General features: G+C 56.5%; 38 protein-coding genes. 29 read left to right on the top strand and 9 right to left on the bottom strand.

All coding sequences use genetic code 11. The annotated features are described in order from the left end of the window. Nucleotides 1–85 precede the first annotated feature (85 nt). On the top strand, nt 86–2,599 hold the full coding sequence (gene pglZ / locus EKM95_RS06830; RefSeq protein ID WP_125697097.1) for a BREX-1 system phosphatase PglZ type A: 2,514 nt from the start codon (nt 86–88) through the stop codon (nt 2,597–2,599). Beyond that, the gene (brxL, locus tag EKM95_RS06825) at nt 2,589–4,646 is read left to right on the top strand and encodes a protease Lon-related BREX system protein BrxL (RefSeq protein WP_379897152.1); all 2,058 of its coding nucleotides are present in this window, start codon (nt 2,589–2,591) and stop codon (nt 4,644–4,646) included. The genes pglZ and brxL overlap by 11 nt, the downstream gene beginning before the upstream one ends. Nucleotides 4,647–4,792: 146 nt before the next feature. On the opposite strand, the gene EKM95_RS06820 is transcribed toward brxL, so the two are convergent. After that, a complete protein-coding gene (locus EKM95_RS06820) occupies nt 4,793–7,216 on the bottom strand; it encodes a BspA family leucine-rich repeat surface protein (protein WP_125697096.1) in 2,424 nt (807 codons plus the stop codon). Nucleotides 7,217–7,550: 334 nt separating this feature from the next. On the opposite strand from EKM95_RS06820, the gene EKM95_RS11995 reads away from it, so the two are divergent. The 16 genes from EKM95_RS11995 to EKM95_RS06740 all read left to right on the top strand — a co-directional run bounded on the left by EKM95_RS11995 (nt 7,551) and on the right by EKM95_RS06740 (nt 27,762). Then, a complete protein-coding gene (locus EKM95_RS11995) occupies nt 7,551–9,638 on the top strand; it encodes a winged helix-turn-helix domain-containing protein (protein WP_164510116.1) in 2,088 nt (695 codons plus the stop codon). Next, nucleotides 9,631–11,022: a 5-methylcytosine restriction system specificity protein McrC gene (locus tag EKM95_RS06810; RefSeq protein WP_125697094.1), complete on the top strand. Its 1,392-nt coding sequence runs from the start codon at nt 9,631–9,633 to the stop codon at nt 11,020–11,022. Before EKM95_RS11995 ends, EKM95_RS06810 begins: the two co-directional genes overlap by 8 nt. Nucleotides 11,023–11,793: 771 nt before the next feature. Then, entirely contained in the window at nt 11,794–12,318 is a 525-nt protein-coding gene (locus EKM95_RS06805) for a hypothetical protein (RefSeq protein WP_125697093.1), read from the top strand. 28 nt (nt 12,319–12,346) lie between these two features. Next, nucleotides 12,347–12,439: an LPXTG cell wall anchor domain-containing protein gene (locus tag EKM95_RS06800; RefSeq protein ID WP_125697092.1), complete on the top strand. Its 93-nt coding sequence runs from the start codon at nt 12,347–12,349 to the stop codon at nt 12,437–12,439. Between the two features lie 583 nt (nt 12,440–13,022). Then, nucleotides 13,023–14,045 carry an anthranilate phosphoribosyltransferase gene (gene trpD / locus EKM95_RS06795; RefSeq protein WP_125697091.1) on the top strand — a complete coding sequence of 341 codons (1,023 nt, stop codon included), beginning with the start codon at nt 13,023–13,025 and terminating at the stop codon, nt 14,043–14,045. Further along, nucleotides 14,042–14,836, top strand: a complete 795-nt coding sequence (trpC, locus tag EKM95_RS06790; protein WP_125697090.1) for an indole-3-glycerol phosphate synthase TrpC — start codon at nt 14,042–14,044, stop codon at nt 14,834–14,836. The genes trpD and trpC overlap by 4 nt, the downstream gene beginning before the upstream one ends. Further along, nucleotides 14,833–15,408, top strand: coding sequence for a phosphoribosylanthranilate isomerase (locus EKM95_RS06785; RefSeq protein WP_125697089.1), 576 nt, complete (start codon nt 14,833–14,835; stop codon nt 15,406–15,408). The genes trpC and EKM95_RS06785 overlap by 4 nt, the downstream gene beginning before the upstream one ends. A gap of 81 nt (nt 15,409–15,489) precedes the next feature. Next, the gene (gene trpB / locus EKM95_RS06780; protein WP_125697088.1) at nt 15,490–16,695 is read left to right on the top strand and encodes a tryptophan synthase subunit beta; all 1,206 of its coding nucleotides are present in this window, start codon (nt 15,490–15,492) and stop codon (nt 16,693–16,695) included. Beyond that, entirely contained in the window at nt 16,692–17,477 is a 786-nt protein-coding gene (trpA, locus tag EKM95_RS06775; protein WP_125697087.1) for a tryptophan synthase subunit alpha, read from the top strand. The genes trpB and trpA overlap by 4 nt, the downstream gene beginning before the upstream one ends. A 182-nt stretch (nt 17,478–17,659) precedes the next feature. After that, nucleotides 17,660–18,985: a trigger factor gene (gene tig, locus EKM95_RS06770; RefSeq protein WP_125697086.1), complete on the top strand. Its 1,326-nt coding sequence runs from the start codon at nt 17,660–17,662 to the stop codon at nt 18,983–18,985. A 277-nt stretch (nt 18,986–19,262) separates the two neighbouring features. Beyond that, on the top strand, nt 19,263–21,917 hold the full coding sequence (locus EKM95_RS06765; protein ID WP_125697085.1) for a cation-translocating P-type ATPase: 2,655 nt from the start codon (nt 19,263–19,265) through the stop codon (nt 21,915–21,917). A 528-nt stretch (nt 21,918–22,445) separates the two neighbouring features. Continuing rightward, nucleotides 22,446–23,696: an ATP-dependent Clp protease ATP-binding subunit ClpX gene (gene clpX, locus EKM95_RS06760; protein WP_125697099.1), complete on the top strand. Its 1,251-nt coding sequence runs from the start codon at nt 22,446–22,448 to the stop codon at nt 23,694–23,696. A gap of 202 nt (nt 23,697–23,898) precedes the next feature. Beyond that, a complete protein-coding gene (gene yihA / locus EKM95_RS06755; RefSeq protein ID WP_125697084.1) occupies nt 23,899–24,498 on the top strand; it encodes a ribosome biogenesis GTP-binding protein YihA/YsxC in 600 nt (199 codons plus the stop codon). Beyond that, nucleotides 24,498–24,788 (top strand): nucleoside triphosphate pyrophosphohydrolase family protein, encoded by a 291-nt coding sequence (locus tag EKM95_RS06750; RefSeq protein WP_125697083.1) that lies wholly within the window; start codon nt 24,498–24,500, stop codon nt 24,786–24,788. The genes yihA and EKM95_RS06750 overlap by 1 nt, the downstream gene beginning before the upstream one ends. Nucleotides 24,789–25,029: 241 nt before the next feature. Continuing rightward, entirely contained in the window at nt 25,030–26,625 is a 1,596-nt protein-coding gene (locus tag EKM95_RS06745; RefSeq protein WP_125697082.1) for a zinc ribbon domain-containing protein, read from the top strand. Between the two features lie 132 nt (nt 26,626–26,757). Continuing rightward, nucleotides 26,758–27,762, top strand: a complete 1,005-nt coding sequence (locus tag EKM95_RS06740) for a zinc ribbon domain-containing protein (RefSeq protein WP_125697081.1) — start codon at nt 26,758–26,760, stop codon at nt 27,760–27,762. Between the two features lie 153 nt (nt 27,763–27,915). Here the strand turns inward: EKM95_RS06740 and EKM95_RS06735 are convergent, their stop codons facing one another. Continuing rightward, nucleotides 27,916–28,131, bottom strand: a complete 216-nt coding sequence (locus EKM95_RS06735; RefSeq protein WP_125697080.1) for an SPJ_0845 family protein — start codon at nt 28,129–28,131, stop codon at nt 27,916–27,918. Between the two features lie 258 nt (nt 28,132–28,389). Between EKM95_RS06735 and EKM95_RS06730 the strand changes: the two genes are divergently transcribed. Both EKM95_RS06730 and EKM95_RS06725 read left to right on the top strand, forming a co-directional pair. Further along, nucleotides 28,390–29,862, top strand: coding sequence for an ABC transporter substrate-binding protein/permease (locus EKM95_RS06730; RefSeq protein WP_164510115.1), 1,473 nt, complete (start codon nt 28,390–28,392; stop codon nt 29,860–29,862). Continuing rightward, nucleotides 29,843–30,586 carry an amino acid ABC transporter ATP-binding protein gene (locus tag EKM95_RS06725; RefSeq protein ID WP_125697079.1) on the top strand — a complete coding sequence of 248 codons (744 nt, stop codon included), beginning with the start codon at nt 29,843–29,845 and terminating at the stop codon, nt 30,584–30,586. The genes EKM95_RS06730 and EKM95_RS06725 overlap by 20 nt, the downstream gene beginning before the upstream one ends. Nucleotides 30,587–30,765: 179 nt before the next feature. Here EKM95_RS06725 and EKM95_RS06720 read toward each other — a convergent pair whose 3' ends face one another. Beyond that, nucleotides 30,766–31,590: a PTS glucose transporter subunit IIA gene (locus tag EKM95_RS06720; protein ID WP_164510114.1), complete on the bottom strand. Its 825-nt coding sequence runs from the start codon at nt 31,588–31,590 to the stop codon at nt 30,766–30,768. A gap of 209 nt (nt 31,591–31,799) precedes the next feature. Further along, a complete protein-coding gene (locus EKM95_RS06715) occupies nt 31,800–32,720 on the bottom strand; it encodes a glucose PTS transporter subunit IIA (protein ID WP_125697077.1) in 921 nt (306 codons plus the stop codon). Between the two features lie 249 nt (nt 32,721–32,969). Between EKM95_RS06715 and uvrC the strand changes: the two genes are divergently transcribed. Next, nucleotides 32,970–34,751 carry an excinuclease ABC subunit UvrC gene (gene uvrC, locus EKM95_RS06710; protein WP_125697076.1) on the top strand — a complete coding sequence of 594 codons (1,782 nt, stop codon included), beginning with the start codon at nt 32,970–32,972 and terminating at the stop codon, nt 34,749–34,751. A gap of 471 nt (nt 34,752–35,222) precedes the next feature. On the opposite strand, the gene EKM95_RS06705 is transcribed toward uvrC, so the two are convergent. After that, nucleotides 35,223–35,543: a DMT family transporter gene (locus EKM95_RS06705; protein WP_125697075.1), complete on the bottom strand. Its 321-nt coding sequence runs from the start codon at nt 35,541–35,543 to the stop codon at nt 35,223–35,225. A 189-nt stretch (nt 35,544–35,732) separates the two neighbouring features. Next, nucleotides 35,733–36,269, bottom strand: coding sequence for a GNAT family N-acetyltransferase (locus EKM95_RS06700; protein ID WP_125697074.1), 537 nt, complete (start codon nt 36,267–36,269; stop codon nt 35,733–35,735). 291 nt (nt 36,270–36,560) lie between these two features. Between EKM95_RS06700 and EKM95_RS06695 the strand changes: the two genes are divergently transcribed. Beyond that, a complete protein-coding gene (locus EKM95_RS06695; protein WP_125697073.1) occupies nt 36,561–38,036 on the top strand; it encodes an MFS transporter in 1,476 nt (491 codons plus the stop codon). Nucleotides 38,037–38,134: 98 nt separating this feature from the next. On the opposite strand, the gene EKM95_RS06690 is transcribed toward EKM95_RS06695, so the two are convergent. Genes EKM95_RS06690 through EKM95_RS06680 form a run of 3 tightly spaced genes read right to left on the bottom strand, consistent with a single transcriptional unit; the run spans nt 38,135 to nt 41,776 of the window. Next, a complete protein-coding gene (locus EKM95_RS06690) occupies nt 38,135–40,105 on the bottom strand; it encodes a PTS fructose transporter subunit IIABC (protein WP_125697072.1) in 1,971 nt (656 codons plus the stop codon). A 7-nt stretch (nt 40,106–40,112) separates the two neighbouring features. Then, nucleotides 40,113–41,030 carry a 1-phosphofructokinase gene (pfkB, locus tag EKM95_RS06685; RefSeq protein ID WP_125697071.1) on the bottom strand — a complete coding sequence of 306 codons (918 nt, stop codon included), beginning with the start codon at nt 41,028–41,030 and terminating at the stop codon, nt 40,113–40,115. Then, a complete protein-coding gene (locus EKM95_RS06680) occupies nt 41,027–41,776 on the bottom strand; it encodes a DeoR/GlpR family DNA-binding transcription regulator (RefSeq protein WP_125697070.1) in 750 nt (249 codons plus the stop codon). The genes pfkB and EKM95_RS06680 overlap by 4 nt, the downstream gene beginning before the upstream one ends. Before the next feature lie 215 nt (nt 41,777–41,991). Between EKM95_RS06680 and EKM95_RS06675 the strand changes: the two genes are divergently transcribed. The 7 genes from EKM95_RS06675 (at nt 41,992) to EKM95_RS06645 (ending at nt 49,490) form a co-directional block, all read left to right on the top strand. Continuing rightward, entirely contained in the window at nt 41,992–43,089 is a 1,098-nt protein-coding gene (locus EKM95_RS06675) for a DUF871 domain-containing protein (RefSeq protein ID WP_125697069.1), read from the top strand. 95 nt (nt 43,090–43,184) lie between these two features. Next, nucleotides 43,185–43,505 (top strand): DUF898 family protein, encoded by a 321-nt coding sequence (locus EKM95_RS06670; protein WP_125697068.1) that lies wholly within the window; start codon nt 43,185–43,187, stop codon nt 43,503–43,505. A 106-nt stretch (nt 43,506–43,611) separates the two neighbouring features. Then, the gene (locus EKM95_RS06665) at nt 43,612–44,004 is read left to right on the top strand and encodes a GntR family transcriptional regulator (RefSeq protein WP_125697067.1); all 393 of its coding nucleotides are present in this window, start codon (nt 43,612–43,614) and stop codon (nt 44,002–44,004) included. Beyond that, nucleotides 43,988–44,881 carry an ATP-binding cassette domain-containing protein gene (locus EKM95_RS06660; RefSeq protein ID WP_125697066.1) on the top strand — a complete coding sequence of 298 codons (894 nt, stop codon included), beginning with the start codon at nt 43,988–43,990 and terminating at the stop codon, nt 44,879–44,881. The genes EKM95_RS06665 and EKM95_RS06660 overlap by 17 nt, the downstream gene beginning before the upstream one ends. Further along, nucleotides 44,874–45,893 (top strand): hypothetical protein, encoded by a 1,020-nt coding sequence (locus EKM95_RS06655; protein ID WP_125697065.1) that lies wholly within the window; start codon nt 44,874–44,876, stop codon nt 45,891–45,893. Before EKM95_RS06660 ends, EKM95_RS06655 begins: the two co-directional genes overlap by 8 nt. A 275-nt stretch (nt 45,894–46,168) precedes the next feature. Continuing rightward, nucleotides 46,169–47,455, top strand: coding sequence for a GTPase ObgE (obgE, locus tag EKM95_RS06650; RefSeq protein ID WP_125697064.1), 1,287 nt, complete (start codon nt 46,169–46,171; stop codon nt 47,453–47,455). Nucleotides 47,456–47,498: 43 nt separating this feature from the next. Further along, a complete protein-coding gene (locus tag EKM95_RS06645) occupies nt 47,499–49,490 on the top strand; it encodes an acyltransferase family protein (RefSeq protein WP_125697063.1) in 1,992 nt (663 codons plus the stop codon). Nucleotides 49,491–49,699 lie beyond the last annotated feature (209 nt).

Below are 49,699 nucleotides of genomic sequence, written 5' to 3'. Positions count from 1 at the left end.
CCTCTGCATTCATTATACGACAGTAACGGAACGGTTCCCATGAAAACAAGGCACTTACAAATATTCAGTATCCACTACATAGCACATGGCAGAATTGAACTTGACTCAGATTACAGAGGCGTTGAACGGGATGTTCACACCTAGTAACCACTTTGTCTTTTGGTATGACGACGAAGGTGCGTTTGCTGACAATATTGTGGAATTGCGCGAGAACCTGAATGTGCCAATCATCGAGATGGCCGCTAGTCAACAATTTCACACCAAACTCCAGCTACTTGAGATCCAGGAAGCGGGGGGGAGTGCGCTGGTCTATTCCCCGGTGCCCAAGCCTGCCTTGAATGAGGACTTCTTGGCTGATTTTGAGCGCTTCTCTCGTTCATACTCTGCTGATGCGGTCACCATGTTGCGAGAGGAATTGCAGTTGCCTGCCGATCAGCAAGGCTTCGTTTCCGACCAGCAAGCCTTCTTTGCAAGTAAGGAACGCAAGACGCGTTTTCAGAAGCTATATGGGCCGAAGAAAAACCCGACGCTCACACTCTTGGCCGTTCTATCAAAAGCGGATGAAGTCACTCTTTCTGGTGTGCTTCGGGCGGTCATTCACGAGTCCACCGATGCTGACAATTCCATTCTTTCAAGCTTTGCGAAATACGGTGTGCTGACTCAATTCTGGGACTTCATTGCGAAAGGGTATGGCTATGTACCGGCTGAGCCAACGTTGCTTGGTTTGATGTCTGCGATCTTCCTGAATTTTGCCTTTGACCAGGGCCAAGTGGAACTGCCGGATTACTACCACACGTATAAGATCACGCAGGTCAACAATGCCATTTCGTTTATCCAGAATTCGCGTAATCTCTTTACAGCACAGCAAGATATTCAACGTACCGCTGTAGAGGTTTGGCAGGCTGTCGATGCTGCGCAACAATTCCAGAAGCTAGATGTGTCTGTTTTGATGCACATCGATGCCTTCCCGCAACTGGATCGAATGATTGTGAAGTGGCTGACAGGCCGTCTGCTTGATGGGGATGTGGCCACAAAGGTCGGGCGCAATACGTTGGATGAGCTGATTAGCCAGCGACAGAATATGACTTATCACGAGCAATATGATCAGGTCTACGAGATCGAATTGGCGGCGCTTCGTCTGCTGCGCTTCCACAATGCCGGCGACAGTGATGATCTGGGCGGTCTGGTTCAGCGGTATACGACCACTGAATACACGATTGATACCACGTATCGGAAGTTTATTCAGGGAATGCAAAAGGTCATTCCCGATCAAGAAGACCTCGTTGTGCCGTTGCGTGCCAAAGTTGAAAACACGTATCTCAATGACTATCTGAGTACCTCGATTAATCACTGGAATCAGGTCTATGCGCCCACGAAAGTACCAACACGCAATTTGCAGCGTAAGTTCTACAGCAATTATGTGTCCAATCAGCAGAACCGTACCGTGGTTATCATTTCGGATGCGTTCCGGTTTGAGGCAGCCAAAGAATTACAGGCCCAGCTCGACCAGCAGGACAAATTTGAAACCACCATGGACTGGACGATCACTGGCTTACCATCGGTGACCTATTTTGGAATGCCCGCGCTCTTACCCAATCATCAGTTGGCCTATGCCGAAGAGAAGAAGGTCACGGTTGACGATCAGGATTGCGATAGTCTCGAGAAACGCCGAGCAATTTTGCAACAAGAGGATCCAAATTCGGATGCGATTGGCGTGACCGAGTTTCTGGCAATGAGCACCGATGCCCGCACTGCGTTATTGACTGGTAAGAACACGCTGTACATGTACCATAACGAGATTGACAATACCGGTGAAAGTCCAAGAAGTGAAAATCAGGTCTTCGATGCGGTTTCGCGAACCATTGACCAGTTGTCGCGCGTGATTGAGATTTTGCGCAATCGCTCGATTCGAAACGTCTTGGTGACGGCTGATCACGGCTTTATTTACCGTTGGGCGCCGATCGATGAGGCCAACAAGATTGATATTAGCAGCTTCCCGACTTTCAAAAAGGAACAGCGCTATGCGTTCAGCGAGCAACCGATCGAATTGACCGGTGTTGGCTCACAAAAGATCGGGGAAATTCTTGGTAACTCAGATCAACGCTATGTGAACTACCCGACCAACTTCAACATTTTCAAAGCGCCTGGGGCTGGCCAAAATTATGTGCATGGTGGCGCTTCGCTTCAAGAAATGTTGGTGCCGGTGCTTGAGGTCACAACCAAGCGCGGCCGCTCGCAGGCTGAAAATGCGCGGATCCATGACGTCACCGCAAACTCGCGCATCACGTCTCGGCAGTTGACGGTTCGCTTGATGCAGGACGATCCGATCAGCGAGATGGTCACGCCTGCGCACTATACAATCTATTTCGTGGACGATGCGCATCGCAAGATTTCTGGCGAAACCGCGTTTGTGGCCGATATCAGCGATCCGGATCCAAAGGCGCGCATCAAGCCGGTGCGGGTGACGCTTGCGGAGCAGCCATTCATAAACGGCCACACGTATCATTTGGTGCTGCACAACGATGAAACCGGCGTGGAATACACCTCGGATTATCAAATGGACATTGTGATTCAAGGAGGCTTCGGCTTTGACATCTGATGACGAAATGCAAGAACAACAGCTCAACCAGGACGCGTTGCTGGATAAACTTGAAGCCTATTTTCCCGGCCGCTTTGTGCGTAAGGACCTCACGCAGCGCATCAAGGAAGGTGCCAATGTCCCGACCTATGTGTTGGAATTTTTGCTGGGGCAGTATGCGAGTGGCTCTGATCCGGTGACGATCGAGCGCGGCGTCGAGAATGTGAAGAAGACGCTGGCGAACAACTATGTGCGGCCGGATGAGGCGGAGAAGATTAAGTCAAAAATCCGTGAAGTCGGCTCATACACGGTGATCGATCGGCTCCAGGTCTATCTGAATTCGACGGCTGATCGCTATGAGGCCGCGTTTAGCAATCTCAACCTGATTGGTGTTCCGATCGATGAACGCTATGTCCAAGATTACGAACGGTTTCTGGTCGGCGGTATCTGGTCGATTGTCCGGCTCAGTTACGATCATGAGAGCATCGACCACTTCATCATTGAGCAGTTGACGCCGGTTCAGGTGCCAGCCATCCAGATGAGTGAGGTGTATGAGGCCCGGCCGCATTTCACGACGGATGAATGGGTCGATCTGTTGTTGCGCTCGATTGGCATGGAGCCCAGCGAGTTTGATCAGCGAGTCAAATGGCTATTGATTTCGCGGCTCATTCCGTTTGTCGAAAATAATTACAATTTGGTTGAACTCGGCCCACGTGGCACGGGGAAGTCACACGTCTATAAGGAGCTGTCGCCAAATACCATTTTAGTTTCCGGTGGGCAGACCACGGTGGCCAACCTGTTTTACAATATGGCCCGCCGTGAAGTGGGTTTGGTCGGGATGTGGGATGCGGTGGCGTTCGATGAAGTCGCCGGGATCAATTTCAAAGACCAAGATGGCATTCAGATCATGAAGGACTACATGGCCTCAGGGTCGTTTGTCCGTGGGCGCAACGAGATCCAGGCGGATGCCGGAATGGTGTTTGTTGGGAACATCAATCAAAGCGTCGATGTGATGTTGCGGACATCGAATTTGTTTGAGCCATTTCCACCCGCAATGGGAACGGACACGGCCTTTTTGGATCGCATTCACAACTACCTGCCGGGCTGGGAGATACCAAAGTACAAGCCCGCGTTCTTCACGAATGGGTACGGGCTGATCACGGACTATCTTGCCGAGGTCATGCGCGAATTGCGGAAAACCGGGTACGGGGATGTCATCGAGGACTATTTCGCGCTGGGCAATCAGCTGAATCAGCGAGACACAATCGCGGTACGCAAAACTGTCTCCGGCATGATCAAGCTGCTTTTCCCCGATGGCCAATTCACGAAGGATGAGGTTGCGGAGGTCTTGGCGTTTGCGCTTGAGATGCGGCGCCGGGTGAAGGAACAGTTGAAGAAGATTGGCGGGATGGAATTCTATGACGTCAACTTCTCCTACATCGATCGCGAAACCGGTGAGGAGACCTATGTCACGGTGCCAGAGCAGGGGTCGGCGACGCTGATTCCGGTTGGTATCGAAAAGCCAGGCTTCGTGTACACTGTGCAATACGATGAGGCGGAGCGACTCAGTCTTTTCAAGCTCGAAACGACCAAAGCTCCTGGCAGCGGGAAACTGGATAAGACGGGGATTGGCTCCAATCGAGCTGCCCGTGAAGCGATGGATACGGCAATGCGTTATCTGCTGGCGAATTATAATCAGATCGATCAGCGCATGATGCCGATGAAGCACGCTTATGCAATTCACGTGACCAATCTGAATAGCAATGAGACGAGCGAACATCTCTCGCTTGCGACGTTCATTGCGCTGATCTCTATTTCGGTGGAGCGGCCGACGCTTGACAGCATGGTCGTGCTCGGCGAGATGTCATTGGGCGGGTCCATCGGCAAAGTTGATAACTTGGCGGATGTGTTGCAGGTGGCACAGGACAGCGGGGCGAAGAATGTTCTGCTGCCAGCGAGTGCCATGGCGCAGATGGCGACTGTACCGCCTGAGTTGATGGGCGCATTCACCTGGGTAACGTATAAAGATGTCGAGGATGCGGCATTTAAGGCGTTTGGTCTGAGCTAAAAAAAGTGGGTGTCGGAATTTTGACCGGCACTCACTTTTTTTGATTCTCAGTAGATTGTTTTGTTTGGTGTTTTGAGTCGATATTCGGTGGTGCCAGACTTGCCCAGCCTTGGCTATCCGCTTGTGTGCTGACTTTGACTTCAACGTTATTTTGCATCGCGCCGTTTGCGCCTTGCCCCAAACGCGAGTCCAACAGCCCCCAGGCCCAGCACCAGAACACTAATCCCCTGCATCATCAACCGACTTGAACTCCCGGTAGCCGGAAACTGCGACACCCATTTCTCAATGCGAATGGTCAGGTTATCCGAATTGTCCGCCGTGATAATAATCGATTTAGCAACCGCATCCCCAGCGTTCACGAAATCGTATCCGACTGGCAAAACTGGGGTGTAGCTGACCGTGGTGCCAACAAGGCCGTTTACCGTGACGGGATCGCCGACCTGATCGCCGTTTTCGTCGATGTAGGTGATGGTGGCGGTGCCGGGCAGTGCCTCGTAGTGATAGGCGAGGGTGGTGCTTGCGCCGGTTTTTGCGTTGACGGTCTTGGGCGGCGCGCTGGTGGAACCGTCGCTGCCGACGACTTTGTAGCCCGGGATGGCGGGCGGGGTGAATGCGGGCCAGCTGCCATCGTTGGAGCCATCGCCGGTCGGATGCGCCCCGCCTGCAATTAGGTTGCCGGTGGCGTCGATGCCGGCCGAAACGTGCCAATAGCTGTCGGAATTTTTCACGATGGCGTGAGTGACGAGGTCATATCGCACGTAACAGAAGTAGGTGATCAGCTGGGTGGTGGTCGTGATCGTCCCGTCCGGCGCGGTGACGGTGATCGTGCGCGTGAACTCGCGGTAGATCGTATTTTTCGTCATGTTGTCTGGATAGGTAAAATCGGTTGGTAACCCCGTGATCGTGGTGTTTCCTGAAATGCCATGCTTGAGGTGGATCACTACGTTGTCGTTGTCGTCGCGGGTCAACACAATGTTCCCCGTGAGGTTGCCGCTGGCGAGGACGTAATTGGCCGGCACGGTCACGGTGTAGGGCATGGTGGCGCCGGGGAGGCCTGAGACGGTCGTGGGGGTGCCGACGACCGCACCGCCGCCGTCATCATCGACGAAGGTGATCGTCGCGGTGACGTCGAGGCTGCCCAACACATAAGTATCCGCGTTGGCGCCAGTATACGCTGAGGTGGCGCTGGTACCGGCAACGGTGGTGAGGTCAACGAGGCCTTCCGGAGCGGCGGTGCTGCCTGTGCCGACGGATAGCCAGTGAGTGGTTGTGGTCGCGTTTGGCAGGGCCGGCTGGAGCGTGAATTGTGGGCCGAATGTGATCTGGTTGAGGCTGGTCATGCCATTGAAGATATTGGTGATTTTCCCGGCGGTGAGATTGGCTGTGTTCCATCCACTAAAGTTAAGGAAAGTCAGTTTCGCGGCGTTTTGGAACATCATCTGAGCAGAGGTCAGCTGGCTGGTCTGCCACTGGCCGATATTCCCGATGGTGGTCAGGTTGGCTGTGTCTGCGAACATGGCAATCATGTTGGTCACTTTGCTGGTGTTCCAGTTTCCGAGATTACCCAGGTCCACAAGGCCGCTTCCTTGAAACATGGATTGCATTGTGGTCATCGAGGACACGTTCCAGTTGTCCAGATGGCCGATGTCTTGCAACGCGGTCGCATTTTGAAACATGTAGCCCGGATTGACGACCTTTCCCGTTTGCCACGCGGAGAGGTCGCCGATGTGAGCGAGATTTGGCGCGGCCGAAAACATATAGGTCATAGAGGTCACGTTGCTGACATCCCATGCATCGAGCGCGCCGAGGTCCGTGATGCCGGTGGCGTAAAACATCGACTGCATGTTGGTGACTTTTCCAACGTTCCAGGAGGCGAGGTTGCCGATGGATCGAAGCGCGGAAGTCGAGGTGAACATGTATCCCATGTTGTCGTTTTTGGCCATGTTCCAGCTGCTGAGGTCGCCCACGGAGGTTAACGCGGTGTCGCCATTAAATAGGTTGCTGGCATTCGTCACGTTGCCGGTGTTCCAAGCGGATAGGTCAAGCTGAGTTAGGTTCGGGAGTTTGTTGAACATAAACATCATGCTTGCGACATTAGACACGTTCCATCCGGCCAAGCCACTGATCGTCTGAACCGGGGTCCCGGCAAACATGTAAGCCATGGAGGTCACGTTGCTGGTATCCATATTTTCCAGGCCTGTGATGCTGGTCAGTTTTTGCCAAGCGGTCACGGTCTGGCCGGCTGACACGGGCTGGACGCCAAATAGTGTATTAACGGAGGCCGGTAACACGACTTTACCTTCAACGGAGACCTTGACGATATTGGCATTATAGGCGGCCCAAGGATTGACGGTGGTGTTTGCCGTCACGTAGGTTGCACCAGTACCCGCGCCGAGGTGGAGCGTCCAGTCGGCGTCGATGGTCCAATTGACGGTCCCCCAAGTCCCACTGTACATGGTCGTCGCCGCCTGCACGGTTTGCACGGCAGACGGAGCGGTCGACGATGGCATGGCGATCGCCAATGCGGTGCCGATGCCAAGAACCGCAAGTGCGAGGGCGCCGCGCTTCACTACTTTGAAGTCACGCCTTTGTGTGTGGGGCGGATCTGGTTGATATCGAGTCCCGTGCCTTGTCAAGTCAGCTCACCCTTTCGCCATCCCGCCCCCACAAGGATGGATTCACCCAACATATTTACATGTATCATTGCGCATTTTGGGACAATAGGGAGAAAGTGTAGCATATCTGAACGCTTTTTCGAGGGATGGGGATGCAGGGGTTTTCTTGGCTCGCGAAGATGCCGCTTTGTGCAAACGCCGACCTATTTTCCCGCTTGCAAAATCCCTCAGATAGCCGAAAATGAAGAGCGAAAGCATTTCCCGCACGCGGGCAAGGAAGGAGTCGCTCATGAAAGTTGACTACAAACAGCTTCAGATCGCAAAGGATGGGGTGCCGGCACTGGATGGCATGCTATCTGTTTTGCTGGGAACAGCGCTTGAGAAACCGGAATGGCGCGGCAAGGACCTGATTGCCAAGGCTATCGACGCAATCGGGCTGCCGGATGATCTGCGCAATGCCACGATTGGCAATAACAACACGAATACGATCGAGAATCGCACTTGGTGGGCGCTCTCTGAATTAACGACAGCTGGGATGATGTTGCGGCCACGGCGCGGGTATTATCAGATCTCTGAACTTGGCGAGCAGTTGTACCACGAGTATGGCCTGGACCTGACTCGCAATCTGGTCCGCGAACAGGACGCTTATCAAGCGCATCTAGATGAGATCAAGCAGAACAAGGAGAGCACCGCAGACGACTCGGATGCGCCTAGCGATGCAGGAGTAGAACTACAGGCAGAGGACGAGGCGGATGAAGCGATGAACGCTCCAGTCCCCGGTGGCTCTGAAGCTCCGAAAGACGCGAGAGTTGAGGCACTCCTCCCGATCGCTCAAGAGTTGATCGAGTATGTCAATTGGTCGCTGGCTCACAATGGCGGCGATTACGATGCGGACAAGGCGCAGGACAATCGCTGGATCCGTGGGTTCCGCAAACGCGACAATTTGTCTGAGATCGTGATAGGCGGTAGGCAGATCGGTTGGAATTTTGGCCGGGCATTTGGCGGTAGCCACATCAGCGCGACACCTTATTTGAATATACGGGCGGTTAATTTTACCTACGATATTTCCGACCCGAAGCAGCCGGCCCTGCGCGTAGACTTGCATCACGATGACACAAACGACAAGACTACACTTTTTGCCACGCCGCTCAGTGGCGCGCAGGTGACGGCTGATGAGATTCGCGTGGTCGCGCGCGTTTTCTGGCAGGAAGTCGACAAGCACGCCGTGAATCGGGCTGCAGTGGCAACCATTCCTGCTCGCCCTAAGATCGACGCACCCGAGATCGACAAATACGCTAGGGCGCTGACCACCTCGGCCAACGTGATCTTCCGCGGCGCGCCTGGCACAGGCAAGACGTACCTGGCGAAAATGGTCGCGGCTTACATCATCAGTGGCCACACGACCACCAGTGTGAAGGACCTGACTGCCGAGGAGAAAACGCGGCTGGGGTTCGTGCAGTTCCATCCCAGCTATGATTACACGGATTTTGTCGAAGGCTTGCGGCCCCATGTCAGCAAGAAAGACGAGCAGATGACTTTCCGCCTGGAGCCTGGCACGTTCAAGGCGTTTTTGCAGGATGCGATCGATGAGCAAACGGCAAACGGCGATGCGGCCAAGCCTTATGTGTTCATCATCGACGAGATCAATCGCGGCGAGATCGGCAAAATTTTCGGCGAGTTATTCTACGCCATCGACCCGGGCTACCGTGGCCCGGCTGGCGCGGTGTCGACGCAGTACGCAAACCTCCACGCAAGCGACGACGCGGACGCCGACAAGCTGTATGTACCGGAGAACGTCTACATCCTCGGCACGATGAACGACATCGACCGCTCCGTTGACAGCTTCGACTTCGCGATGCGCCGGCGCTTCCGCTTCATGAACATCACGGCAGACGAGCGCAAGGGCATGCTCAGCGAGCTGAAAAATAAACAGAAGCTGGCCGAGACAATCATGACCGATCTCAACGAGGCAATCGAGCATACGGATGGGCTGAACGAAAACTATGATCTCGGGCCATCGTATTTCCTGAAGCTCAGCGAGATCAGCCCTGCCGAACTGTGGGCGCAATATCTGGAACCGCTACTGGCGGAGTACATTCGCGGGATGGTCAATGAGAAGACCCAACTCGAATCGTTTGAGGCAATCTTCAATGCCGCAGTGAAAGCGGCGGGCGTGGCGCCGGCGCGTGCGGAGGCCCAAGCTGCCGGAGCGGCGTCTGACGGAGAAGATTCGGGCGAGACCCACACAACGAGCACAACCACAACCTTGGACCTGGCTAATTCTGACGAACCGGCCGATTCCGACGACCCGGCTAAGTCCAACGAAACCCCATCTTCACCGGCCACGACCCCAGCGACAGGCGAGCAGGATGAGTAGCGTCGCGCGGGCGTCCATTCGCGATAACAATCCAGTCGCCCCCGCGACATTGGCGCAGTTGCCCGAGCTGGCGGCCGTTTTGACGGATCGCACGCTGGGCCAGCTGAAGGCGGATGATCTGTTTGTTTTTCCTGCCTTCGACGCGGTCGACTCGGGAGATCCCAATGCGGCGGACCAGCAGGATCTCACCGCCGATCAGAAGGTGCTGTTCACAAAGCAGCGCCAGGTGTGGGCCGGCAATGTAATGGGGTTTATTGGCAAAGGTGACGAGCAGCTCATGATCACGTCGCGTTTTGTCCGTCCGGGTCAACGGGATCATTTTTTCCAATACCTGCTGGCGAAGGTGCTGGGGACGCCGAATGTGGTCGATCTGTCCACGACGGGGTCGGCGCAGCGGCCGTTGGTGGATCTGCTGCGGTATTCGTTTCCGCTCTACCTGCGCCGGGCGCTGCGCAAGGGGCTGTACAAGACGTACATTCGCCGCGAGGAAAATGAGGCGGCGGTGCGCGGGCCGATCGATGTCGCGCGTCATCTTCGGCAAAACACGCCGTTTCTCGGGAATGTCGCGTACAGCCGGCGCGAGCTCACGGCGGATAATCACGTGCTCCAATTGGTGCAGGCGACGATCGACATGCTGGTGGGGCAGGCGGGCGGCCGAAAATTGTTGGCCAGTGTCAGCGATGAGGTCGCCCTGGTTCGCGAGGCAGTCGGCGGGCGGCATGGGGATGTGCGGCAGCTGATCCACGTCAACCAGCAGCGGCCTGTCATGCACGCGTATTATCGGGAGTACAGGGACTTGCAGCGGCTGTGTTTGCTGCTGCTTCAGCATCGCCAGATTCAGCTTGGTCTTGGCACCCGGCAGGTCTACGGCATCTTGTTCGATGGCGCGTGGCTGTGGGAGGAGTATCTGAACTCACTGCTTTCGCCGGCGTTCATGCATCCGCGGAACAACTCGGGAAAATTGAAACAGTTTCTATTCTTTGATGAGGAGACCGGTCGCAATAAGGGGTCGATCTTCCCAGACTTCATTCGCGACGCGCCGCGGGTGATCGTCGACGCGAAGTACAAGCCATATGGCAACATCGGCGGCCGCGATTACCAACAGATGCTGGCGTATCTGCTCAGGTTTGAGTCGCGCCACGGCTATTATCTGTATCCGGAGCAGGGCGCCCGGCTTGAGCATCCGCTATTGGTGCGGCAGGGGCTGGATGCGGTGCCGGACGAGTCGGGCCGACCGGATCCGGACGCCATTCAACATGAATGGGACCTGGATCGCATCGGCCTGCACATCCCGCAAGACTGCGATGACTACCCGGCGTTTGAGGCGGCGATGGCGCAAAGCGAGGTCCAGCTGAAAAGACGGCTGGGATTGCCAATCGATTGAGGGTTGAATGCTAAGGACAAAAAAACTGGGACGGCCCATCACTGGGTCGTCTCAGTTTTTAAATGTGCACAAAGATTCGGCCAAATTTTTGTGCATGTTTAGATTTTTTGCCGATTCTCACTTTTTTGAAAAAAGACCAGAATCGAAAATGAATATTTGGGAGCTAGGTACGACAAACACACCGGTCGACGTGTCTTTTCAGGCATGGCCAGTGTGTTTGCGTGATTTTAGATTAGGATACTGCGGGCGCCTTGCTTGTGGGGCTTGGCGCGATCAGATTTCAACGGCGACAGCGTGATCAAAAGTCGATGCTTACTGCCGGACAACGGTGATACTGGTAAAGCGATGGAACTGTGGAACTGACCCACTCCCCTAATTTATGACACCACTGACTCGGATGCCCTTCATAGCAGCCACTCTAGGTTTGCGTACGGTATCCCCCGCACTGGGTCCGCCTGCCTCGGGGGAAACCGTTCCGTGTGGCCACACCAGAAGCCCCTTCTGCTGTGGATTAATATAGCACCCTGGAAACGGTTTTGTCAACTTTATTTGGCGACAATTTAAACGCGATGAACTGCTGATGCTAGGGCGTTTATTCGGCTGTCTTGTCAACGGCAGATATATTTATTTAAAATAACTTTTGCGACGGGCGAGTCTTAGCCGCATCCAACGTATTTTACCAACAATTACCGTACCGCCACCCGCCATTTTCCATTGCGACGCGCCCGCGACCGGTGTCATAATGGCGGTAATAAGAAATGAGGCCTAACAATGATATCGATTTTTTCAACCATGGTGATTGCCGCGGCGAGTCCCGTGATCATGGGTATCGGCGCCGTGATCGTGATCGCGCTGCTGATTCTGCTGGAAGTCAACCGCGCCCGCGCCGTGAACAGCTTCACGCCCAAACCACAGGCGGCCCCCGATCCGACTGTCGACGTGGACATCGACCAGTTTATCCGCGGCGAGGTCGCGAAACTGACCGTGCCAGATCAGCCGCTCACTGTTTTCGACAAGCGCGGCCGGGCCAGCGAAAAGACGTTGGTGCAGGCCGCCACGGATACGGTCCGGGATCAATTTGCCGGCCAGGCCGTGACCCAGCAGACATTAACGCACATGGGGGCGGTGATCCAGCGAACGGTCCCGCTTCTCATGTGGCGCAGTGCGGTGGGGCAGTTGCTGGCGGATCCGCGGCAACTCTCCGGGCTTGCCCAATTGCCCGAATACGCGGCAGTGAAGGATCGGTTGCCGACTGCAGAGCAGGCGCTGGCGCTGGCCGCCGCGCTGACCAAGTAGGGCGCACGCGCACCCAAAGGAGGCCCAAATGTCCCAAGAAATGATCTCGCTGTTGACACTGATCGGGTTCGCCCTGATCTTGAGTTTCGTCGCATTGATCACCCGGCGGCGGAAGCGCTGAATGAGTCGATCAAGTTTCTAGAGGTTTGGAAGACCACCCAGCGCCTTCCCGAGTCTTGTTATATTGTCATCTGGTAATGCCGAAATAGCGGGCAGAGATGCATCGCCCGACAATAAAATGTGAAATTATTTTCCGTGAGGGCTTGACGGCCGGCATTATTCCGTCTAGTCTATGCGGTAACAAAATACTTCGTCCATAAACCGTGGAAGTGGAGATCAAAACTGTTGTGCACGCAAAGAGAGTCGCCGAAGATGAGAGTGCGACCGAACGCAGGCAGTCAAATGGACCACTGAGGGTTCCCCCAAAAGCGATGCGAGTCAGGGGAAACGTAAGGCATACGTCAGTTGTCGGCAGGGTGTTGGCCCTGTGCTAAGTGGGTGACTCGTTTTTTTGAGTCGCTAATTAAGGTGGCACCGCGGAAATCATTCCGTCCTTAAGCAGTTCTATGAAACTGTTTATGGGCGGATTTTTTGTATTCTTCCGAAAGCCGGTGTCGTGATGCACAACTTATTTTTCAAACGATGGCAACGTCCAAATTGTCGACTGTCACTTTTCTCAAGGACTGTCCAAGGAGGACGCAATAATGATCAACGAAACGATTCAAACACTGTTGGCACAGAAAGACCTGACGTTTGCTGAAACGAAGGCCACGCATGACGAACTGATGAGCGGCGAGACGCCGGATGCGCTGATCGCCAGCTATCTGACCGCAATGGCGGCTAAGGGGGCGACGGCCACGGAGATCGCCGGCGCGGCGGATTCGATGCGGCAAAAGGCGTTGGCGTTTGACCCGCAGGCACCGGTGCTCGAGGTGGTCGGCACAGGTGGCGACCATGCGAACACGTTCAATATCTCCACAACCAGCCTGTTTGTCATCGCGGCGGCGGGGGTGAAGATCGCCAAACACGGCAATCGCGCGGCGAGCTCGCGGTCTGGGGCCGCCGATGTGCTGGAGGCGCTGGGGTTTGATATCAACGCCTCGGTTGCAACGAGTGAGGCGCTTCTGGCCAAATACAATCTCTGCTTCCTTTTTGCCCAGAAATATCATCAGGCGATGCGCTTTGTCGGGCCAACGCGCAAGGTGCTCGGCTTCCCGACGATCTTCAATTTGATCGGGCCACTGAGTAATCCGGCGAAACCGACATATGAGCTGCTCGGTGTGTATCGCAAGGACCTGCTCCAACCGATGGCAGAAGCACTGGTGCAACTGGGTGTGGTCAAAGGCATGGTGATCCGCGGCGAGGACGGCTTGGATGAGATCACGGTGGCCGGCAAGACGGATGCCATTTTCATCGATCACGGCCAGCTGACTGACATGACACTCGACCCGCAGGACTACGGCATCGCCATTGCGGACAAGGCGGAGCTGGTCGGTGGGACCCCAGCTGAAAATGCGGTGATCACGCGGCGCATTCTCAGCGGGCAAGATCAAGGCGCCAAACGGGATGCTGTGCGGATGAATGCCGGGGTCGCCATTTACCTCGCGGGTGGGGCACCGTCGATCAAGGCCGGCATCGAAAAGGCGACGGCCATCCTGGCAAACGGCGCGGCGTCGCGGCTATTGGACACGGTACTTGCCGCCAATGGCAAGAAGGTGAGTGCATGATCCTGGACGACTTGGTCGCGGCCACGAGAACGCGGCTGGCCCGCGCGGAAGCGACCAAGCCGCTCGCCCCGCTGCGGGAGGCGGCGTTGGCCACGCCAGTTCCGACTGGCGGCCCCCGCTTTCTTGAGGCGCTCGACGCGCATTTTGGGCTGATCGCCGAACTGAAGCAGGCCTCACCGTCAAAAGGGGTGATCGCGACCGCTTTTCCCGTGGCGCAGATCGCGGCTGATTATGAGGCTGGCGGGGTGGATGCGATGTCCGTTTTGACCGAGCCGACGTATTTTCACGGGAGCCTGGCGACGCTGCGCGAAGTGGCGGGGCAGACGCAGGTGCCACTTTTGCGGAAGGATTTTATCCTAGATGACCGCATGTTGCTCGAGGCCCGGGCGGCCGGGGCGAGTTTGGTGCTTCTGATCGTCGGCATTTTGGCTGACGGCCAGTTGCGCGAGCTATATACGACCGCTTTGAAACTGGGGCTGGTGCCGCTAGTGGAATGCCACAACGAAGACGAGATCCGGCGGGCGCTGGTGCTTCAGCCACAACTGATCGGCGTCAATAACCGCGACCTCCGCGATTTTTCCGTCGATTTTGAAAATAGTATCCGGTTGCGGGCCATGGTGCCGCCAACAATCAAAGTGATCGCGGAAAGTGGTATCACGGAACCCGGTCAGCTGACGGTGCTGCGGCGCGGCGGGTTGGACGGGGCGTTGATTGGCGAAACGTTCATGCGGGCGACGGACCGGCGCGCCACGGTGCAGCGGTACCGGGCTGCGAGTGAGGCGGCGGTATGACGCAGGTCAAAGTGTGCGGCTTAATGACCGAGGCGGATGTCGCGCTGGTGAACGCGCTGCGGCCGGACCTGGTCGGCTTTGTCCTCGCAGTGGGCCGGCATCAGAAAACGACTGCCGAAGTGCTTTCGCTGGCCAAGCAGGTCGCGCCTGGCATTCGCCGCGTTGCGGTGGTGGTGGCGCCCGATTTTGACCAGCTCGCGGTGCTCGCCTCGGCCGGGGCCATCGACACGGTGCAGTTTCACCGGCCCGCGACGCTTGCCCAGGTGCAACAAGCCCGAGCGCTTGGACTGCAGACCATCGCACGCATTGCGGCGGACGCGCCCCGGACCCTGGCAGATGTGGCGTTGGTGGATGCCGGCGATGGCAGTGGCGAGACGCTGGATTGGCGCGCGCTGCCGGTTCTCGCGCAGCCGTTGATGTTAGCTGGTGGGCTGGATGCGACCAATGTGGCGCAGGCGATCGCGCTGGTGCACCCTGCGATTGTGGATGCCTCGAGCCGGCTGGAAACAGGCGGCGCGAAGGATCCGGCGAAGGTCGCGGCGTTTATCGCGGCGGCCCGGAATGCGGAGTGACGTTGAACAGATCGGTGTGACCGAAGCAAAATCGGCGTCATCGAAGCAAGCTCGGTGTTTTCGAAGAAAGAAGTTGGATCAATGACAGAATTGAAAGATATCCCAGAAACAAGTGAGACCCGGTTCGGCGATTTCGGCGGGCAATATGTGCCGGAAACGTTGATGACCGAGCTGGAAAAATTGACGGCGTGCTTCAACGAAGCCGAGGCGGATCCGGATTTTCAAGCCGAATTCCACCGTCTTTTGAATGAGTATGCAAATCGGCCGTCACTGCTCTATTTTGCGAAGCGGATGACCGAGGACCTCGGCGGCGCGAAAATCTATCTCAAGCGCGAGGACCTCAATCATACCGGGGCGCACAAGATCAACAATGTGCTCGGGCAGGTGCTGCTGGCGCGGCGGCTGGGCAAGACCCGGCTGATCGCGGAGACTGGCGCCGGCCAACATGGCGTGGCGACGGCGACGGTGGCGGCGCTGTTCGGGATGGAATGCGAGGTGTTCATGGGCAAGGAGGACACCGAACGGCAAAAACTGAATGTGTACCGGATGGAACTGCTCGGCGCGAAGGTCACGGCGGTCACAAGCGGCCAGGGCCTGTTGAAGGACGCGGTCAACGCGGCGTTGCAGGACTGGGCGGCGCGGCCGGAAGACACGTATTATGTGATCGGCTCGGCGATGGGCCCTGCGCCATATCCGGCGATGGTCCACGCGTTTCAGAGCGTGATCTCAACGGAGGCCAAGCAGCAGCTTCAAACCGTCGAAGGCCGCCTGCCGGATGCAGTCGTCGCCTGCGTGGGCGGTGGCTCCAACGCGATCGGCAGTTTCGCGGCGTTCATCGGCGATCCCAGCGTGCGGCTGATCGGCGTCGAGGCGGCCGGCCAAGGCGTGGACTCTGGCAAAACAGCGGCCACGCTGGAAAAAGGAAGCGCCGGTATTTTTCACGGGATGAAATCGATCTTCCTGCAAAATGGGGACGGCCAGATCGATAAGGTTTACTCGATCTCCGCGGGGCTGGATTATCCCGGCGTCGGCCCAGAGCATGCGGCGCTGCAAGCCAGCGGACGCGCGGATTATGTGGGCATCACCGATGACGAGGCAGTCGCGGCGTTTGAATACATCGCGAAAATGGAAGGCATCGTCGCGGCGATCGAAAGTTGCCACGCGGTCGCCTATGTGCAAAAGCTCGCGCCGACCATGCGCAAGGATCAGATCATTATCTGCACGCTGTCCGGCCGCGGCGACAAAGACGTCGCGCAGATTGCAAGCTACAAGGGGGTGGCCCTATGAACCCATTACGCAAAGCATTTGAAAACGGCCCGGCCTTCATCCCATTCGTCACGGCCGGCGACCCGTCTGCGGAAAAAACGGTCGCGTATGTCGTCGCATTGGCCAACGCCGGGGCGGATATCGTTGAGCTCGGTGTGCCATTTTCCGATCCGATCGCCGATGGTCCCGTGATTCAGGCGGCCGGCCTGCGTGCGTTTGCAGGCGGCATCACGGTTGAGCGGGTGTTTGACATCGTCGCCGCCATTCGCCAGCAGACCCAGGTCCCGTTGGTGTTTTTGACCTACGCAAACATCCCATTTAAATATGGCTACGAGCGGTTCTGCGCGCGGTGCGCAAAATTGAGAGTGGCCGGTTTGGTGATCCCGGATCTGCCCGCGGAGGAGGCGGGCGAATTATTGCCAGCCGCTTCGCAAAATGGGGTGGCGCTCATTCCACTCGTCAGCCCAACCTCTGGCCACCGATTGGCCAAATTGACCGTCCATGCGGATGGCTTTGTCTACATCGTCTCGGCCCTTGGCGTCACAGGCACGCGGGATGGGTTCGCGCAAAATCTCGACGACCTGATCGCCGACTTGCGCAAAGTGACCGATGCGCCGCTTTGCGTGGGTTTTGGCATTCACACGCCCGAGCAGGCCTCTGCGATCGCAGGGCAGGCGGATGGCGTGATCGTCGGCAGTGCGATCGTCAAGTTGATCGCCGATGCGCCGGATGACTTGGCCGGGTTGGCCGAGTATGCTGGGGCGATGGCGAACGCGACACATTCGGGGCGGGGGCAGGCGTAACCGGCTGTCGACTGAACTGTGCGCCTTTATAATAGAAGAAACGGGTTTGCGGTTTGTGTTTTTCCCTGGAAAACGTTGGTACTAATGCTGTCCCACCCTAATTTCGTTTACAAACGTGGTAGAGTCGGGTATCATATCAAGGTATGCAATACGAATAATTAGAATAATGGCGGAGGTACAGCATGGCTGCAAAATGGGAAAAACAAGGCGCAACAACTGGTGCGCTGACCTTTGAAATCGCACAGGATAAGATCAAGGAAGGGCTGGACAAGGCGTTCACCCGGGTAAAGAAGACGCTGAACGTCCCTGGCTTCCGAAAGGGCCACGTTTCCCGCACGATTTTCGACCGGATGTATGGCGAAGCCGCCTTGTATGAAGACGCACTGAACATCGTTTTGCCAGACGCATACGACGCAGCAGTCACTGAAACAGGAATCGATCCTGTTGACCAGCCGTCTGTTGATGTTGAATCGATGGATGAAGACAAGCCATGGGTCATCAAGGCGACGGTCACCGTTAAGCCGGATGTCACACTTGGCGACTACAAGGGCCTGACTGTTGATAAGCCAGACCGCGAAGTTTCCGACGACGAGGTCGCAAGCGAACTCGACAAGCGCCGCGAAGCACAGGCTGAATTGGTTGTCAAAGACGACACCCCAGCTGAAAATGGCGACACCGTGACGATCGATTATGTCGGCACGTCTGACGGTAAGGAATTCGATGGCGGCTCTGCGAAGAACTACTCGCTTGAACTGGGCTCGAACTCCTTCATTCCTGGCTTTGAAGACCAACTCGTTGGTCACAAAGCCGGTGAAGATGTCCTTGTCAAAGTGACCTTCCCTGAAAACTATCAGGCAGAAGAGCTCAAGGGCAAGGATGCCGAATTCCAAGTCACCATCCATGAAGTCAAGGAAAAGCAGCTGCCTGCACTTGATGATGATTTTGCCAAGGATCTCGACGAAGACGTTGATACCTTGGAAGAATTGAAGATCAAGGTCAAGTCCGAACTTCAGCAAAAGAAGGATGACGCCGCCGACGACGCGATCCAGGAACAGGCCATCAGCGAAGCCGTTGATAACGCGACGATCGAAGAGATCCCGCAAGCCATGATCGACACGGAAGTTCACAACCAGCTCGACCAGTACCTGGGCAACATGCAGCGTCAGGGCATCAACCCGCAGATGTACTACCAGCTGACCGGCACCACCGAAGACGATCTGAAGAAGCAGTTCACTGCTGACGCTGAAAGCCGCGTTAAGACTTCCCTTGTTCTGGAAGCCATCGTTGCAAACGAAAAGATCGAAGCAACGGACGAGCAAGTCAACGCCGAGATCAAGGACCTCGCCAGTGAGTACAACATGAGCGAAGATGCCGTTCGCAAGGCGCTGACCGAAGACATGCTCAAGCATGATATCGGCGTCAAGGATGCCATCAAGATCATCACCGACAGCGTCAAGGAAGTTGAACCAAAGGCTGATGACAAAAAAGAAGACGCAGAAGAGAAGTAATTCTTGACGCGCAAGGAACCGTCTCTGTTTTCGGACAGAGGCGGTTTTTTTGTCGGGTGCGAAGCGCGGCATTCAGGTCTGAGCCCAACTGCGCGCGGCACAGAGCTCGTCGATCAATTTAACCGGTTCAAGTAATACCCCCGCATCCGGCCTGAATGCCCGCTCTGACTTGTTTTCACAAGCATTTAGCTTTGATCCGCATTGGTGACACATTAAAAAGTATTTGTTATCATTAATTATAGACATGACACAATTGAATTTTGAGAGGAATGATTCGATGCCAAACCGCCCATCCGATTTGACACAGATGAGCGCAGCCGCCTTGGCGGAAAAGCTCACCACGAACCAAACCACAGGGCTCACGACCGCCCAGCTTCACGCGGCCCGCGTGCAGTATGGCGAGAACGCGCTGGCCGCCGCCCCGAAGATCCCGCTTTGGCGACGCATCATCGGGCATCTCCAAGATATTACCAGTTTAATATTGATTTTTGCTGTCGCGGTCTCGACTTATTTAGCCCTGACGACTGACAGTGACTGGACCAAGGTCTTTATCCTCGCCGCGATCATTGTGCTGAACGTCGGCATCTCGCTTTTCCAGGAGGGCCGCGCGGAAAAAGCGATCGCGAGCCTCCAAGCGATGAGCGACCACACAGTTACTGTTATTCGTGAAGGTCAAACGCAGCCCATTTCGACGACCGATTTGGTGCCCGGCGATCTGATTCAGCTAGTGCCCGGCGATATCGTCCCGGCGGATGCCCGATTGATCGGCGCCGGCGAATTAGTGGTCAACGAATCCATTTTGACTGGCGAAAGCGCGGCCGTCGTGAAATCGGCCACCAGCGAGCCGGTCGAGCGGCTTGAAGAAGCCGGCAACATCGTGTTTTCCGGCACGGCGATCACTCAAGGCCGGATGCAGGCGTTGGTGATCGCGACCGGCATGCAGACGGCGCTGGGCAAAATCGCGGGCATGATCAACCGCACCCAGCGCGGCCAGACGCTGCTCGATCAGCGGCTCAACGTGTTGGTAAAGCGGCTGTCTCTTTTCGCGGTCGCGGGCGGGGTGGTCACGATTCTGCTGTCGACGCTCCTGCACAACGAAACCTTGGTCGACAGCTTAATGGTCGGCGTCAGCCTCGCGATTGCCGCAGTGCCAGAGACCCTGCCGGTGATCGTCACGCTGGCGCTTACGTATGGCGTCCAGCAGATGGCCAAGCGCCACGCGATCATCCGGCGCGTGACCGCCGTGGAGACGATCGGCAACGTGACCGTCATCGCCTCGGACAAAACAGGCACGCTGACGCAAAATCAGATGACCGTGGTTCGCTACTGGGATGGCCACGAGGCGCCGCAAGCAGTCGGTCAGGATGCGCCTTTGACGGAGGAGGCGCTGGCAAATGTGCGGCAGGTGCTGCTTGCGACCAACGCGACCCTGGCCACGGACGGTCAGGCCGCAGTCGGCGATTCCACCGAACAGGCCTTGGTGCGGCTGGCAGCTGACCACGAGGTGACTCGCGATGCGGTCGCGCAAGACGCCCCGCGGCTGGCGGAAGATCCGTTTGACTCCCACAAGAAGACCATGGCGACGCTCCACCGAAATGCGTCCGGGCAGTATTTTGCCATCGTCAAAGGCGCGGTCGATCGCCTGCATTTTCGAGACGTCACGCCCCGCGCCCTGCAGCGAATGAACGACGATTTTGCCCAAGAGGGATTGCGAGTACTAGCGGCCGGCGTCCATCATTTTAAGGAAAAACCGGGCGCGGATTGGGCGACGGCGCTGGCTGACCTCGACTTTCTCGGGTTATTTGGCATCATGGACCCGGCGCGGCCCGAAGTCCCGGCGGCGATCCAGGAAGCACAACGCGCCGGCATTCGGCCCGTGATGATCACTGGCGACCATCCGGCAACGGCCACGGCGATCGCGACACAGATTGGAATCTTACATCCGGGCGACAAGGTGATGACAGGCGGGGAGCTCGCGCAATTAGACGATGACGCCTTCGCCGAGGTGATCGATGACATCCGCGTTTTTGCCCGCACGACCCCTGCGGATAAATTGCGCATCGTGAAGACTTGGCAGACCCGCGGCGAGGTGGTCGCGATGACAGGCGACGGGGTCAACGACGCGCCGGCCTTGCGACAGGCGGATGTCGGCGTCGCAATGGGCATCACGGGTACCGAGGTCGCCAAGCAAGCGGCCGACATGATCTTAACGGATGATAATTTTGCCACGATCATCAGCGCCGTGCGCCAAGGCCGTGTCGTTTATCAAAACATTTTAAAAGCGGTCGAATTCCTGGTCTCCGTCAACTTCGCGCAGATTCTGACGATGGTCGCGGCGGTGCTACTCGGCTGGGGTGCCATCATGTCGCCAGAACAACTATTGATCGTCAACATCATCGCAGACGGAATCCCGGGCCTCTTTCTCAGCCGCGAACCAGGCGAGCGCGGTATCATGGCCTTTCCGCCGCTGGCAAGAGACGCCAGCATCTGGGCATACGGCCTCGGCCAACGCGTCGCAGTGCGGGCCGGCACCTACATGAGCCTGATTCTCGGCACCTATGCCCTGGGCCGCTTCGCCTTGAGTGCCAACGTGCCAGCGGTGGGCATGACGATGCTATTTTTCCTTCTCACCATCGGATCGATGCTGGACGTATACCCAATCAAAGAACGCCAGCCGCTCACTCTGGCCAGCCTCACCGCCAACCCATGGCTGACAAGGACGATCATGATCCTGATTGCGGTCCTCGTGACGATCGGCCTGACCCCAGCATTGGCCAACGTCTTCGGCCTAGTTGCCCTGACTGTCCCGCAATGGCTGATCGTCGGCGCCCTAGTCTGGGTACCGGCAGTGATCGTCGAAACTTTCAAACGCTGGCAACTAAAGAAAACAGCGGGGCCGGCGTGGCAGATGGACGAGAGTGAAATTGGGTAGGGTAACATGGCAATTTTTCACCAGCTGGAAAGAAGTCTATTCCAATAGAAGAAACACGCTGCGAGGAAACGGTGATCGCAGCGTGTTTTTGTGCTCGGGAGGAGTTTCAGCCTGGACATGGAGGCTTCTGGGCTCTTGGCAAAGCGGATCAAAATCGACCAAAGTTGTCAGTGTCCGTATAGCTGACCGAAAAGGGTACCATCAATTTTTCGATGCCAACTCGAGGCTTGAGTGCTGGATGTAGGGTGGGCTTCGGCCGAAAATGGCTCAGCCCCCTCGTCGGTGTTGGCGGCTGTGCCGCCTACACCGAAGGCAAGCTTTAAGACCGCGAACTTGGCGGGCTTAAAGTTGCCTGGGAACGTTCCAGCCAATTTTCGGCCGAAGCCCACCCGGGCGCTTTCGCTTTCTTTTTTTCTAACTCAACCCAATATTGCATCCGAAAATTTGTGTGGTACCATAGTTCGGTCAGCTATGCAGACCTTGACACGTTTGGTATGATTGAAGCATCAAGAAAGGGTTGAAATGACTATGTTTGACAACGTTGAAACCACCGGGCCTGTGACCTGCTCGTTTTGCGGCAAGTCGCAAGATCAGGTGAAGAAGATCGTTGCTGGCCCTGGCGTATATATTTGCAATGAATGCATCGATCTGTGCAAACAGATCATTGATGAAGAATTCAAAGAAGATGCGGCGCAGAACCTGCTCGAAGTGCCAAAGCCGGCTGAGATCTTGAAGGTCTTGAACGACTATGTGATCGGCCAGGACGCCGCGAAAAAAGCGCTGGCCGTTGCCGTGTACAATCATTATAAGCGCGTGAACCAGATGGAAGTGGCAGACGAAGGCGACACTGAGTTGCAAAAGAGTAACATCGCCCTTATTGGCCCGACCGGTTCAGGGAAAACGTTCCTGGCGCAAAGCCTCGCGCGGATCCTGAACGTGCCATTTGCGATCGCGGATGCGACGACCTTGACCGAAGCCGGCTACGTGGGCGAAGACGTGGAAAATATTTTGCTGAAGCTGCTGCAAAATGCGGACTACGATGTTGAGCGCGCCGAAAAAGGCATCGTCTACATCGACGAGATCGACAAGATCGCTAAGAAGTCCGAAAATGTCTCGATCACGCGGGATGTTTCCGGCGAAGGTGTTCAGCAGGCGCTCCTCAAGATCTTGGAAGGCACGATTGCCAATGTTCCGCCGCAGGGAGGCCGCAAGCATCCCCAGCAGGAATTCATCCAGATCGACACCACCAACATCTTGTTCATCGTCGGCGGTGCGTTTGATGGCATCGAAGGCATCGTCAAGAACCGTATCGGCGAAAAGACGATCGGCTTTGGCGCCAACACCAACGCCCATGCCGAAGACAAGGGTAGCCTGATGCAACAGATCATTCCGGAAGACTTAATGAAATTCGGGATCATTCCTGAATTCATCGGTCGGATTCCAATCTTAGCTGCCCTCGAAAAACTGACTGAGGATGACCTGGTCCGTATTTTGACCGAACCGAAGAACGCGTTAGTCAAGCAGTATCAAAAATTGCTCGCGCTGGATGACACTGAGCTGGAATTCACGCCAGAAGCGCTGCACGCCATTGCCCATCAGGCGATCGAGCGTGACACCGGCGCCCGTGGCCTGCGCTCGATCATCGAAGCGGTGATGCAGGACATGATGTTCAACTTGCCGAGCGAACCGGATGTCACCAAAGCCATCGTCACCAAGGCGGCGGTTGACGGCACCGGCGAACCGGAGCTCATCCGCAAGGGCGAACGCAAAGCTTCCTGATCCCGCACACTGGACCCCACATCGAATGACTGATGTGGGGTTTTTTTGATTCGAAAATATTTTCCACCCAAAGTGGGGACCCGCCAACGATTTTTCGCCTTGAACGACGACGCGCGCCCATGTTTTTCCGCGCCGGCGAGTTTCTATGCTAAACTGGTTGAGTACCGACTGGCGCCGAGCGTCAGCCAGAAGGAGGAGTCCCGTGAAAGTTAATCAAGTCTCGCTGACAATCTCAGCCGTTGCGGAAAGTCAGTATCCCGCCACCGGTTATCCCGAAGTGGCATTCGTCGGGCGCAGTAATGTCGGCAAGTCGTCGCTGCTCAACCGCCTCATCGACCGCAAAAGTTTGGCCCGGACCTCCAGTGTGCCGGGCAAAACGCAGACGCTGAATTTTTATAATGTTGAAGAAGAGCTCTATTTTGTCGATGTGCCAGGGTATGGTTACGCAAAAGTGTCCAAGTCTGACCGGGCAAAATTCGCCGCGATGATCGAAGCCTACCTGACTTCCCGCAAGCAGCTGCGTGGCGTGGTCCAAATGGTCGACGCGCGCCACGAACCCTCGGCGGATGATGTCTCGATGTATCAGTATCTCAAGTATTTTCATCTGCCGGTGCTCGTGGTTGCGACGAAGATCGATAAGACCTCGCGCGCGAAGCAAAACGCCGTGATCAAGATGGTGAAGCAGGGGCTCGACCTCAACCAGACGGATCACCTGGTGCTATTTTCCGCCACCACTGGCGAAGGCAAAGATGCGGTGTGGCAGTGGCTTGAGGCCACAGCCGAGATCGGAGGGGAAAAGTAATGGATCTCAATGACTATCAGCAGCAGGCCAACAAGACACTGGCCGGCAATGAGCATGTGCTGACCAATTTATCGCTCGGGCTTGCCAGCGACTCCGGCCAGCTGATCGACCTGGTGCAAAAGTACACGTTCCAGGGGCAAGACCTCGACCGCGATGCCTTGATGGATCGCATGGGGGATGTGCTGTGGTACCTGTCCCAGATCGCGCTGTGGGCCGATATCCCGTTTGACGATGTGGCGAAGGCCAACTTGGCAACTCTCAAAGCGCGCTACCCACAACAAAAACGTTGATCAAGAGTCGTCTACTGAAGTGCGCCATACTTCGGTGGGCGACTTTTTTTGCCAGTTTGCAGATACGCAAGTTGTATGCCGGCCGTTATATTGACGCGCCCAGGGGCCTGCCTCATAATGAACGGGATGTGCCTTATCAATTTCTTAATGATTGGATAGGCAGTCGGAGGGTGTGCGGGTGTGGGTTACACCACGTCGAGAAAGTGATTTGCCCGATACATAGATTGTTGGAGGAAAGATAATGGATAACGCAACACGATTTTGCCCGAACTGTGGGACCAAGATTCCGGCCGATGCCGACTTTTGCTCAAACTGCGGCGCCGACTTGCGCGCTTTAGCCGCAACGATGCCGGCTTCGCCAAAAACAGGGCCGACTTCACCCAAAGAGGACTCAGCTTCATCCGAAACAGACGCAGTTTCGCCAAACATGGGCGCAGCTCAAACTGGGCGTTCTAAGCCGGGCAATCCACAGACGGGCACTGCGGCGCAGGCCACGCAGGCTCAGCATCAAGCTGCCCGTGCAGCGACCAGCGCAAATGGCCAGACACGCAGCGGCCAAACCGCTCGCGTCGGGCAGGTGACGGCCGGGGCCGCCGCGCCGAAGCGGCCGCTGAAAACGGGAACCAAGGTGCTGCTGGGCGCGGCGGCGGTCGTGATCATCGCCGGCGTCGGTTTTGGGCTCTGGGGCAAGAGCTATTACGCACGCGACAAGCAACTCGACCGGGCCATGGCCGCGATGAGCAAAGGCGATGCGGCAACGACCGCAGCTTATCTGACGTCCGATGATCCGGCGCTGAAGCTCACCAAGTCCTCCGTCAAGCCGCTGATGGCTTATCTGAAGGCACACAAGGAGCTGTTGCAACAGATCAAATCGGCGAACTTGCAAACTGCAAGCAGTTCGAATTTTAGCTTCACCCAAAGGGGCAAGCAGCTACTGATTTTCCCAGCCTACAAGTTCAAGATCAAGGCCGCGTACCCGACTGTTGAGACCAATCAAAAGGGGCAGACGGTCACGGTGCAAGGGGTCAAAGGCGTGGGCTTCACGGGCAAGGCTGAAGACGGGAAAAAAGTCGGGCCGCTGGTGCCGGGTGAGTACCACTTCGAGTCAACGGCGACGGTTTCCGGCCAAAAAGCCAGTGCAAGCGCCACGGCGGATCTGGTCAACAACCTGAATTCGGAAGTGGATCTCAGCATTCAGACGGTCAACGTCACGGTCGACGGGTATCCGGGGGCCGAGGTGCATGTCGATGGCAAACCAATTGGCACGATCGGCGATGATGGCTACCTGCGCCTGACTAATTTTCCAGTCACCAGCAGCACGAAGCTGACCGAGCTCTACACGGCAGATGGCAACACGGTCGAATCGCGCGCGATCAACCTCGCCGAAAACGATGGCTACGAGCTTCAGGTCGCGTATCCAGGGGTGATCAGCCACGACAATGCGGCCGATCTGATCTCGACGATCTGGGAATACGACTGCGACTCGCTGGCCAATTATCCCGACGACGCCGACAGCGAGCTAGAAGAGCTGTACGGCTCGTTCACGGATGGCGCCAGCAACAAGTACGCCAAGAGCCTCGTCGCCATGGTGTCTGGTTACGCGACAACCGATGGGCTGGACAGCACCAGTATTGAAACGGACTTCAAGCACATCTACCCGCTGGCGGAAAATAAGGCGCAGGCGATCTTCAACGTCACATATACCTTCTATACGGATGGCCAAACGCACATCCAGGCGTTCCAGTACAAGGGGGAGATCGACAAGACGGATAACGGTGACTTCAAGCTGGTGAGCTATGACCTGGTCAAGAAGCTGGAAGATAAGAAGGAAGATTGATGTTGGTGTGTCTTTTCGTGTGAAAACCGCTCGCTGAAAACTGTTTTCTGGTAGAATTGACCCATAGTTCTGAGAGACGGGCGCTTGCCCAGCCATTATTTTTCCTTATTCGCTCTCAAGGAGGAGACGCATATGCTCACATGTCCTAATTGCGGGAAGTTGATTCCCGCCGATTCAAAGTTCTGTACGTACTGCGGTTATCAATTGACCGAGGCCGATCGCCAGCAGAATGCCGCGCCGGCCGATACGCAGCCAGCCGCATCTGAAACGGCGGCGCAGGCACCGACAGCGGACACGCCAACCAATGCCGCAGCCGAGGAAGCTGGCGCGAGCGCAGATCAGGCGCAAGCGGATGCTGGTCAGGCGGATGCTGCGCAGGCCACGGACCAGACCGCCGCACCAGAGCAGCCTGCCCAAGGCCCAGCTCAGCCGCAGTATCAGCAGGCGCCTGCTCAGCCAAATCCAACCGCTGAAAAAGCCAAGGCGTTCACCAAGGGCTACTGGGCATTTCTGGTCAGCTCCCTGAAGCACCCATACACGCTGAAAGATCAGTTCCATAAATATTTCGGGTTCACCACGTTGATCGTGGAATCGTTGTTCATGGCCTTAGCGGTGTTGGTCGTTGAGCACAGCTACTTGGGCGCGACCACCAGCGCGTTTGATCAGATTGCGGGCACGAACAGCACGTCTTCGCTGTCGTTTGCCGTCTTCTTCCAAGGCTGGATCATGTTCTTGGCGATCTTGTTCGTGATCGCCAGTGTCGCTTATCTGACAAGCTACGCCGTATTGGGCGATCGGCGCCTCGGCTATCTGGACTCGCTGACCCAGTTCGCACATTTCTCCAACCTCGCTGTTTTCGGCGCCGTTTTGTCCTTCTTGGTGGCCCTGATCGCCGGGACCTCCACGAACATGGTCGGCTTTGCAATGACGCTGCTTGTGATCTCGCTTGCGCTGGGCTTCATGGCCTTCACGGTGACGATCTTCAAATCCGAGAACAACACCAATCTGGATCGCGTGTACGCGTATCTGATCGGCACGGTCATCTTGAGCGTCGCACTGTGGATCCTCTTTGCGATCTTCAAGCAGCTGTTCATGTCACAGCTGAGCTCCATGACCTCGAACCTGTTGCATTTCTAAGTCGCATCTAACCGCATTCTAAAATCATGATCGATCACGCCGATTCGGTGAGCTTCTGGCTCACTGGATTGGCGCTTTTTTGGCCAAAAAAACTGCCATCTCGAAAGGGGAGACAGCAGGTTTTGAGCTTGCGGCGTTCAGTTTTTGCGCCGTTTAGATTTTGTTTTCTTCGGTTGGCTGGTCTGTAGGGTCGGTCGGCGTTGGTTTTTGCGCCGCGTTGTCCGCATCGGCTACAGCCTTTAATGCCTTGGCTTTGGCGGCCAGTTCGGCTTGCTTTTTTGGATCGGCGCCAGTCGCAACATCCGGCATGGTGGCAAACTTGTCGAACAAGTTGCCCCAATCAGTTTTATTTTCACGTGTCAGTCCCATGGCGGTGCTCCTTTTCGTTTGGCTTGTTGGCGTTAGTATAGCACGCCAGCCGAGGCGAGGCAAAAAACGCATTAGCGTGAATATTTGTATATTTTTCAAATTTTACGAATGCCTTGATGACAGCGATTGGTCGTCGTTGACGAATTTTATCTGCATAAAATGTCAAAAGTTTGCGAATAAGCGTTGCATATTTATTTTTCCGTGTGTATAGTATGCCTCATAGAACTTCGCCGGTGCATGGCGGATGGGGGCATTAGAATGAAGAAAAAATGGATGCGGTGGTTGACCGCACTGCTCGTCTTGCTCAGTTTCCTGGGCTTTAGCGGCATCAATCACGTACAAGCGGCTGACGACAGCCTGCAAAAAGTGAAAGATAAGGGCGTGCTCGTTATGGGCACGAGCCCGGATTATCCACCATATGAATTTTTGGTGAATGATGGCGGCAAAAATACAACGGTTGGGATCGATATCTCGATCGCCAAGCAGATCGCCAAAGACATGGGCGTCAAGCTCCAGATCAAGTCGATGGACTTTGACTTGCTCTTGGTCGGCCTGCAGACGGGCAAGGTCGACATGGTCATTTCTGCGATGACCCCGACCAGCGAGCGGAAGCAGAGTGTTGATTTTTCCGAGCTCTACTACACCGCGGAGCAAAGCATCATTGTCAATAAGGCGGATGCCAAGCTCTACAAGGACAAGGACAGCTTCGTCGGCAAAAAGATCGGTGTTCAGACCGGTTCCTTGCAGGCGGATCTCGCCAAGGAGCAAATGAGCTCCTCGCCGCAGCTTGGCCTGGCCAAGTACACGGACCTGGTGCTGGCGCTGAAGTCGCATAAGGTCGAAGGCATCGTTGCCGAGGAGCCTGTCGCACTGGCGTATGTCCAGCATGATCCAGACCTCGCGCTGATCAACGGCAAGTTCACCTTGGATCCTTCTGAAAATGGTCAGGCGATCGGCTTTGCCAAAGGGGCCACGAGCCTGGTTGCCGCGGCAAACAAGTCGATCGACAAGATCAAGAAGAAGGGGCTGATCAAGCAGTATATGACCGAAGCCGCCGACAAAATGACCACGAATACCACCGACACCTCGATGATCCATTACTGGAAGTATTTTGCCAAAGGGATCGGCTACACACTGTTGATCACCGCGATCTCCGTCGTCATCGGCGTGATCTTGGGGACATTACTGGCACTGATGCGGCTGGGCAAAAACAAGCTGCTTCACGCCTTGGCTGTGGCCTACATCGAATTCGTGCGTGGGACGCCACTGATGATTCAAGTGATGTTCGTCTACTTCGGCCTTGGCATCTTCCTTGATATTCCGGCGCTGCTGGCAGGCATCATCGCCGTTGCGCTGAACTCCGGCGCGTATGTCGCCGAGATCATCCGGTCTGGGATCGAAAGTATTCCAGTTGGTCAGACCGAAGCCGCACGTTCATTGGGCCTTTCCCAAAAGCAAACGATGCAAAGTGTCGTTTTCCCGCAGGCCCTCAAGAACATCTGGCCAGCGCTTGGCAATGAATTTATTTCCCTGATCAAGGAAAGCTCCATTGTTTCCATCATCGGGGTCACAGACCTGATCTATCAGCTCAAAGTGGTGCAGACCGCGACTTACAAAGGCGTGCAGCCAATCATCGTCGCCATGGTCATCTACTTTGTCCTGACATTCGGCCTGTCGAAGATCTTAGGTTACTTTGAAAAGAGGATGAAGCATGACGAAGCCACTCATTGAAATCGACCACTTGGTCAAAAAATTCGGTGACAACACCGTTTTGAATGATATTTCCGAAACCATCAACCAGGGCGATGTCATTGTTGTGATCGGGGCGTCCGGCGGCGGCAAGTCTACCTTCCTGCGCAGCCTCAACCTGCTGAACAAGCCGACAAGCGGCAAGATCGCGTTTGAAGGCACCGACATCACTGGCCTGTCTGAAAAAGAGCTCGACCAGGTCCGGGAAAAAATGGGCATGGTGTTCCAGCAGTTCAACCTTTTTCCCAACATGACTGTGCTTGAGAACATCAAGCTCGCGCCGATGAAGGTGAAAAACGCGACCGACGCCGAGGCCACTGCGCAGGCGCTTGCGCTGCTCAAGCAGGTCGGCCTCGAAGACAAGGCCGAGGCTTACCCAGCCAGCTTGTCCGGTGGGCAAATGCAGCGTGTCGCCATCGCCCGCGCGCTGGCCATGTCGCCCGATGTGATGCTGTTCGACGAGCCGACCTCCGCCTTGGATCCAGAAATGGTCGGCGAAGTGCTGAAGGTCATGCAAGACCTCGCCAAGTCCGGCATGACGATGATCGTGGTCACGCACGAAATGGGCTTTGCCCACGAAGTCGCCGACCAGGTCTGGTTCATGGACCAAGGTGTGATCGCTGAAAAAGGGACCCCGGAGCAGATCTTCTCCGCACCAAAAGAGGAGCGGACCAAGGACTTCCTGAGTAAGGTGCTCGCACAGTAACGCTGAGTTGTCCGGCATGCACAGAAATGGTTACCCAAGAAAGCCTGACGCAGAGTCCCATCAGTGGGTGGGTCTGCGTCAGACTTTTTTCTGGAGAGTGGCTCAAAAAAATTTTTTTCGCGCAAACAAATAGCCATGCATTCGGAAAATGAATGCGTGGCTATTTTGTTAGCGCAGGTTTATTTTGCATCGACTGATGCGCCAGCGTCGCCGTGGCGATGGGTGCCGCTGGTGAGTAATGGCTCGAAGGCCTTCACTTGATCGGCTTCCGTTACCGCCACCACGATCTCAGTCGCCCGGGCACTGCCGCGGACGCTCACCAGATCCATCGTCGCAAGGAGTGTGTCTGGATCGACCGCATCGCCGATCTGAACGACAACATTGAACGGCCGGCCGCCCAGCGCAGCGGTGTCCAAGCCCATGTGCACCAATACGTCGACGCCGGTCGTCATTTTGAGCGTGAGCGCCTCGCGCTTGTTGGCGATGCTCGTCACGGTGCCGACGACAGGGGAGAAAACTTTATTTGAGGCGGGCCGAACGGCAAATCCGGCGAGAGCCTTGAATGGGTCCGCGGCCAGCTCAGCAAGCGGCGTCACGGGGCCGTCCGCTGGGAGATAGAGATAGTCGAAGGAGCGCGCGGTGTTCGACGTCTCGACGACAGGCGTGACGGGTGCGGCTGGTTCCGGGGCCGCCTGATGATGGCCAAAACCTAATTTCTGCAGAAAGCCGCCAAAACCCCCGCTCGGTTTTTCGGGCTGAGAAAGGGCGGTCTCAAACGCAGCCGCAAATTCTGCGACGTCCTCGCCGATCACGACCTGAAACTGTTTACCAGCAGAAAATAGGGACTGCACCGATGGAATCGCGTTGATGCCGGGACGGCTCGCCTGCAGGTCATCCTTAATGGTAAAGCTCATCCGGGTGGCAAAATGTGTCTGTGACACGAGGTTGCTCGGCCCGCCGAGTTCTTTCAAGAGATCGGCGGCATCCGCATCATACTTGCCCATCATAATTCCTCCTCGCATGAATTGACCACAACTAAATTAATAACAATAATGTAAACTCTTTCGTGGCCAAATGCAAGCATGTTTGCGGATACAAGAACGGGCCGGGTGGTTGGGGTGGGCGCCTCTACCCCAGCACAAATAGCCGTCCAACTGGTGAGAATCGGGGCTGTGGGGTTGCCATTACATAATAGAAGAAAAATTTTCTGCACTCACGCAGACCAGACGTTTCGAAGCGGATGCGCCGAGGGTGGGTGCGCGCGGACCCCGGCAATTCTTTCGCCATGCTGATGCAGGCCGCTCGTTATTTGGCGGTAGCCGCCGCGCCGGTCAGGGTCGATCAAGATCACCACGATATCGGTCGCCCGCCCACTATTTTTCACCTGCGACAGGTCCATTTCCGCGAGCAGGCGCGTGGGGGTGACACTGTCGCCGACCTCGACCGCGATGGCAAACGGGGTGCCGGCGAGTTCGACGGTATCCAGCCCCATGTGTACCATCACCTCAAGACCATTGCTCATGCGCAGGCGTAGCGCGTGCTTGCTTGAAAATACAGACAGGACGGTGCCAATCAGTGGGGCGAAAATGTGGCCGCTGACGGGATGCACGGCGAACCCCTGACCCACGAGCTCCGCCGAAAATACCTGGTCGGCCACCTCACTCAGTGGTACGACGGCGCCATCTGCCGGCGCGTAAAGAAAGTCGAGGTCGGTTGCCCCAGCCGTCGAAAGGGATGGACCAGGCGCAGCGGACCGGCGCTGTGGTAGGCGCCGCGTTCTCGCCTCGCGCCACCACGTCTTAACGCGATCGAGAAGCTGAATCAGTTTGGCGCGTGCATGCGGAAAGAAAGGCAGGTGCGTTCTTGATTCCTTGCGATTGCTCTGAATTCCCGAAACGGCCACCAGATCCTGATAGAAGTCTGCGCACCCATTCTTTATCAGCAGCTGAAATTGCCCGGCATCCGTGATCAAGCCTCGCACGGCAGCGTTTTGTTCGATTGCCTGTTTATCCGCGAGCGCTTCATTTTTCAACACAAAGCGAAGCCGCGTGGCGCAGCGTGTGACGGATGCAACGTTGTCGCGGCCGCCAAGTGCATGTAGCAGTTGTTTAGCGGCAGCCGAAAATGTCCCCATGGTCGCGTTCCCCCTTGATCAAAACCAGGCCACCAAAATTGCGCCTATAGTCTAAACGCACTTTTTCGAATCTGGCAAGTTTTCGGCGATTTATCAGTTTATCGATATTTGTTCGCCTGCAAGTAATATTTCGCGGCGCCTCTGGGTGGCTCACCGCGAGCTTTGCCCCGAGCCGAATGCTTGCAGAAGGGGCATTGCTTGGTTACAATGAGTTGTGAACAATTGTTCGCTGCAGAAAGGGGCATTTCAATGGCATCCGAGCATATCGAACACAAACTGGCGCTGCTGCCTGATGCGCCGGGCAGTTACCAAATGAAGGATATCAATGGCAAGATCATTTATGTCGGCAAGGCCAAGAATCTGAAAAATCGGGTCCGCTCGTATTTCAAGAGTAGTCACGACGGCAAGACGGCCAAGCTGGTCTCCCAGATCGCCGATTTCGATTACATTGTGACCTCAAGTGACAAGGAAGCCTTTTTGCTAGAGATCACGCTGATTCAAAAGTGGCAGCCGTATTACAACATCCGGCTGAAAAAGGGCACCGGTTATCCGTATATTAAGATCACGAATGAACGCGATCCAAAGATGTTGATCACCGGCGATGTCAAAAAAGATGGCGCGTATTATTTTGGCCCGTATCCCAACATCTATGCCGCCGAAGAGACGATGCACTTTTTGCAAAAAGTGTATCCGCTGCGGCGCTGCAATGGGTTCCAAGGGCGGCCGTGTCTGTATTACCACATGGGTCAGTGCCTTGGCGCGTGCTGGCGCACGGTTCCTGAGGAAGAGTACGCCAAACAGATCCGCAAGATTCGCAGTTTTTTGGACGGCAACACCGCGAAAGTGAAAACGATGCTGACGCGGCAGATGAATGAGGCCGCGCATTTGTTGCAATTCAAGCGGGCCGCTGAGATTCGCGATCAACTGCATTACATCGAAGTGACCGTCGAGAAGCAGAAGATCATTTCAAATGATAAGACGCAGCGGGATATTTTTAATTTTTACATGGATAAAGGCTGGCTGAGCATCCAGGTGTTTTTCATTCGTCAAGCGCGGTTGATGAAACGCGAGTCCCGGCTGTTTCCGGTGGCGAGCTCGACCGAGGATGAATTCGAGTCGTTCATTCTGCAGTTCTACGATCGTAAAAACAATGTGAAGCCCAAGGAAGTGCTGGTCCCAGAAGGCATGAACAACGCGGTGCTCGAGCAGGTGCTGGGCATTCCGGTGCGCACCCCTCAGCGCGGCGAAAAACGGGCCTTGATGGAACTCGCGGCGAAAAATGCGCGTATCAAACTCGAGGAAAAATTCCGCCTGCTGGAACTCGACAATCGCACCACGGTCGGCGCGCAAAACGAGATCTTTGAGGCGCTCGGCTTGCCGGATGGGCACGTGATCGAGGCCTTTGACCACAGTCATATCCAAGGCGCAGACCCGGTGTCGGCGATGGTGCAGTTCGTCGACGGCCAGCCGGAAAAGGGCAACTATCGCAAGTACAAATTGGCGCAGGATGACGGCGACCACAGCGCCAACGAAGACGCGAACACGCGGGAAGTCATTCGGCGCCGGTACACGAGGCTGCTCAAGGAACACGCGCCGTTGCCGGATCTGATCTTGATGGATGGTGGCGACATCGAAATGAACGCGGTCAAAGACGTGCTGGAAAACGAGCTGAACCTGTTCATTCCGGTGGCGGGGATGGTGAAAAACGACAAGCACCGAACGGCGGGGCTGCTGTATGGGGAGCATGATGAACCAATTGCCTTGGATCCGCAGTCGCAGGGCTTTTACCTGTTGACACGTATTCAAGATGAGGTGCATCGCTTCGCCATCACGTTCCATCGTCAGCTGCGCAATAAGAATTCGTTGGCGAGTCGCCTGGAGACGATTCAGGGTGTGGGGCCAAAAACGCGGACGAAGCTGTTGCGGCAGTTCAAAACGGTCAATCACATCAAAGAAGCCAGCGTTGAGGACCTCCAGGCGCTGGGCATCAGTAAGCAAGTCGCCCAGGCGATCAAAGTCTCGCTCCAGTAACTTGTTTGCGACTATCAATAGAATACGCGGTGGCTCAGAAAAGTGACTGGGCCGCCGCGTATTTTTGTGCAAAAAAATTGAAAGCGCCTACTTGACAAAAATAAATAGTCGGATCTATACTTCACTTACTAAAAGTTTAGAAGCTCGCACCTGGCGGCAGGCATGTCATTGATCTGCCAGGCAAAAGCGACGAACGGCCGGCTCCTTTGCGGCTCGCAACCATTGATGGTGTTCTAGATCAGACATTAGGGAGCATGGGCTGCCTCCTACCATCAATGCACGTGAGTCGGGAAGTCCGGAGTACTAAGCCAGCGGCCGGGGTACATACCGCGCGATGGTAATTGAATAGTGATGAGACGGGGTTCTTTCCTGTACCCAAGGGGAAGGGGGAGAACCGCGCCGCTCCAGCACCAAACAGGCTGGCGAAAAATTTGGGTCTCGGCGGCCTGTTTGTTGTACTTATTTTCCAAATCAGGCGTGACTCGCCAGCTTTAGGCCCACGATGCCGATCAACAACAGTGCCACAAAGAACCACGTGGCAGGCGTCAGTCGGTCGCCGAACCACAGGACGCCGATGAGCACCGCTCCCACTGCGCCAATGCCCGTCCAGATCGGGTAAGCCAGCGACAGGGGCAGCGTGCGTGTCGCATGGGCGAGCAGCAGAAAACTCGCAATCATCCCGAGCACCGTGAGCACCGAGAAGCGCAACACGGAAAAGCACTGACTGAGCTTGAGCATCGTTGCCCAGAAACATTCGAATAATCCCGCTAAAATCAATGTGAACCAAGCCATTGTATTTCCTCCTCTTGGCATCGCCGAAAACGCCGCCGAGCAGCGATGCACGCCGCGATTTTTCGCAAAAAAATAGCATCAGCACCTTCCCATTTAGCCTAAGGGAAGGCGCTGATGCTGACTATCCGGCGATAGTTTATCTGTGATGCTGTTATCTTATCATGGAAGCGCCGTCAGGACAACCCTGTTTTAGTCGTCGCTTTCCGGCGTGACCGGAACTGGCGGAATATCGAGGGGCACGTCTTGTGGCAAGACTTTGGACAGCAGGACCTCATCGTGAAGCGGAATGTCGTCCATGCCGACTAGCGGAATCTCGGGCTTGCGTTGGCGCGCCATGTCCAGGGAGCCACGCAAGATCTTGGCCATGCGATACCCTTGGCGCTGGAAAAAGCCGAGCGCCTGCATGTTATCATTCATGATCGAGACCATCATCTTCGTTTCGCCGAGTCCGCGGGCCATGTCTTCTGCCAGGGCCAGGAGCTCTTTGCCGATGCCGCGGCCGTTGCGAATTGAGTTCAGTGAGACGACGGCCATCGCATTACCGTGCACGGCGTAGGTGAGGAGGCCGACCACTTGCCCGTCTTCCAGCGCGACCAACCCGTTGAGGTCGTCGAAATGATAGTCGCCTGCCGAGATGATCAGGCTGTCGGACCCCCAGTGCTCAATAAAGTATGCCTTTGCTTCCGCTTCATGGGCGCCCATTGCGTCGTATTCGATCTCTGCCATTTCAGATCCCTTTCCTTAATAAAGTCATAACGATAGTATACCCGTCTGGCTGGGAAGAAAACAGTCAGAAGTCTCGCGTGTCATCGCGAATTGGCCGGCTGGTGAAAATCGTGACGCGGCGCCTGCAGAAATGGCAGGCAAACTGCCTTACGCGACGCTGCCCACTATCGGCAAAACCGCGTCACGCGACGCTGCCAGACGCTGGCAAAACCGCGTCAACTCAGCTTGCAAGCCAAATCGCAACGAGTTTTCACAAACGCTCGTATAATCATAAGAAGAGGGGGGATTCCGATGGATGTACGCACAGATCGGCGCTGGTGGGCGCTGACGGCGCTGGGCTTTTTCGCTTTCATGACGAATCTGGACAGTTCGGTGGTGAATATCGCGGTGCCGGTGATGGCCAAGAGCCTGAACGTGCCGGCCAGCCAAATGGTGTGGGCGACTTCGATCTATCTGATCGTGGTCAGTGCCCTGCTCCTGCCATTTGGAAAAATGGGGGATCTGATCGGCAAACCGCGTATTTTTAAATGGGGGACGGCGGTCTTCATCCTCGGCTCGGTGATGGCGGGCATCAACTTGGGCTTTTATTTCCTGCTGGCGGCGCGCGTGGTCCAGGCAACTGGCGCAGCAATGACGTTGGCGAATACGTATGGCATCGTGACCGCGAGCTTTGAGGCCAAGGAACGCGGGCGGGCGATGGGCTTTGTCGGCACCTTTGTCGCGCTGGGCGCGGTGGCGGGGCCCAGTGTCGGCGGGTTGGTGTTGGCCGTGGCGAGCTGGCCGGTGATCTTCTGGCTGAATGTCCCGTTTGGCCTGATCGCGCTGGCGCTTGCGGTGTGGGCGATGGGCAATGGGGCAGCGGTTGGCGCGGCCGCGGCCAAAGCGCTTGACTGGCTGGGCATTTTGACCCAGGCCATCGCGATCGCCGCGGGATTTTGGGGCCTTAATTTGAGTCAATCGCGCGGGTTTTCGTCGCCGATCGTGCTCACCCTCCTGTTAGTGGCAGGCGCCGCGTTGATTCTTTTCCTGCTGACGGAGCGCGTGCACCCGGGGCCGCTTCTGCCGCTGACGATCTTCAAGAACCGGCTGTTTTCACTCGGAGTGCTGGCGGTTTTTCTAGTATTCATGGTGCAATTTTTCACCACCGTGCTGATGCCATTTTACCTAGAAGATGCGCGCGGACTTGGACCAGGTGGGGCGGGAGCGCTCCTGACGCTGTATCCGTTGATGATGACGCTGGCGGCACCGCTAGGCGGCTGGCTCGCGGATCGGTTCAACGCGGCGGGAGTGGCGCTGATCGGGGCAGCCCTGATCGCTGGCGGCAGCGCCGGGTATCTGCTGGTCGACGCCGCCTCGCCATTATGGCGGTTCGCTGCGGTCGTGATCGTCTTGGGCCTCGGCAGCGGGATCTTCCAATCCCCGATCGGCGACTTAGTGATGTCGGTCGTGCCGAAAAATGAGTTGGGGATTGCCGGCAGTTTCAACGCGCTGGCGCGGAATTTAGGCATGGTGGCAGGAACCAGTGTCGCGTCGACCATTTTGTTTGCGCGCATGTCCGCGGTGGCGGGGCGGCGCATCGTGACGTTTCCGAACGCGCAGCCTGGGTGGTTCATCGCCGGCATGCACACCGCAATGCTGGTCGCAGCCGCATTGGCGCTGATTGCCGTGGTGGTGCTAGCGAAAATGGTGCCGTTGTGGCAGGCACGCGGGGCAGTGCCAGGAGGTGACTCGAACGCCGACTCGGCTCACAAGCTCGCAAATTCTTAATCAAAACAAAGAGGCAGGCTGTCTCGTCGCGCAACTACTGCGAGCGACGAAGCATCCTGCCTCTTTTTTTTGTAACCAAACTTATTTTACGACCAAACTTATGCTTCTTTTGCCACTGGCCGCCAGATGCCAAGAATCAAGCCGGCGATCACGGCGCCGATCACCAGCGCGCCGATGAAGCCCAGTGGGTTGTTCGTCAAAAGCAAGGTGACGATCCCGCCGTGGGGAGCCGGGACATTGACGTGCCAAAGTTGCGTCAGGCCGCCCGCGATGGCGGAGCCGATGACGGAACTGCCGATGATATGCAGCGGATCCGTTGCGGCGAATGGAATCGCGCCTTCAGTGATGAAGGTCAGGCCCAGTACATAATTGGAAAGACCCGCGCTGCGTTCCTGTTCGGTGAATTTTGCCGGGAAGAAGGTGGAGGCCAAGGCGATGGCCAGCGGCGGAATCATGCCGCCAATCATGACCGCGGCCATCCAGCGGCCATCCCCAAGCGTGGTTCCGGTTGAGGAAGACTGGAAAACGCCGATGGCAAAGGTGTAGGCCGCCTTGTTGAAGGGGCCGCCCATGTCGATGCTCATCATTGCCGCCAAGATCACGCCGAGAATGACGGCGTTGCCGGTGCCCATGCTTTCAAGCCAGGAGATCAGCGCGCCGTTGATGGCCGCGAAGATCGGGTTGACGATGAAGTACATGATGGTGCCGATCAAAAACAGGCCGAGGACTGGGTAAAACAGAATCGTTTTGAGGCCATCGAGGGATTTTGGTGTGTTGGCGAGCAGTTTTTTCAGCCCGATGATCAACCAGCCAGCGGTAAAGCCAGCCACCAGGCCCCCAAGGAACCCGGCTGCGTTTTGCCCGTGCAGAATCGAAGCGGTGGCTTGGGTGGCCATCATCCCACCGACGAACCCGGGCATCAACGCCGGCCGGTCGCCGATCGAGACCGCGATGTAAGCCGCCAGCACCGGGACGAGCAGGTTGAAGGCGTAATTGCCGACGCTGTTGGTGAAGGTGAAGGCCAGTGATTTGGCGCCGAGCCAGTTTTCGAAGATGAAGGAAACGGCCATGATGATGCCGCCGCCGACAACGAATGGCAACATGTTGGACACGCCATTCATCAGGTCCTGGTAGATGCGGTTCCAAACGGATTTCTTGGTGCCGTCATCGGCTGGTGCAGCGGCACCGTCGCCGGCCGCCTGATAGATCGCGCCTTTTTCGTCGAGGGTCTCTTGAATGAGTTCCTGCGGCTTCTTGATGCCATCGATCACGGGGCGGTTGATCAGATGCTTGCCCGCGAATCGATCCATGTCGACTTTTTTGTCGGCTGCGATGATGACGCCGACCGCATTTTGGATGTCGGCCTGGCTCAAGTGATGCTTGACGCCTTCTGAGCCGTTGGTCTCGACCTTGATCGCGACGCCCATTTTCTCGGCTGTCTCTTTCAGTGCGGCCTCGGCCATGTAAGTATGCGCGATACCGGTCGGGCAGGCGGTCACCGCGACGATGTATGGCTTAGTGTCGGTCGTTGCGGTTGGCTGAACGATGGTGCCACTGGTGGTTGCCTGGGCCGCGGCTTCTTCCGCCTGCTCTTTGGCTTCCTTGGCGTCTTTGGCGGCCTGGGCCGCGCCGAACAGCTGCTGGACGTCATCCGGCGTCTTGGCCTGTTTCAGCTGGGCGATCAGCGCGGGGTCGATCAACAGGGAGGACAGGGCGGATAGCGCCTGCAGATGCACGTTGTTGGCGCCTTCTGGAGCGGCGATCATGAAAAACAGGTAGACTGGCTGGCCATCCAGCGAGTTGAAGTCGATGCCGGCGTCACTTTTTGCAAAAAGGACCGTGGCGCGGGTGACCGCCTTGTCCTTGGCGTGCGGCATCGCGATGCCATCCCCGATGCCGGTCGTGGATTCGGCTTCACGCTTCAAAATATCACTGCGGTATAGCTCTTTGTCGTTGATCACCCCGACTTCGGCGTAGCGGTCGACCATTTCGTCGATCGCGGCTTCCTTTGTCGTTGCCTTGAGGTCCATGATCATCGCATCTTTTAACAGTAAGTCTCGAATGTCCATTTTCCTTTTACACTTCCTTCACAGTCACAGTTGCTAAAACGTCATCGATTTTTTCCCGGGTGGCTAGGTCCTGGCTGTACGCCGTGGCCGAGCCGCAAGCCAGCGCGGTCTTGAACGCCTCAAGTGGGGTCGCGCCTGCTGTGAGGCGGCCGGTGAAGCCTGCTAGCATTGAATCGCCGGCGCCCACCGAATTGATCACTTGCTGGGGCCTTGTGTTGCCGTGATACGCGCGGTCCGCCTCGATGAGCAGCGCGCCTTTGCCGGCCATGGAGACCAGCACGTGCTGCGCGCCGAGGGTCAAGAGCTTGCGGCCCGCTACCACCGTCGCCTCAATGCTCGGGTAAGGGGCATCGTCAAAGAGCGCGGCCAGTTCGTGATGATTGGGTTTGACCACGAGCGGATGATCGGCCAAGGTATCCAGCAACGCTTGGCCAGTCGTGTCGATCACGAATTCGGCCTGCGCGGCGTGAATGGCGGGAATCAGGTCGCGGTAAAAACTGGCGGGTAGGTCCGGCGGGAGACTGCCTGCCATCACCACGACATCGCCTGGCTGCAGGCGCTCGGTCAACGCAGTGATGAAGGCGCGCTGTTCGTCGTCTGTGATGCGCGGGCCAGGGGCGTTGAGTTCCGTTTCACTTTCCGCCCGCAATTTCACATTGATGCGGGTGTCGGCTGCGATCGGGGTAAAATCGCAGGGCAGGTCATCGGCCTTCAGGGCATTTTTGATAAAGTCGCCGGTGAAGCCACCGAGAAAACCCAGTGCGACTGTGGGCACGGCCAGCGCCTGCAAGATTCGTGAGACGTTGATGCCCTTGCCACCAGGGAGCTTGGTGGTTTCGGTCAACCGGTTCACGCGGCCCAGAAAAAGCTGGTCGCTGGTGACCACATAGTCGATCGAGGGGTTAAGTGTGATCGAGTAGATCAATTTGAGACCTCCTGAATGTTTTTGAATTCTTGATACGATGCGGCAAGCGTCTGCAGTGGCGTCGTCAAGATCGCAACCCGCGTGAGCTTGGCAATTTTTGCAAAGCTCACCTGGCCGAACTTGGTGGGGTCGGCCAGCACATAAGCCGAACGCGCTTGGTCGAGCGCCGTTTGTTTGACGTGCGCCTCCTCTTCGTCCGGGGTGGTGATGCCGTATTTCGGGTGAATGCCATTGGCGCCGATGAACGCGAAGTCAAAATGCATCGACTCCAATGCGATCACGGTCGCGGCGCCCACCGCAGCTTTGGTGGCGGACTTGATGCGCCCGCCCAGCATGATCGCGGTGATGTGATAATCCGCCAGCGCGCTGGCATTGTCGACGCCGGTGGTGACCACCGTGACGTCCTTGCCGGCAAGGAGCGGAATCAGCTGCGCAGTCGTGGTGCCTGCATCGAGAAAAACGGTGCTGTGGGCGGTGACCAGCGCGGCCGCCGCCTTGGCGATCGCCTGTTTTTCGGCCAGAGCCTGGGTGGCTTTTTCCTGCACGCTTGGCTCTGGGGCGCTGGAAGCCACGCGCTCGGCGCCGCCATGGACGCGGCGGAGCTGGCCCGCGGCTTCGAGCTCGGCCAGGTCGCGGCGAATCGTGGATTCGCTGGCGCCCAGTGCCTGAATGAGGTCCTGGGATTTGACGATCGGCTGGCGTTGCAGCAGATCGAGAATATAGCGCTGTCTTTCTTCTGTAAGCATTTTCTTCACCTCACAATTGTCATTATACGCAGGGTTCGTTCAAATGCAATCTATTTCGTTCAAAAACATTCAGAAAATTGGCAAGGCCGTTCAAAACCGGTCAGGGGCCTCCGCAAAATGTGACACCAGGACGCGTTTTTAATGAAAAAAGAGGGAAGCACTTTCATTGGTCTGGTCCAATGTGGTACCCTAGACGATGAAAGGGGAGACATCACATGGGAAAACTCGGCGTATCTGTTTATCCAGAACGTTCTACTTATGACAAAGACGCAGCGTACCTTGAACTCGCTGCAAAATACGGCTTCAAGCGCGTCTTCACCTCGCTGCTTGAGATCAAAGGCAACAAAGACGAGGTCGTGGCCGGCTTCAAAAAAGTGATCGACAAGGCCAACGAGCTTGGCATGGAGGTCATGGTCGACATCAACCCGGCGCTGTTTGAACAGCTCGGCGTCACCTATGACAACCTGAAGTTCTTCAAGGACCTCGGGGCATGGGGCGTGCGGCTTGACCTTGGGTTCACCGGGGCGGAAGAGGCCAAGATGACCCGCAATCCATACGGGATCAAGATCGAAGTGAATATGTCTCAAGGAACGCATTATATCGACAACATCATGGCGTTTTCGCCAAACCGCGAGAACCTGCTGGGGTCCCATAACTTCTATCCGCATCAGTTCTCCGGCTTGGGCCAGACATTTTTCGAACAGGCGACGGCGCTGTTCACCCAGTACAACTTGAACACCGCGGCGTTCATCAATTCGCACAACGCCACGTTTGGCCCGTGGCCGACGCAAGATGGGCTGTGCTCGCTTGAGAGCCATCGCGACTTGCCGATCGCCACGCAGGTCAAGCATTACGTCTTGATGGATACCATCAACGATCTGATTATCGGCAATGCCTATGCCAGCGAGGCGGAATTGAAGGCGGCGCGCGATGCGTTTGTTGCCGACTACCCGGTTGTTCGGGTCGTGCCGGCTGCCGACATTACGCCACTGGAGCATGAAGTCCTCTTCGATAACGATCACAACTATCGCGGGGACCGCAGCGAGTACATCCTGCGTAGCACCCAGACGCGTGTGAAGTATGCCGATCGCGATTTTCCGGCCCACAACACCGTCGACATTCAGCGCGGCGATGTGCTGATCGACAATGTCGGCTTCGGCCAGTACAAGGGCGAGACTCAGATCGCGCTGAAGGCCATGCCAAATAGCGGCCGCGTCAATGTCGTTGGCAAAATTCATCCGGAAGAACTGTTCCTGCTGGACTACCTCAAGCCATGGAGCGGGTTCCGTCTGGCGGATGCCACGAAGGACTAACGCAGCCCGTTTTGATCGGGCACGTAGTTAACTAAATAGATTGCTTTTCGGCCCTGCGTGGATGACAATCAAGTCAAACACGGAGGGCTATTTCTATGGAAGAAAAAAACGGACGCACCTCATTTTTCGATGGCGGGCTCTTGAGCTACATCGGGTGGTCGCTGCTGGGCGGGCTGGTCACGATCGTCACCCTGGGAATCTGTTACCCTTGGGCGCTGTGCATGCTTTACGGCTGGAAGATCAATCACACAGTCGTCGAGGGGCACCGGCTCCATTTTTCCGGCAGCGCGGTCGGCCTGTTTGGCAATTGGATCAAATGGCTGCTCCTGACGATCATCACCCTTGGCATCTACGGTTTCTGGGTGTTCATCAAGCTGGAGGACTGGAAGGTCAGCCACACGAGCTTCATCGACTAACCACGACGCAAACGGTCATTCAAAAAAAGAATGGCCGTTTTTGCTTGCCCTTTTTAGTGTACTATGTATAATAGTACACGTAAGACACGGGGAAGGAGGCCCACCGATGGACGATCAGCAATTCAGTCATCTCGCGTACTACGAGCGACTGGTCCTAGATGTCAAACAACAGATCACCACAGGCATTTTGCGCCCCGGCGACAAATTGCCGTCGGTCCGCGAAATGGCGCAGCAAGTCAAACTCAATCCCAACACGGTCGCCAAGGCGTATAAACAGCTGGAGGCGGATCATGTGGTCGAAATGCGGCCGGGGCTCGGGTCATTTATCGCCGAACCCGACGACGCCGCGCAGCAGGCTGCCGCCAATGTGGTGCGGCCCAAGGTCGAGGCAGCGGTGCTCGAGGCCTGCGCCGCTGGGGTCAGTGAAGGCACGGTGCGGGGGTGGCTCGCACAGATCTATGCACGGCAAGGAGGACAAACAAATGGAATTGACCGTTGATCATTTGGGACTCGCAATCGCAGGCAAAAAGGTGCTGCAAGATGTCAGTTTTCGCTGGCAACAAGGACAAGTGCTTGGTCTGGTCGGGCGCAACGGGGTGGGTAAGACGACGTTGATGCGGACGATGACCGACCAGTATCGCGCGCAACAAGGCGGCGTTTTTCTGGATGATGCGGCGCTTTGCCACCATCCGGCCCTGCGCCAGCAGCTCCTTTACATAGACCCCGCCAACTTATTTTTCAAGCGCAACACGTTGGCGCAGATCAGCCGCTATTTTGCGGAGACATATGAGCAGTTTGATGCCGGCCGGTTTGCCCGGTTGGCTGCCGACCACGATCTAGCGATGGGCAAGCAGTATGGCGAGTTATCCAAGGGGTACCAGGCCCTGGTCGTGATGGCACTGGACCTGGCGAGCAACGTGCCGTTTGTTTGCCTGGACGAGCCGTTTGATGGGCTGGATCTGTTTATCCGCGAGGCAATCGTGAAAAATGTGATCGCAGCCGTCGCCAATGAGGGCCGCAGCTTTTTGATCGCGTCCCATGACTTGCGCGAGCTGGATGGGCTGGCGGACCGCGTGCTGTTTTTACGGAACGGAACGATCAGCCACGATTACGAGTTGGAGTCGCTGCGCGAAAAAGCGGTGAAGTTGCAGCTGGTGTTCAAGGACGCCGAGATTCCGCAGGTGGTGCGGGTCCACGGCCAGATCTTGAACGTGCGCGGGCGGGTGCTGGAGGTCCTGTTCAAGGATTACGACCCGGTCGTCGAGGCGGCGGTCAAGGCGGCCGAACCGGTTCTGGCTGCGCCGCTGCCACTTGAGCTGTCGGATCTGTTCCGCAGCGAATACCAAGACAATGAAGGGGAGCGGGTCCATGGGTAAGATGATGAAAGTGATGTTCCGGCGCCATCGTCCGGTGCTGCTCTTGTTGTTGGGCGTGATGTTGGTGATTTGGGGCGTGTCGTTTGCCGAGGCCGTCAGCAGTTACCATCAGGCTGACCGGTTCACCCCGATCACAGTCGCCGAGTACAAGCGGGACAATCCCGGTGTGACGACGGCCGAGGCGAAACGTGAGATTCCGAAGATGCGCAAAGAAGCCCTGCGCTATTACCCGCAAAGCACCATCGACAAATTGGGCTGGGCGCCTACTGGTAATTTTCTGCAATCCGTCGACCCAGTCTGGCTGATCGCGGTGGTCGTGGTTGGCCTGATCTGCACCGGATGGGACAGCTTGAGTGGGTTTGACCGCTTCCTGTTTGGCCTGGGCCGACGCAAGGACGCGTACTGGAGCCGGCTGACCGTCTATGGCGGCGGGGTCGCCCTGTTCACCTTGGTGCGGTATGCGCTGGACATGGTTGGCATGCCACTGGCCGTCGGCGCGACGTATGATGAAATGACGCTTTTTTCGGGCGTGGCGCTGATCGGGTTAAATGAGTTGTACGCGCTGAGCTGCTTTCTCTTCGCCGCGGTGGTGGCGCAACTGTTTGGAAACTTTGTGGCGATCGTCTGCGCGCCGCCGCTCCTGCTTTTGCTCGGCTTGGGGGCGTTCTCGCGCGTGGATTACTGGTTGGTCCAGCTTGGCCTCGGCGCTGGCGGCGAACGTTTCTTCCTTTATATTGTGCTGTTAGTCGTCTGCGGAATCCTACTGTGGCTGGGACAGCGCCTGTATCGCTCGCAAAGTGCGGAATTTGATGGGCACTTCCTGACGGCGCCGCATCTGTATTGGCCACTGTTTGGCTTGAGCTGGGTCGCGTCTATCTTCGCGCTGCTGGATTCGTTATCTTGGACGCGCTTGGGAGTCTTAGTGCCACTGCTGTTGTTGTTTGCCGGCATTGTGTTCGGCCTGCGCGGACGGTTGCACGGACGATTTGGGCGGTGGCTGGCGCGGCTCTAAATCATAGGGCTGAGGCTGATTGGAAAGCTGGAAGTCCTTGAGACCACGAGACGAAATTGAAGGGAACTAGGCCGTTTTGCTCAGTTCCTTTTTTTGCCGGAACGGTCTAACAGAATTGTTACAAAAATATGACAAACGGCCGCCCACGCCGGCGCTCTGGCTGGTATAATAGACCAAGAAAAGTGGCGAGCAGGTTTGATTGCAATTGCCCGCTGCATCACGTACGATGAGAACATTGTAAATTTGTTGTGCAAAAGAGGTAAAGGAGGCGCCCGATGTTCGTTGATCAAGTAACAGTCGAAGTTCAAGCCGGAAAAGGCGGGGATGGAATGGTGGCATTCCGTCATGAAAAGTTTGTGCCATTTGGTGGCCCGGCCGGCGGTGACGGCGGGCGCGGCGGCAGCATCATTCTTTATGTGGATGAGGGCTTGCGCACGCTGATGGATTTTCGCTACCAGCGGCATTTTCACGCAAAAAATGGGGGTAATGGCCAAGGCAAGCAGATGTATGGCGCGGCGGCGACGGATGTTCGGCTGGCTGTTCCGGGCGGTACCACCGTTTTTGATGCCGACACGCATGAGCAGCTCGGCGACCTCGTGAATCCGGGGGATGAAGTGGTCGTTGCGCGCGGCGGCCGTGGCGGGCGCGGCAATGTCCATTTTGTCTCGCCGAAAAACACGGCCCCTGAGATCGCCGAAAATGGCGAACCCGGCGTGCATCGCTATGTTACGCTGGAGCTCAAGGTGCTGGCCGATGTTGGGCTGGTCGGCTTCCCATCTGTCGGCAAGTCGACCCTGTTGTCCGTGGTGACCTCCGCGAAGCCCAAAATTGCGGCCTATCAGTTCACCACCCTGGTGCCAAACCTGGGCATGGTGCAACTCGACGACGGGTCCGATTTTGTGATGGCCGACTTGCCGGGACTGATCGAAGGGGCGTCCAATGGCGTTGGGCTGGGTTTCCAGTTCCTGCGTCACGTGGAGCGGACCCGCGTGATCTTGCACCTGGTCGAAATGGATCCCGATAACGGGCGTGACCCGTTGACCGATTACCAACAGATCCGCCAAGAATTGAGCACGTATGATGACACGATTCTCGAGCGGCCGCAGCTGGTCGTCGCCACGAAAATGGATCTGCCAGGTGCAGCGGAGCGGTTTGCCGAGTTCAAGGCGGGCCTGCTCAAGGATGGCGTGCCGGAAGATCACATTTACCAGATCTCCAGCATCACCCATGATGGCGTGGCGCAGCTGATGCAAGACACCGCCACGGCGCTGCAGAACGCGCCAGCCCTGCAGCCGAAGTCCAAGGCCGTCCCGGCGGATTACGTGTTCCAGCAAGACGAAGACAAGATCGAGATCACTCGCGACGAATACGGGACCTTCATCTTGTCGGGCAAGAAGCTTGAAAAAATGTACCAAATGGCCAATCTGGATCACGACGATTCGGCGCTGCGTTTCGCACGTCAATTGCGGAACCTTGGCGTTGACGATGCGCTGCGGGAAGCGGGGGCCAAATCCGGCGACCTTGTGGCGATCGATGATTTTACATTTGAATTCGTGGAGTAAGGGCGTTTGTCTTTGTGATTTTTGGAGTTGAGGATGGTGGCGCATGGCAACTAACACAAACGCAATTCGCAACAAGCCCAAGCGGCGTTACATCAGAGGGTTCGACGGCCTGCGCACGCTTGGGGTGATCGGTGTCATTTTGTATCATTTAAGGCCGGATCTTTTTCGCGGCGGCTATCTCGGCGTGCCGATCTTCATGGTGGTCTCCGGGTATCTGATCACGGATGGCCTCCTGATGGAATACGGCCGCACGCATCGCATCGACCTCAAGCTATTTTTCACCAAGCGCATCAAGCGGCTGTATCCGGGGTTGATCGCGGTGCTGTTTGCCACCAGTGCGTATATCGTGTTGTTCCAGCAAAATCTCTTGCACAACTTGCATCTGATGGTGGCCACGAACCTCGCGTATGTGTATAACTGGTGGCAGATCTTGAATGGCCAGTCCTATTTTGCCCGGTACGCAGATGGGGAGTCGCCGTTCACGCATTTGTGGACGCTGTCGATCGAGGGGCAGTTCTACCTCGTCTGGCCGTTTCTGGTGCTGGCGATGCTGTATCTGATCAAGCATCGCGAGCAGATCTTCAATGTCGTGTTCGTGCTGGCGGTGGTGTCCGGCGTCTGGATGTTTGTGCTGTATCACAACACAGCCAGTGGCGCGAACTTTGATCCTAGCCGCTTGTATTACGGCACGGATACGCGCGTGTTCTCCATTTTGCTCGGGGCGGCGCTGGCGTTCTTGTGGCCCAGCGCAAAACTCTCGGAGTCGATGCCCACGACCAGTCGGCTGTTTTTGGACGGGGTGGGCACAGTCTCGCTGGCTGGCATGCTGGTGATGGTGTTTTTCGTCGATTCCCAAAGTGCGTTTTTGTACGAAGGGGGGATGTTCCTGTTTTCCCTTCTGACGATGATGCTGGTCGCGGTGGTCGCGCATCCGGCCGCGCATTTTGACCGGCTGCTGTCCAATCCGGTGTTCAGTTACATCGGCAGTCGCAGTTATGGCATTTATCTCTACCAGTTCCCGGTCATGATCTTCTTTGAGAGCCGCTTCCGCGATGTCGCCGATCATCCGGTGCTGTATCCGGTGATCGAAGTGGCGATCATCCTGGCGCTGACGGAGCTGTCGTATCGCTTCATCGAGCAGCCGATCGCGCATTTTGATTTTCGGCAGACTGGCGCCTACCTCAAGGCCCTGGTCACGCCGTCTGGCAAAATGCGGATCAGCCGTCGGGTCGTGTCCTACCTGGCCTTGATCATCCTGGCAGTCGGCCTCGTCGGTGTCGCCAAGGCGCCTGGGGCAAAAGACACCGCGGACGACTCCCCGCTGGCGCGTCAGCTGAAGAAAAATAAGGCGGACGAAAAACAAAAGGCCAAGGAGCTGGCTGCGGCGCGCTCAAGCATCGCGGCGGCCCGCTCTGAGTCCGAGTCGATCGCCAAGGATAAATCGGCCTCGATCTCGGTTTCTCAGTCGCAAAGTCGCGCGGAGGAATCTAAGGCGGCCGAGCATCCCGTGAACCAGGACCTGCAGGCATATGGCTTGACCCAGGTGCAATTGCAGCGCGCACAGACGATCGGCATCACCGGTATCGGCGATTCGGTCATGCTGGATGGGAAACCGATTCTCCAACGTATTTTTCCAAAAGCCTTCATCGACGCGACAGTTTCGCGGCAAATGGTCGATTCGATCGGTACCGTCAAGCATTACGCGGCAACCGGGGCCCTGGCGAACATCGTGCTGATCGGCCTGGGCACCAACGGCCCATTCTCCACGGCGCAGTTCGACGATATGGTGCAGGCAATCGGTAAGGACCATCAAGTCTTCTGGATCAACGTGCACGTGCCGACGCGGACCTGGCAAAACGACGTCAACTCAACGCTGGCCAGCGAGGCGAAAAAGTACCCGAACCTGACCGTGATCGACTGGTACGACTACGCCAAGAGTCACCGCGACTGGTTCTACGATGATCTAGTCCACATGAATCCAACAGGCAACCCGTACTACGCAAGCTTGATCGCCAAGGCGATACTCGCAAAATAGGAAGCGGGACGCGAAAAGCCGCACCGGCAGAAATGCTGGCGCGGCTTTTTTTGGAAATTTGTCAAATGGTGTTGGTTTTATGTTTTAAGCTTTTATGGGTCTCCTCTTTTGAGGGGGCTTTTTGTTATCTTAAGGGCTTAGAGGGCTTAGAGGGCTTAGAGGGCTTAGAGGGCTTAGAGGGCTTAGAGGGCTTAGAGGGCTTCGGGGCT

Source organism: Lacticaseibacillus yichunensis (assembly GCF_003946405.1).
In the GTDB taxonomy this organism is placed as follows: domain Bacteria; phylum Bacillota; class Bacilli; order Lactobacillales; family Lactobacillaceae; genus Lacticaseibacillus; species Lacticaseibacillus yichunensis.
This window is presented reverse-complemented; position numbering and strand designations above follow the sequence as displayed.

What these genes read in the sequence shown, in the direction of transcription:
- pglZ (WP_125697097.1), top strand. Translation starts at nt 86, where the DNA reads ATGGCAGAATTGAACTTGACTCAGATTACAGAGGCGTTGAACGGGATG.
- EKM95_RS11995 (WP_164510116.1), top strand. Translation starts at nt 7,551, where the DNA reads ATGAAAGTTGACTACAAACAGCTTCAGATCGCAAAGGATGGGGTGCCG.
- EKM95_RS06810 (WP_125697094.1), top strand. Translation starts at nt 9,631, where the DNA reads ATGAGTAGCGTCGCGCGGGCGTCCATTCGCGATAACAATCCAGTCGCC.
- EKM95_RS06805 (WP_125697093.1), top strand. Translation starts at nt 11,794, where the DNA reads ATGATATCGATTTTTTCAACCATGGTGATTGCCGCGGCGAGTCCCGTG.
- EKM95_RS06800 (WP_125697092.1), top strand. Translation starts at nt 12,347, where the DNA reads ATGTCCCAAGAAATGATCTCGCTGTTGACACTGATCGGGTTCGCCCTG.
- trpD (WP_125697091.1), top strand. Translation starts at nt 13,023, where the DNA reads ATGATCAACGAAACGATTCAAACACTGTTGGCACAGAAAGACCTGACG.
- trpC (WP_125697090.1), top strand. Translation starts at nt 14,042, where the DNA reads ATGATCCTGGACGACTTGGTCGCGGCCACGAGAACGCGGCTGGCCCGC.
- EKM95_RS06785 (WP_125697089.1), top strand. Translation starts at nt 14,833, where the DNA reads ATGACGCAGGTCAAAGTGTGCGGCTTAATGACCGAGGCGGATGTCGCG.
- trpB (WP_125697088.1), top strand. Translation starts at nt 15,490, where the DNA reads ATGACAGAATTGAAAGATATCCCAGAAACAAGTGAGACCCGGTTCGGC.
- trpA (WP_125697087.1), top strand. Translation starts at nt 16,692, where the DNA reads ATGAACCCATTACGCAAAGCATTTGAAAACGGCCCGGCCTTCATCCCA.
- tig (WP_125697086.1), top strand. Translation starts at nt 17,660, where the DNA reads ATGGCTGCAAAATGGGAAAAACAAGGCGCAACAACTGGTGCGCTGACC.
- EKM95_RS06765 (WP_125697085.1), top strand. Translation starts at nt 19,263, where the DNA reads ATGCCAAACCGCCCATCCGATTTGACACAGATGAGCGCAGCCGCCTTG.
- clpX (WP_125697099.1), top strand. Translation starts at nt 22,446, where the DNA reads ATGTTTGACAACGTTGAAACCACCGGGCCTGTGACCTGCTCGTTTTGC.
- EKM95_RS06750 (WP_125697083.1), top strand. Translation starts at nt 24,498, where the DNA reads ATGGATCTCAATGACTATCAGCAGCAGGCCAACAAGACACTGGCCGGC.
- EKM95_RS06745 (WP_125697082.1), top strand. Translation starts at nt 25,030, where the DNA reads ATGGATAACGCAACACGATTTTGCCCGAACTGTGGGACCAAGATTCCG.
- EKM95_RS06740 (WP_125697081.1), top strand. Translation starts at nt 26,758, where the DNA reads ATGCTCACATGTCCTAATTGCGGGAAGTTGATTCCCGCCGATTCAAAG.
- EKM95_RS06735 (WP_125697080.1), bottom strand. Translation starts at nt 28,131, where the DNA reads ATGGGACTGACACGTGAAAATAAAACTGATTGGGGCAACTTGTTCGAC.
- EKM95_RS06730 (WP_164510115.1), top strand. Translation starts at nt 28,390, where the DNA reads ATGAAGAAAAAATGGATGCGGTGGTTGACCGCACTGCTCGTCTTGCTC.
- EKM95_RS06725 (WP_125697079.1), top strand. Translation starts at nt 29,843, where the DNA reads ATGACGAAGCCACTCATTGAAATCGACCACTTGGTCAAAAAATTCGGT.
- EKM95_RS06720 (WP_164510114.1), bottom strand. Translation starts at nt 31,590, where the DNA reads ATGGGCAAGTATGATGCGGATGCCGCCGATCTCTTGAAAGAACTCGGC.
- EKM95_RS06715 (WP_125697077.1), bottom strand. Translation starts at nt 32,720, where the DNA reads ATGGGGACATTTTCGGCTGCCGCTAAACAACTGCTACATGCACTTGGC.
- uvrC (WP_125697076.1), top strand. Translation starts at nt 32,970, where the DNA reads ATGGCATCCGAGCATATCGAACACAAACTGGCGCTGCTGCCTGATGCG.
- EKM95_RS06705 (WP_125697075.1), bottom strand. Translation starts at nt 35,543, where the DNA reads ATGGCTTGGTTCACATTGATTTTAGCGGGATTATTCGAATGTTTCTGG.
- EKM95_RS06700 (WP_125697074.1), bottom strand. Translation starts at nt 36,269, where the DNA reads ATGGCAGAGATCGAATACGACGCAATGGGCGCCCATGAAGCGGAAGCA.
- EKM95_RS06695 (WP_125697073.1), top strand. Translation starts at nt 36,561, where the DNA reads ATGGATGTACGCACAGATCGGCGCTGGTGGGCGCTGACGGCGCTGGGC.
- EKM95_RS06690 (WP_125697072.1), bottom strand. Translation starts at nt 40,105, where the DNA reads ATGGACATTCGAGACTTACTGTTAAAAGATGCGATGATCATGGACCTC.
- EKM95_RS06680 (WP_125697070.1), bottom strand. Translation starts at nt 41,776, where the DNA reads ATGCTTACAGAAGAAAGACAGCGCTATATTCTCGATCTGCTGCAACGC.
- EKM95_RS06675 (WP_125697069.1), top strand. Translation starts at nt 41,992, where the DNA reads ATGGGAAAACTCGGCGTATCTGTTTATCCAGAACGTTCTACTTATGAC.
- EKM95_RS06670 (WP_125697068.1), top strand. Translation starts at nt 43,185, where the DNA reads ATGGAAGAAAAAAACGGACGCACCTCATTTTTCGATGGCGGGCTCTTG.
- EKM95_RS06665 (WP_125697067.1), top strand. Translation starts at nt 43,612, where the DNA reads ATGGACGATCAGCAATTCAGTCATCTCGCGTACTACGAGCGACTGGTC.
- EKM95_RS06660 (WP_125697066.1), top strand. Translation starts at nt 43,988, where the DNA reads ATGGAATTGACCGTTGATCATTTGGGACTCGCAATCGCAGGCAAAAAG.
- EKM95_RS06655 (WP_125697065.1), top strand. Translation starts at nt 44,874, where the DNA reads ATGGGTAAGATGATGAAAGTGATGTTCCGGCGCCATCGTCCGGTGCTG.
- obgE (WP_125697064.1), top strand. Translation starts at nt 46,169, where the DNA reads ATGTTCGTTGATCAAGTAACAGTCGAAGTTCAAGCCGGAAAAGGCGGG.
- EKM95_RS06645 (WP_125697063.1), top strand. Translation starts at nt 47,499, where the DNA reads ATGGCAACTAACACAAACGCAATTCGCAACAAGCCCAAGCGGCGTTAC.